Here is a 54,313-nt window from a genome sequence, read left to right as displayed (position 1 = left end):
GGACCCGGGCCTGGGTGAACAGCATCCGGTACGCGGTCAGCCAGGCCACCGGCAGACAGGCGGCCTCCTCGAAGGACAGCGAGGCGGGCTTGGGCACCAGATTGCGGCGCGGTACCCGCACCAGCTCGGCGAAGGCCCCGTCGTGCCGCTCGGACAGCAGCGCCCGTCCCGGGTCGAGGGTCTCGTCGCCGCCGCCCGCCGCCGGGTCGCCGATGACCGGGTGGATGACCACCTCGTTCCCGTCCTCGTCGATCCCGGCCGCGTCACAGCCCAGCACCATCGGCAGCCGGTCCGCCGGGTGTCCGACGCCGCGCAGGGTCCACAGGTCGTGGTGGTTGAGCGCCGCCGCCACCACGCGCACCACCGTCCAGTCCGCCGAGGCGGTGGGTTCGGGCACCTGGCGCAGCTCCAGGCCGTCCAGCGGGTGGTCGGGGTCCTGGCGCACGGCCACAGCTGCAAGCATGCGGTCACTCCTCATTCGTACGGTTACCGGGCCGACGATCCCCGCGCCGCCGGGCCCGCTCCAACCGTCGTGCCGCATCACGGCACACGGGCTGGGCGGGCGGCGCGCCCACGGCGTCTGCTTGGCCCATGCGGGAAGACAACGCCACAGATGAACTGGCCGAGCTCGCCGGACTGCTCCGGCGGGCCGAGGCCGACGGCAAGCCGATCGCGCCGCTCACCGAGCTGTGCCCGGGCCTCGACCTGGTGTCCGCCTATGTCGTCCAGGACGCCAACACCCGGCTGCGGCTGGCTTCCGGGGAGCGGCTGGCCGGCCGGAAGGTCGGGCTGACGTCCCTGCCGATGCAGCGGCAACTGGGCGTGGACGAACCGGACTTCGGGGTGCTGTTCGAGTCGATGCTGATCCCGGACGGCGGAGCCGTCGTGACGGACGGCCTGATCGCGCCGCGCGCCGAGGCCGAGATCGCGTTCCGCCTGGGCCGTCGGCTGGCGGGCCCGGATGTGACCCTGGCGGAGGTACGGGCGGCGGTGGCCCAGGTGGTGCTCGCCGTCGAGGTGATCGACAGCCGGATCGCCGACTGGCGCATCAAGCTGGCCGACTCGGTCGCCGACAATGCCTCCTCCGCCCGGGTGGTGGTCGGCCCCGCCGTCGACGCCACCGAGGAGCTGCTGGCGGGCCTCGCCGACGAGGCCGTCGAGCTGCATGTCGACGGCGTGCTCGCCGCGGAGGGCCGGGGCGCCGAGGTACTGGGCGATCCCCTGCAGGCCGTGGTCTGGCTGGCCCGCACCCTGCACACCTATGGAGCCGGGCTGGAGGCGGGCGAGCTGGTGCTGGCCGGGGCGGTGCACGCCAGTCTGCCGCTCACGCCGGGCACCACCTTGTCCGTGCGGTCCGGGCGGCTGCCCGCACTGACCGCCACCGTCCGATAACCGGGAGACCTGCCATGCAACTGAGCGGACTGGGCTATTTCGGCCTCCGCACGGCGCGGATCGCCGAATGGCGCGACTTCGCCGAGAACGTCCTCGGGCTGAGCACCACCGGGACCGGGGACGGCGGGCTGCTCCTGCGCGCCGACGACCGCACCTGGCGGATCGCGCTGCACCAGGCCGCCACGGAGGAGTTCGCCTACGTCGGCTGGGAGGTGCCGGGACCGGCCGAACTGGCCGCCGCCGCCGCCGAATTGGAGGCCGCCGGGGTCAGCGTCGGATACGCCGACGAGAAGCTGCTGGGCGAGCGCGATGTGCTGGGCCTGATCCACCTCGAGGACCCCAATGGCGTCCGGGTGGAGATCTTCCACGGCGCCCGCACCGCCATCACCCCGTTTGTGTCCCCCACCGGCGCCCGGTTCATCACCGGCGACCAGGGACTGGGCCATGTCGTCTTCAACGCCGAGGACTTCGAGGCGACCTACCGCTTCTACACCGAACTCCTCGGCTTCAGGCCCAGCGACTTCTGCGACCTCGGCCGCAAGCGGGTGGCCTTCCTGCACACCAACCCGCGCCACCACAGCCTCGCCTTCGCCGGGCTGGTCGTCGATCCGGAGCGCAAGCCGCGGCAGGACGTCGACCCCGGCGAGCTGTTCCACTTCATGCTGGAGGTCGACGACTACGACACCGTCGGATACGCCTACGACCGGTGTCTGGACGGCGGCGCGCCGATCGCCCTGACCCTGGGCCGGCACAGCAACGACCGGATGCTGTCCTTCTACGCGTTCACCCCGTCCGGTTTCGAGGTCGAGTACGGCCATGGCGCGATCACCGTCTCCGACCCCTGGACCGCCACCCGGGTCGACGGCACCAGCCTGTGGGGCCACCGCCGTTCGCCCCGGCCGGAAGGGCAGGGGTCATGACGCCGCGCGAGCCCATGGCCGACGTCAGCGGCCGCTTCGACCTCGACCGCGGCCTGGTCGACCGGACGATCTTCAGCGATGCGTCCCTCTACCGGCAGGAGCTGCGCCGGGTCTTCGCACCCAGCTGGCTGTTCCTCGCCCATGAGAGCCAGTTCGCCAAGCCCGGCGACTTCTTCACCACTTATATGGGCGAGGACCCGGTCATCGTCACCATGGGCCGCGACCGCAGGCTGCGGGCCTTCCTCAACGCCTGCCGGCACCGGGGCATGCGGGTCTGCCGGGCCGACGCGGGCGCCACCAAGGCGTTCACCTGTAGCTACCACGGCTGGTCGTACGACACCTCCGGCAAGTTGATCAACGTGCCCAACGGCGAGGACTACCCGGACCACTTCGACCGGGAGCAGTGGGGCCTGACCGAGGTCGCGCAGCTGGACACCTACCGGGGTCTGGTCTTCGCCACCTGGAACCCCGAGGCTCCGCCGCTGGTCGAGGCGCTGGGCGGGATGACCTGGTACATGGACGCCATGCTCGACCGCGACCCGGAGGGCACCGAGGTGGTCGGCGGGGTCCACAAGTGGGTGCTGGAGGGCAACTGGAAGCTGGCGGCCGAGCAGTTCGCCTCCGACTGGTACCACGTCAACATCTCGCATGCCTCGGCCCTGATGGTCATGTCGCCGACCGGCAAGGGGCCCAAGACCGAGATCGTCCAGACGCCGGGACGGCAGTACACCGACCCGCTCGGCCATGGACACGGCTTCCCCACCCACCCCAAGAGCCGCTTCGACGACCGGGTGGTGCACGCCCACTACGACTATGGCGCACTGCGCGAACGCCTGGGCGACGCACGGGTGGAGGGCCCGATGACCACGGGCCATGCGACGGTCTTCCCCAACTTCTCGTATCTGCCGGTCAACGGCAGCATCCGGGTCTGGCACCCCAAGGGGCCGGACCGGATGGAGGTCTGGGCCTGGACGATCGTGGACCGGTCCATGCCCGACGAGGTCAAGGACGCCCAACGCCTCTACAACCTGCGCACCTTCGGACCCACCGGCATCTTTGAGCAGGACGACGGCGAGAACTGGAGCGAGGTCCAGGCCACCGCGCATGGCTTCATGGCGGGCTCGATGACCCTCAACTACCAGATGGGGCTGGGCCTGGAGTCCGAGGACGGCGTCCACCCCGGCACCACCGGACGCCTCTACTCCGACGGTGCCGCCCGCGGCTTCTACGCCCGCTGGCGCGACCTGATGAACACCCCCGCCTGGCACGAGAAGGGCTCCTGATGACCAGCACCACCCATACGGGCATCCGCGTCGCCGCCGTCGGCGACATCGAGGAGGGCGAGGCGCTGAAGGTGCCGGCCGGGCAGACCGGCCACGATGACGCCATCGCCGTCTTCCACGACGACGGCACGTACTACGCCCTCGACGACACCTGCACCCACGGCCAGGCCTCGCTCTCGGACGGCTGGATCGAGGGCGGCGAGGTGGAATGCCCGCTGCACAGCGCCCGCTTCTGTCTCCGGACCGGTGAGCCGCAGTGCATGCCCGCCACCCTCGGCATGCGCACCCACCGGGTCGAGGTACGGGACGAGGAGATCTGGCTGTACCCGGGCACGGAGGCCGCCGGATGAGCCCCCTGCGGCGGATCGTGGTGGTCGGAGCCGGCCTGGCCGCCGTCTCCACCTGCGACGCGCTGCGCACCCAGGGGTACGACGGCGAGCTGGTGCTGTTCTCCGCCGAACGGGAACTTCCCTACGACCGGCCGCCGTTGAGCAAGGACTTCCTGCTGGGCAAGGCCCGGAGCGGCGACCTCCTGCTGCGTCCCGCACCGTGGTACCAGGAGCAGGCCGTCGAGCTGCGGACCGGCACAACGGTGACCTCGCTACGCCCCGAGTCGGGCGCCATCGAGCTGGCCGACGGGTCACTGATCACCGCCGAACGGATCGTGCTCGCCACCGGCGGCACTCCCCGGACCCTGCCGGTGCCGGGCGGCGACGGCCCCTCCGTGCGGGTGCTGCGCACCCTGGAAGATGCCGGACGACTCAGGGAACAGCTGTTGCCCGGGGCCCGGGTGGCCGTCGTGGGCGCCGGGCTGATCGGCGCCGAGACCGCGGCGACCGCCGTGGCCCTGGGCTGCCGGGTCACCCTCATCGACCCGGCGCCGGTGCCGCTGGCCGCGGCGGTCGGAGCCGAGATGGCCCGGGCGCTGCACGGGCGGCACGCCGAGCAGGGCATCGAGGTGATCACCGGCGGCGTCGAACGGATCGAGCCGGCGGGCGTGCGGGTCACCGGACGCGCAACGCCGGTGACGGCCGATGTGGTGGTCACCGGCATCGGCATCCGGCCGGCGACCGCACTCGCCGAGGCCGCCGGCCTGCGGACCGGCAATGGCGTCCTCGTCGATCCGGCCGGGCGCACCTCGCACCCACGGGTCTTCGCCGTGGGCGACGTCGCCCGGCAGGACGGTCACCCCGTACGGCACGAGCACTGGCAGGCCGCCCAGCGGGACGGCGAAGCCGCGGCGGCCGGGCTCCTCGGCCTGCCCGCCCCGCGGTTCGGGGCGCCCTGGTTCTGGTCCGACCGCCACGGCTCCCGGCTGGAGGCCGTCGGCACCATGGGCGACGCCGACCGCACGGTGCTGCGCGGCTCCCCCGACCAGGCCGCCTTCACCGTCTTCGGCCTGCGCGGCGACCGGCTGGTCGCGGCGGCGGCCGTGGACCGGCCCCAGGACATCAAGGCCGCCCAGCGCCTCATCGACCGCGACGTCCCGGTGGACCCCGGACAGCTGGCCGACGAATCCACCGACCTGCGCCGGCTGGTACCGCGCCGGCCATGACACCCCCTGGCCCGTGCCACCCCTCGGCACACCCGCTCCCCGCCCCGACCACCCCACGCTGGAATGACCCCATGAGCCCTGCCATCGACGACGACATCCGGCTCCACTTCGAGGTGCAGCGCCTCTACACCCTCGAGGCCCAGCTGCTCGACCAGCACCGCTACGCCGACTGGCTGGAGCTGCTCGCCGACGACCTGCACTACTGGGCCCCCGTACGCACCAACCGGCTGCGCCGCCAACAGAGCCTGGCGGACGGCGCGCCCGGCGAGGTGGCGATCTTCGACGAGACCAAGGCCAGTCTCGCCTGGCGGATCCGCCGCTTCGACTCCGGCATGGCCTGGGCCGAGGACCCGCCGTCCCGCACCCGGCACCTGATCACCAATGTCTCGGTCCGCGTCGCCGCCGACGACGACGGGACCACCGGCCAGTACCTCGCCGAGTCGGCCTTCCTCTGCTACCGCAACCGCCTGGAGCGCGAAGTGGACCTCTACGCGGGCGCCCGCACCGACATCCTCCGCCGGGACCCGGACAACGGCGGCCTGCTCATCGCCCGCCGCACGATCCTGCTCGACCAGAACGTCCTGCTCGCCAAGAACATCAGCACCTTCCTGTAAACCGGAGTTCCCCAGATGATCGAGCCCGAAGAGCACACCGTGCGCACCACGCTAGGTCCGGTCGCGGTCAGCGAGACCGGTGAAGGGCCGGCCCTGGTGATGCTGCACGGGGGCGGCCCCGGCGCCTCCGCGGTCGCCAACTATGCGCACAATCTGCCGGCCCTCGCCCCGCACCACCGGGTGATCCTGCCCGACCAGCCCGGCTTCGGCGGCAGTTACCGGCCCACCGAGGAAGACCTGGACGCCCGCAGCATCACCGAGATCACCGTCGACGCCCTGCTCCAGACCCTGGACTCGCTCGGCGTCGACCGCTTCCACCTGCTGGGCAACAGCCTCGGCGGGGCCGCCGCCATCGCCACCGCCCTGGCCGCGCCCGAGCGGGTCGACAAGCTGGTCCTGATGGCACCCGGCGGTGGCTGGCTGCCCTTCGGCCCGACGCCGACCGAGGGCCAGAAGGCGATGTTCCGCTACTACCAGGGCGAAGGCCCGACCCTGAAGAAGATGCGGGACTTCATCGGCGTCATGACCGCCGAGCCCAAGCGCTGGGCGGACACTGCCCAGGCCCGTTACGAGGCGTCTCTCGACGAGTCGCACATCGCCTTCTACCACCGCTACAACGCGGCCTTCGCCAAGCGCCACGGCATGGACCCGCTGTGGCAGCGCGTCCATGAGATCAAATCCCCGACCCTGCTGCTGTGGGGCCGCGACGACCGCACCATCACCCTCGACGGCGCCCAGCTCATGCTGAAGCGGATCCGCGATGTGCAGCTGCACGTCTTCGGCGGCTGCGGACACTGGGTCCAGCTCGAGCGCCAGGCCGAGTTCGAGCGTCTGGTCACCGACTTCCTCAAGGAGGACTGACCCATGGGCTGGCTGGAGGGCGAGGTCGCCCTGATCACCGGCGGCGGCTCCGGCATCGGCCGCGCCGTCGCCCTGCGGTACCTCGCCGAGGGCGCGAGCGTGGCCGTGCTGGGCCGCGGCACCGAACAACTGGCGGAGGTCGCGGCCGCCGCCGGCGACCGAGGCGACCGGGTGCTGCCCATCACCGGCGATGTACGCTCCCCGGACGACCTGCACCGGGCGGTGGAGCTGACCACCGAGCGGTTCGGCAGGCTCGATGTCCTCGTCCCCAACGCCGGAATCTGGGACTACAACCGCAGCGTTGCCCAATTGGAAGGAGAGGAGTTGTCGGACGCCTTCGACGAGATCTTCGCCATCAATGTCAAGGGCTACGCACTCGCGGTCGAGGCGGCCTGGCGCGAGCTGATCGCCACCCGGGGAAGCGTGGTGATGACCCTGTCCAACGCCTCGTTCCACACCAATGGCGGCGGCCCCCTCTACACCGCCAGCAAACACGCCTGCCTGGGCCTGCTCCGCCAGTTCGCGTACGAGCTGGCACCGAAGGTCCGCGTCAACGGCGTCGCCACCGGCGGCATGCGCACCCAGCTGCGCGGCCCCGAGGCGCTGGGCCTCCAGGAACGCACCCTCGCCGCATCCTTCGCCAAGAACGAGGCGTCCGGCACCAGGCAGCCGCCGCTGATACCGCTCCACGACTCCAGCGTCGAGCCGGAGGACTTCACCGGCCCCTATGTGTTGCTGGCCTCCCGCAGCAACAGTGGCAACATCACCGGAGCCGTCATCCCCGCGGACGGAGGCATCGCCGTACGCGGCTTCCGCACCCCCGCGGGCGGCGCGGACCTCTGATGCTCCCGCCACCGCCACCCAGATCGCAGAGACCGAAGGAGCCGACGCGATGGTCGCCGTCGACATCAGCCCCGCCGCCGCCGTGCACCGCAGAGCCCGCTACGCTCCCGACCGCACCGCCCTCGTCTACGAGGGCCAGGAGATCAGCGCCGCCGAGCTGAGCCATACGGTCGGCGAACTGGCCGCCGGGCTGGCCGCGCACGGGCTGCGCCGCGGGGACCGCATCGCCTACCTCGGCTTCAACAGTCCCGCCTTCCTCCAGACCCTGCTCGCCGCCGCTCAGCTCGGGGCCGTCTTCGTACCGGTCAACTTCCGCCTCGCGGGCGACGAGGTACGGCACCTGCTGATCGACTGCGGCGCCCACACCCTGGTCGTGGAGGAGGGCCACCGCCCGCTGATCGAGCCCCTGGCCGCCCAACTGCCCGCCCGCCTGCGGATCCTGATCGACACCGATCCCGCCTGTCCACCGGCCGCCGCCCCGGGCGCCGGCTGGACGCCCTTGTCCACACTGCTCGGCCCGGGCCGCTCCGCCCCGGAGCCGGTCGCGCTGTACGACGACGACCTCGCCGCCCTGATGTACACCTCCGGCACCACCGGGCGGCCCAAGGGCGTCATGCTCACCCATGGCAACCTCTGGTGGAACGCGGTCAATGTCGACAGCGTCCTGGACACCCGCCCCGACGACATCACCCTCGCCGTGGCCCCGCTCTTCCACATCGGCGGCCTCAACGCCCTCACCCTGCGCACCCTGCTGCGCGGCGGCACCGTGGTGGTGCGGCGCGCCTTCAACTCCGCACAGTGCCTGGACGACCTCGTGCGGTACCGGGTGAGCACCTTCTTCGCGGTGCCCGCGATGTTCGCCGAGCTGGCCCGCGTGCCCGGCTTCCACGAGGCCGACCTCAGCGCCCTGCACTCCACGGTCGTGGCGGCCGCGCCGGTACCGCCGCAGCTCATCCGGGACTACGCCGAGCGCGATGTGCTGCTCCAGCAGGCGTGGGGGCTCACCGAGACGGCACCCTTCGCCACCTGCCTCCCGCTCGGGCTGACCCTGGAGAAGACGGGATCGGCCGGCGCCCCCATGCCGTACACCGAGGTCTGTCTCGTCCAGCCGGGCACCGGAGTGAAGGTGTCGGACCCCGACGTCCGCGGCGAGATCTGCGTACGCGGCCCCAATGTGACCCCGGGATACTGGAACAACCCCGCCGCGACCCGTGAGTCCTTCGACGAGGCGGGCTGGTTCCACACCGGTGACATCGCCTACCGGGACAAGGACGGCTTCTACTACATCGTCGACCGGCTCAAGGAAATGATCATCAGCGGCGGCGAGAACGTCTATCCCGCCGAGGTCGAGCGGATCCTGGTGGAATACCCCGGCGTCCTGGAGGTCGCGGTCGTCGGCATACCGGACCCCAAGTGGGGCGAGACCGTACTGGCCTTCCTCACCTGTGAACCCGGCACCGCCCCCACAGTCGAACAGGTCCGTGAATTCGCCGGCGAACGGCTGGCCCGCTACAAACTGCCCACCCGCGTCCTGCTCCTGGAGGAGCTGCCGCGCAACCCCAGCGGCAAACTCACCAAGGCCTATCTGCGCCGGTGGGCCGAGGGCGCCATCACCACCGCCCCCTGAGCCAACGGCCTCCTCCTCCCTCTCCCCCCCGCACACCCCCTCGGACAGGATCCCGACATGGTCGCCCCGGCCCTCCCCGTGCCCGTCCTCGGCAACTGGACCCTGCGTCCCACCGCGGACCGTGCGCGGGACACCTACACCGTCTCGCTCAACGGCGCCCCGGTGACCCGGCTGGAACTGCGCCGGGTGGCCCATGACCGGCTGCGGAACTGCTACCCCTACGGTTCCCGCGACATCGCCCTGAGCCTGACCCCCCTGGAACCGCGCGCGGAGATCGCCGAGCTGCTGCAAGAGCTCGTGCCCGCCCTCTTCGCCGCCGACCCGCGCTGCCGCCGGGTCATCGCGGCCCCCGCCGAGGCGGACGCCGCGGCACTGGCGGCGTATGAGGCCGGAGGTCTGCACAGGGTCGCCGAGGCCGACCTGCCCGGTGGCTCGGTGGTGCTGTGCACCGCCGAGCCACCACAGATCGCCGGGCTGTCCACCTCCCTGGACGACATGCCCCACTGACCCTTTGACCCCTTGGCCCTTTGCCGCAAACCCGGGTGGTGGCCGGGCCATTGGTCACGCGGTTGGTCACACCATCGCCCAGGAAACAGAAAAACCCCAGATCAACTTGGGTTTCTGCTGGTGTCCGAGGGGGGACTTGAACCCCCACGCCCGATAAAGGGCACTAGCACCTCAAGCTAGCGCGTCTGCCATTCCGCCACCCGGACCAGGTGCCTGTCTCTGCGGGGCGTGCCCCGCGGCGACATGGCCAACTCTACCAAGGTTTCGGAGTGCCTTTCACCAGGGATTTCATCCGACGCATAAGGTCCGTCCATGGGCAATGACGGACGCTCCCCGGCCCTCGCGCGGCCGACTGCCCGGCCGGGTGGCTCCCGCCGCAGGCCGCGCCCGCTGTCACCGTTGCGGGAGCACCTGCGGGACACCTTCTGGTTCACCCCGACCGTGGGGCTGGTGGGGGCGGTGGTGCTGGCCCTGCTGGTGACGGAGCTGGACCAGCTGCTGGTCCGGGAACTGCAGAGGGCCGGGGACTACGACGTCGTCGACACATTGATCAAGTTCGCCGACGATGCGAAGTCGATCATCACGACCGTGGGCTCGGCCATGCTGACCTTCGTCGGCGTCGTGTTCTCGATCTCCCTGGTCGCGCTGCAGATGGCCGGCGGACAGATGACGCCCCGCGTGGTGCGGCTGTATGTCCGCAGCCGGATCACCAAGTGCACCTTCGCGGTGTTCCTGGCGACCTTCCTGTTCGCGCTGCTGGTGCAGGCCTCGTACGAGGGGAACACCGACCCCCGGACGGTCTCCTCCGTGCCGTTCCTCTCCAGCATCATGTGCGTGCTGTTGCTGCTGGTGAGCCTCGGTCTGTTCGTTGCCTATGTGAACTCGACGCTACGGCTGATGCGGGTCAGCCATGTCATCGACCGGATCATCCGGGAGTCGTTGCGGGTGCTGGACAAGCACGGCACGACGGGCGGCACCTGGCCGGCGCCGGCGCCGGCCGGGGCGGAGATCAGACATCGGGGGCGGGCGGGTGTGCTGCGGGATGTGCACATCGCGCGCCTGGTGCGGGTCGCCCGGCGGCAGGGGGTGGTGCTGCGGCTGATTCCGCGGATCGGGGATTACCTGGTGCCGGGGAACCCGGTGTTCGCGGTGCACGGCGGAGCGAAGGCACCGCCGCGGCGGGCGTTGCGGTACACGGTGTCGGTGGGGGTGGAGCGGACCTTCCACCAGGATCTGGGATTCGGTCTGCGCCAGCTGTCGGACATCGCCCAGCGGGCCCTGTCCCCCGCCGTCAACGATCCGACGACGGCCGTGCAGTGCCTGGACCGGATCGTGCAGTTCCTGGCGGCGGTCGCCGACCGGCCACTGGGGGCGCTGCGGCACTGCGACCGCAAGGGGGCGGTGCGGCTGGTGCAGGACCTGCCCGAGTGGACGGACCTGGTCGACCTGGGGCTGACCGAGATCCGGGGCTGTGCGATCGGCAGCCCACAGGTCACCCGTCGGCTGATGGCCGGGCTGGACGACCTGTTGCTGCTGGCCCCGGCGCACCGGCGGTCGCCGCTGGAGCGGCACCGTACGCTCCTGCGGCAGGCCGTGGAGCGTACGGCGTGCGAGGCTGCGGACCGGGAGTTCGCGCTGCTGCCCGACCGGCAGGGCATCGGCTGAGCGGTCTCGCCGGCCGGCTCAGTCGTGCAGCACGGTGAACCCGAGCATCCGGGCCCTGGTCCCGGTGCGCGGCCAGTGGCGACTGCCCGGCGGAACACCGGCGAAGCCCAGCAGGCAGCGCCGCGTCCGAAGGCATCCGCTCAGGGCATCAGGTGGTAGTCGGGGAAGTTGCCGGGCAGTCGCTCCTCCCCCGCCGGGCCCTGGGTCACCGCCCGTACCAGCAGTTCGCCGCCGACGAACGCGCCGCGCCAGGAGGCTCCGAAGCCGCCGAAGAGCTCCTGGCGGTCGCCGCGGGAGCGCGGGGTGCCATGGCCGACCTTGAAGGCGCGGATCTGCGGGGCCAGCCGTTCAAAGGTCGCCGGGTCGTCGCAGGAGAGGGTGGCGACCAGGGCGCCATTGCTGGCGTTCATGGCGGCGAGCAGCTCGGCCTCGGTGTCCACCAGCACAATGGTGTCGACGGGGCCGAAGGGCTCGGCGTGGTGCAGGGGTGAGCTGGGAGGCGGGTTGAGCAGGGTCACCGGCGCGACGTAGGCGGCGGTGTCCTGGCCCGGCAGGAAGCGGCCCTCGGCCGGCGAGCCGTGGTGCAGCGGGATGGCGCCCCGGTCGATGGCCTCGGCGACCTGGTCGGTGAGTTCCTTGGCCTTGGCGGCGTTGATCAGCGGGCCGAAGTCCAGCTCGGGCAGGTCGTCGGCGGGCCACTCGGTGGCGAGCGGGTGGCCGAAGCGCACGGAGCGGACGGCGGGCAGGTAGTGGGCGAGGAAGTCCGCGAAGGCCGCACGCTGGACGACGAACCGGGGGTAGGCCGTGCAGCGCTGTTTGGCGTAGTCGAAGGTCTTGCGCAGCTGGGGGCCGAGGTCTTCCCAGTCGGTGAAGTTCCAGATGCCCCAGGTGTTGAGGCCCTCTTGTTCGAGGATGTGGCGCTTGCCGAGGTCGGCGACGGCGGTGGCCACCCGGGCACCGGTGTCCCGGCCGCCGACGAAGGAGACACAGCCGATCTCGGGAGCGCGCACCAGCGCCTCGGACAGCTCGCCGCCGCTGCCGCTGACCAGGGTGATGGGGACGCCCTCCCGGGCGGCCAGCGCACTGGCCAGGGTCAGACAGGCCAGACCGCCGTCCGTGGGGGTCTTGGCGATGACCGCGTTGCCGGCCAGCGCCTGGACGAGCATCGCGTGCACCAGCACGCTCATGGGGTAGTTCCAGCTGGCGATGTTGGAGACCGGGCCGGGCAGCGGGATGCGGCCGGCGAGCATCCGGTCGATCCCCTGCACATACCAGCGGACTCCGTCGATCGCCCGGTCCACATCGGCCTGGGCGAGCCGCCAGGGCTTGCCGATCTCCCAGACGAGCAGCAGGGAGAGGAGTTCGCGGTGCTCGTCGAGCGCGTCGAGGGCGGCGCTCACCCGCGCCTTGCGGTCGGCGAGCGGCACCTGGCGCCAGGCCCGGTGCTGGTCCAGGGCGGCGCGTACGGCCTGGTGGGCGGTGGCCGGGTCCAGGCGGGGCGGGCCGGCGATGGGGGTGCCGTCGACGGGGGTGGTGGCGGGCAGTGGGCGGCCGTCCGGCTGCCAGCCGCCGTTCCAGAGGTTGAGGACGCGCTCCTCGCGGAACGCCTCGGGGGCGGCCGCCAGGCAGCGCCGCCAGGCGGTGACCCATTCGGTGCCGGGCCGGACCACAAGGGTGTTGAGGGTGGGAGCCATGTCGGTGTGTCTCCGCTCTCGGTGCACAGTCGGGGCGGGGAAAACAACACGTACGTAGAAGCGAACGGTAGCCATCGCCGGATCCTGCGGAAGGGCCGCCGGGTGTGATGAGGCCCATGTCACGTGCGACCCCCGGTAACCGGTCGGTGCCGCCCGGGACAATGGGGCGGTCCGCCTTCCGCCACCAGCACTTGGACTGATCGCCCATGGGACGGGTCACCGAACGACGCCGCGTCATCCGCATCCGGGACGGGGCGGTGAGCAGCCGCCCGGACACGCTGGTGGCCGAGGAGCCGCTGGAGATCCGGCTGAACGGCAAGCCGCTGGCGATCACCATGCGCACTCCGGGCGACGACTTCGCGCTGGCGGCCGGGTTCCTGGTGAGCGAGGGAGTGCTGAGCCGGGCCGGGGAGCTGGCGAACATCGTCTACTGCGCGGGCGCCACGGAGGACGGCGGCAACACCTACAACGTCGTGGACGTACGGCTCGCGCCCGGGGTGCCCCTGCCCGAGCTGAGCCTGGAGCGCAATGTCTATACGACGTCCTCGTGCGGGCTGTGCGGCAAGGCGAGCCTGGACGCCGTGCGGACCATCGCCCGCTGGCCCGTCGCGGACGGGCCGGAGCCGCTGCGGCTCGAGCCGGGGCTGCTGGCCGAGCTTCCCGGCCGGCTGCGGGCGGCACAGCGGGTCTTCGACCGCACCGGGGGCCTGCACGGTGCCGCACTGTTCGCGCCGGACGGCGAACTGCTGGATGTGCGCGAGGACGTGGGGCGGCACAACGCGGTGGACAAGCTGGTCGGCCGGGCGCTGCAGCAGGGGCTGCTGCCGCTGTCCGGGGCCGTGCTGCTGGTGTCCGGGCGGGCCTCCTTCGAGCTGGCGCAGAAGGCGGTCATGGCGGGGATCCCGGTGCTCGCGGCGGTGTCGGCGCCGTCGTCCCTGGCCGTGGACCTGGCCGCCGAGACGGGTCTGACGCTGGTGGGTTTCCTGCGCGGGGCGTCGATGAACGTCTACGCCGGAGAGCGGCGCATCGTCCTCGGGTGAGCGGGCGGCCTCGGGTGAGCGGGCGGCCTCGCGGCGGGGACGGGTCAGCTCTCCTGTGCTTCCTCCGCTCCGACGACCCGGGAGAGGAGGGCGAGGAAGAGTTCCCGCTCGACGGGTGAAAGGGCGGACAGCAGGGCCTCGTTGGCCTTGTCGCCGAGCTTGGTGAGACGGGCGAGGCGGCGACTGCCCGCGTCGGTGAGGGTGATGGCGTTCTTGCGGCGGTCGGCGGGATCGGGGGCGCGGGTGATGAGCGCCTGGGCCTGGAGGTCATTGAGGATGCCGACCATGTCCTTGGGGTCGAAACCGGTGGTGCGGCCGAGTTCGGCCTGGGCGACCGGGCCGAGGTCGGCGACGGCGGACAGTACGGCGTGGTGCGGCATGCGCATGCCGTCCCCGGCGAACGCCTCGGTCACCAGGCGGCGGCCGCGGGCGGAGGCGCGGTTGAGCAGCCAGCTGGGGAGGGCCTGGATACGGGCGAGGGCGGGCTCGTCGGCCGGGGCCGCGTCGGTCGTGCCGGTGCCGGTCGGGTCTGCGGGGGCCGGGTCTGTGGGGGCCGGGTCTGTGGGGGCCGGGTCTGTGGGGGCCGGGGCCGCGTCGGTGTGTCCCATGGCTCGAGCCTAGCCGGAAAGTCATGGGGATTCCCCACGAAAAACCATTGGAGTTCCCAATGGATTCCGGGTACGGTTGGATCCGTTGGAAGTCCCAATGAACGCCTGGCGGTGAGCGTCGGCGTGATGTCTTCGGAGGTGCACCATGCGTCGTGTCCGCTACCACCGCAACGGCGGCCCGGAAGTCCTGCGGGTCGAGGAGGCGGACGTCCCCCGGCCGGGGCCGGGCGAACTCCTGGTGCGCACCCGGGCGATCGGGATCACCTTGCCGGTGGTGCGCAAGGTGCGCGAGGGCGGGCTTCCGCTGCCCGTGAGCCCCGGCGGCGAGGTAGCCGGGGAAGTCGTGGGCCTCGGCCCGGATGTGACGGGCTTTCTGGTCGGCGAGCGGGTCACCGGCCTGTGCTTCGCCGCCGGATACGCCGACTACGCGGTCCTGCGCACCTCCATGGCCTCGCGCATCCCCGGTGGCGCAAGCGCCGCCGACGCCGTCGCGCTGGTGCGCTGCGGGCTGGTCGCCCTGGGCGCCCTTGCCGCGGCCCGGCCGGTCGAGGGCGAGTCGGTGCTGGTGACGGGCGCGGCCGGCGGCGTCGGTCAGCTCGCCGTGCAGCTCGCCAAGGCGCGTGGCGCGGGCCGGGTGGTGGCCGCGGTGGGCTCGGCCGCCAAGGCGGAGTTCGCCAGGTCGCTGGGTGCGGATGAGGTGGTGACCTATGCGCAGAAATCCTGGGGCGAGCCGGTGGACATCGTGCTGGACGCCGTCGGCGGGGAGCTTCTCTCCCCCGCCGTGGCCGCGCTCGCGCCGGGTGGGCGACTGGTGGCCTACAGCTCCGGTGGCGGGACGATCGCCGCATATGACCTCTTGGTGGGCGCCAGATCGGTCATCGGCTTCCAGATGGCGCTGATAGCGCGCAACAGCCCGGCGCTGATGGAGCAGTGGCGGCAGGAGCTGTGGGAGTTGTTCACCGCGGGGCGGCTGCGGCCGTACATCCACGCCGAGTTGCCACTGGAGGAGGCCGCCAGGGCGCACGAAATCATTGAGTCGCGCGCCAATCGGGGCAAGGTGGTGCTGCGGCCGGTGTAACTCTCTTTGCACCCATGGTGTCGTTTGGCCGCGTGGTCCTTGAGATGCGGAGGGGCCGCCCCATACCTTGGCCCACCGGAGCACAGGCCGTGCGGTGCCCGGTCTCCACTCCCCCGTGTCCCGACGTATCACCACGTGCCCCGACGCGCAAAGGACGGACCATGGCACCGCCTTCCCGTACCGGCCACCGCCGCACGGCCTCCGCCCTGCTGGCGTGCGCACTGCTCGCCCTGGCCGCCCAGCCGGTGCGCGCCGATCCGGCCGACGGGCCGGATCAACTCACCGCCACCCGACCGGGGTTCGAGGAGCGCGTCCTGTTCAGGGCCGGGCAGGAGCCCGGGGCCGGATACGCCTGCTACCGCATCCCGGCGATCGTCACCACCACCCGAGGCACGCTCCTGGCCTTCGCCGAGGGCAGAAAGAACAACTGCGGTGACGCCACCGACATCGATCTGGTCGTCAAGCGCTCCACCGACGGCGGCCGCACCTGGGGGCCGCTGCGGATCGTCGACGCCGGGCAGGGCGACACCCATGGCAACCCGGCACCGGTGGTGGACCGCCGCACCGGGCGGGTCGTGCTGGCCACCACCTACAACGCGGGCCGCACCGACGACGGCAGCTGCGAAGTGCCCTGCGACCGCACTCCGCACACCCAGTACAGCGACGACGACGGCCTCAGCTGGTCCCGCCCGCGTGAGGTGACCGCCCAACTCAGGCCGCGCGGCTGGAACTCCTGGTATGCAACCGGCCCGGGGCACGGCATCCAGCTCGCCCATGGCCCGCATCGCGGCCGGCTGGTCATCGGGGTCAACGCCGAGAGCGCCGAGAGCAGGCGCACTTCTGCCAACCACGCCGCGCTGGCGTTCAGCGATGACGCTGGAGCCCACTGGCGGCTCGGGGCAGTGGACACCTATCGCGTGGCGCCCGACGGCACCTACCGGCAGAAGCCCTCCGAACTCGCCCTGGCCGAGCGCGACGACGGCACGGTCTATGTCAACGGCCGGGAGCAGGGCGGCACGGATCTCGGCAACCGCGACGAAACCACCAGCCGGGACGGCGGCAGGACGTTCGCCGCACCGTTCCACGCCCTGCCCGGCCTCTACACACCCGCGGTGCAGGGGGCCGTGGTGCCGCTGCGCCCGGGCCGCTGGCTGTTCTCGGCGCCCGCCGACCCCGACCGCCGCCGCACGCTGACCATCCGTTCCTCCTACGACCAGGGCCGCGGCTGGGAGAGCGCCGAGCGCGGCAGAACGGTCACCGCCGACTGGTCCGGCTACTCGGACATGGCGCCGGCCGGCCCGGGCCGGATCGGCCTGCTCTACGAGGCCGGGAAGACGGACGCCCGCCAGGAGATCCGCTTCGCCCGCTTCACCGAGGACTGGCTCGGCCCCCGCCGGGGCCCGGACCCGACCACCGAGGACCGGGCGCCGGGCGGCCGGGGCGCCCCGGTGCTCGGCGGCGCCCGCCCGGTCGGCGGCCGGTTCGGCGGCGCGCTCCGCTTCAACGGCGCGGACGGCGCCGTGCGCCTCCCCTTTCGCCCACAGCTCCCCCTCCACAACCAGGACTTCACTGCGCTGCTGTGGTTCCGTTATCGCTCCGCCAAGGGCGAGCAGCCGTTCCTGTGGATGGGCGGCGTCGGCGGCTCCCCCCAGGTGGCGCTCTTCGGGGAGCCCGCGGCCGGCCGGATCACCGGCCGGCTGACCGCCGTCACCGGCGCGACCCCCGCCCACACTGCGACGGTGTACTCCGCGCCCTCGGTGGGCGCGGCCGACGACGGGCAGTGGCATCAGCTGGCGCTGCGGCGCGGGGGCGGGCAGGTCGTGCTCAGCATCGACGGCGTCTCCACGGCCGTGCGCGATGTGCCGGGGTCGGTGAGCCGCACCTCGACCTTCGGGGTGCACCTGGCCCAGCGGCCCGACGCCCGGGCGTTCCTGACCGGCGACCTGGAGGAGGCCCGGGTGTACCGAAGAGTCCTGACGGACGCCGAGTTGACCTCGCTCCGGGTGGGCAACACACCGCCCGCCCGCCACGACACAGTGCTGTGGCTGCCACTGGACCGGGTGGACCGCCGCTGAACTCCCTCACCGGCCGGGCCCGTTCGCCACCTCCAAGACGGCACCGGTGGGCCCGGCCACCGGGCCGGAAGCCTCATCCGCCTCCCGCGCGTACCGCTTCGCGAGGACCGCACAGACCATCAGCTGAAGCTGATGGAAGAGCATCAGCGGCAGCACGGCCAGGCCGGCCTCCGCCCCGAACAGCACGGTGGCCATGGGCAGTCCGGCGGCGAGGCTCTTCTTGGACCCGGCGAAGGTGATCGCGATCCGGTCCTCGCGGTTGAAGCCCGCCCACCGCGCGCCCCGGCCGGTGAGCGTGAGCATCACCGCCAGCAGCACCGCCTCCACCCCCAGCAGGCCGAGCAGCCGCCAGGGCGTGACCTGGTGCCAGATCCCGCGGACCATGCCGGCGCTGAAGGCCGCATAGACCACCAGCAGGATCGACCCCCGGTCGACCCGGCCCAGCACCTTGCGGTGCCGGCCGAGGAAACCGCCGACCCAGGGGCGCAGCAACTGCCCGGCCAGGAAGGGCACCAGCAGCTGGAGCACGATCGACAGCAGCGAGTCGAGCGAGAATCCCCCGCCGCTGCCGCCCAGCAGCAGCGCGGCCAGCAGCGGGGTGAGCACGATGCCCACCAGGCTGGAGAAGGAGCCGGCGCAGATCGCGGCCGCCACATTGCCGCGCGCGATGGAGGTGAAGGCGATCGACGACTGGACGGTGGACGGCACCAGGCACATGAACAGCAGCCCGGTGTGCAGCTGCGGGGTCAGCACCTCGGGGACGAGGCCGCGCGCGGCCAGACCGAGCAACGGGAAGATCATGAACGTACAGGCCAGCACCGTCAGATGCAGTTTCCAGTGGCGCATCCCCTCCATCGCCTCACGGGTGGAGAGCCGGGCGCCGTAGAGGAAGAACAGCAGCCCCACGGCCCCCTTGGTGGCATCGTCCGCGAGAGCCGCGGCCGAACCCCGGACGGGCAGCACCACGGCCAGCAGAACCGTGCCGAGCAGGGCGGCTATATAGGGGTCGAGGGGGAGCTTCGCGAAAACGCGCAGCACATCGGGTCGGCGCATGCCTCCAGCCTCGCCTGGCCCGGGCTCATCGGGAACCCCGTTGAGCACGCTCACTGCTATCGCATATGACGATAAGCTTTTCCCATGTTTGAGCCGGTACAGCTGCGCGCCTTTCTGACCGTCGCCCAGACGCTCAGCTTCACCCAGGCCGCCCGCCGCCTGGGAGTGCGGCAGTCGACCGTCAGCCAGCAGGTGCGCAGGCTGGAGGAGGCGGCCGGACGACAACTGTTCTCCCGCGATACGCACAGCGTGGCGCTGACCGAGGACGGCGAGGCGATGCTCGGCTTCGCCCGCACCATCCTCGAGGCGAACGAACGGGCGGCGATCTGGTTCGCGGGGACCAGGCTGCGCGGGCGGCTGCGGTTCGGCGCGTCCGAGGACTTTGTGCTGACCCGGCTGCCGGAGGTCCTTGAGGGCTTCCGGCGCGACCACCCGGAGGTGGATCTGGAGCTGACCGTCGATCTCTCCGACACCCTCCATGAGCAGCTCACGGCCGGACGGTTCGACCTCGTCCTGGCCAAGCGCCACCCGGACGAGCCGCACGGCCGGCTCGTCTGGCGCGACCGGCTGGTGTGGATCGGCAGCGAGCGGCTGCGCCTGGACCCCGGACGGCCGGTGCCCCTGGTCGTCTTCCCGCCGCCCGCGGTGACCCGGGCCCGTGCCCTGGAGGTGCTGGAACGGCATGGCCGCCCCTGGCGGGTGACCTGCACCAGCCACAGCCTGAGCGGCCTGGTGGCGGCGGCTCGCGCCGGGCTGGGCGTGATGGCCCACACCCGCGGCATGATCCCGCCGGGCCTCGAGCGGATTCCGGCCCGGTACGGGCTGCCGGAACTCGGCGCCATCGATGTGGTGCTGCTGCACGGCGCCACCCGGGACAGCGCGGCGCGGGGCAGCGCCGAGGCGCTCGCCCAGGCCATCCTGGCGTCCGGCGACCGGTTGCAGGCCACCGGACGCCCCTGAAGCGCAGATTCCGTGCAGATCCGGTCACAGGCGGTCGACCACCTCACCGGAAAAGGGTTCGCCCCGGCACCGGACCGGGTACGGTCACGGGCGCCGTGCGGAACATCGCGAGGAGCGAGGATTGCGCGATCTCAACATCCCACCCCTGGTGTCGAAGCCCCGCACCGGAGGCCTGGCCGACATCGTGTTCCAGCACGCCGCCGAGGACCCGGACCGGATCGCGCTCGGCCGCAAGGTCGCCGGGCAGTGGCAGGACGTGACCGCGGGCGCGTTCCGCGATGAGGTCCTGGCCCTGGCCAAGGGACTGCTCGCCCAAGGGGTCGGGGCGGGCCACCGGGTCGCCCTGATGTCCCGCACCCGCTATGAGTGGACGCTCTTCGACTTCGCGCTGTGGTGCCTGGGCGCCCAGTCCGTACCGCTCTACCCCAGCTCCTCCCCGGAGCAGGTCTTCTGGACGCTGCGCGAAGCCGAGGTCTTCGCCTGCGTCGTCGAGCACGAGGACCATGCGATGACCATCGGCTCGGTCGTCGACCGGCTGCCGCACCTGGCCCGCCTGTGGCAGCTGGACGCGGGCGCGGTGGAGGAGCTGAACGCCGCCGGGGCACAGATCCCGGACGACCTGGTGCACCGGCACCGCAGGGCCGTCCGGCCCGACTCACCGGCCACCGTCATCTACACCCCGGGCACCACGGGCCGCCCCAAGGGCTGTGTCCTCACCCACGCCAACTTCATGACCTCGACGGACAACATCGTCCAGCGTTTCGCACCGGTCTTCCGCTCCCGCCCGGGCCAGGAGGCCTCCACCCTGCTGTTCCTGCCGCTGGCCCACATCCTGGGACGGATGATCCAGGTCGCGGCGGTGCGCGGCCGGGTCAAGCTCGGCCACCGGCCGCGGCTGTCGGGCAGCGCCCTGCTGTCCGATCTGCAGGCGTTCCGGCCCACGTTCGTCTGCACGGTCCCCTACCTCTTCGAGAAGATCTTCGCCGCCACCCGGCGCAACGCCGAGCGGGCCGACAAGGGCCGCCCGTTCGACCGGGCCGTCGAGGTGGCGGTGCGCTATGCACAGGCACAGGAGGACCAGGCCTTCGGCACCGGCCCCGGGCCCGGCGCCGCGCTGCGCCTGCAGCGCCAGATCTTCGACAAGGTCGTCTACACCCGGATCCGGGAGGCCCTCGGCGGCCGGCTGCGCTATGCGCTCTCCGGCGGCTCGGTGCTGGACCGGCGTCTGGCCCTGTTCTACGCGGGCGCGGGCATCACCCTCATCGAGGGGTACGGGCTGACCGAGAGCACCGCGGCCGCGACCGCCAACCCGCCCGAGCGGCCCCGCTTCGGCACCGTCGGCCCGCCGGTGCCCGGCACCAGCGTGCACATCGCCGAGGACGGCGAGGTCTGGCTGCGCGGCGACCAGGTGTTCGCCGGCTACCTGGACGCCCGGGCCACCGACCCGGTGCCGGGGCACGGCTGGCTGGCCACCGGCGACCTGGGCGCCCTGGACGCGGACGGCTATCTGACCATCGCCGGGCGGAAGACGGAGACCCTGGTGACCTCCGCCGGCACCAGCGTGCTGCCGACGGCGCTGGAGGACCGGGTGCGGGCGCACCCGCTCGTCGACCGCTGTGTGGTCGTCGGCAACGGCCGCCCGCACCTCGCCGCGCTGGTCACCCTGGACCGTGCGGCGGTCGAGCACTGGCTGGCCATGCGGGGCAAGCCCGCGATGAGAGCGGGCCGGCTGGTCCACGACCCGGATCTGGAGGCCGAGATACGGCACGCGGTGGTGGCCGCCAACGCGCTGGCCCCACGGGCCGAGTCGATCCGCACCTTCCGCATCCTCGCCGGACGGTTCACCGAGGCACAGGGCCTGCTCACACCGACCATGAAGCTCAAGCGCAAGGCGGTGGAGAAGGCGTACGCCGCCGAGGTCGAGGCGCTGTACCAGAAGACCGTGGGCTGACGGACGCGGCGGGAATGCGCCGCGCGCCCGGGTTGTTGTGGCTACGAACAAGTTTCCGAGCGACCTAAGGATCGATTGCTGGTGAGCAAGGCCCCTTCCATCACCCTCAACAACGGCGTGCGGATGCCACAGCTCGGCTATGGCGTCTGGCAGGTTCCCGACGACGAGGCGACCGCGGCCGTCGCGGCCGCCCTCGAGGCCGGTTACCGCAGCATCGACACGGCCGCGATCTACGAGAACGAGGTAGGCACCGGCAAGGCCATCGCCGCATCCGGTATCGCCCGTGACGAACTGTTCGTCACCACCAAGCTGTGGAACAGCGCCTCGGAGACCTGGACGCGGGAGAACGTCCTGCGCGAGTTCGACGCCTCGCTGGAGCGGCTCGGCCTGGAGTATGTCGACCTCTATCTGCTGCACTGGCCGCGCGCCATGCGCGACGACTACCTGACGATCCTGCGCACCTTCGCGGAGATCGCCAAGAACGGCCGCGCCAAGGCGATCGGTGTCTCCAACTTCCAGCCCGCGCACCTGGAGCGGCTCATCGCCGAGACCTCGATCGTCCCCGCCGTCAACCAGATCGAGCTGCACCCCTACCTCCAGCAGTCCGAGCTCCGCGCCCTGCACGCCGAGCACGGCATCGCCACCGAGGCATGGTCCCCGCTCGGCCAGGGCAAGGACCTCCTCGACAACCCGGTCGTCACCCGCATCGCCGCCAAGCACGGCAGGACCGCGGCGCAGGTCGTCCTGCGCTGGCACCTCCGGCTGGGCACGGTGGCCATCCCCAAGTCCGTGACCCCCTCGCGCATCCGCGAGAACTTCGACGTCTTCGGCTTCGAGCTGGACGACGAGGACCTCGCGGCGATCGCCGCCCTCGACAACGGCACCCGGCTGGGCCCGGACCCCGACACGTTCGACATGTTCTGATCCACCGCCGGGCCGCCGGGCCGGCCCCGCCCGTGTACCGCGGGGTAGTACACGGGCGGGGTTCCGTGCTGCCCGGGGCGGGCCGGTCAGCGGGCCCCGTGTGCCGCGGCCACCGCCTCGATCCTGCGGGCGAGTTGGACATCCAGGCCGGTGACCTTGCCGCCCACGCTGTGCGTGTTCACCTCGATGAACACCGTGTTGTAGCCGAGGGTCAGATCGGAGTGGTGACCCAGCTCCTCCTGGATCTGCGCGATGTGCACCACCATCGCCACCGCCGGGAAATGCCCGTCGAAGGAGTACCGGCGGCTGATCCGCTCGCCGTCCGTGGTCCAGCCGGGCAGCTCCTGGAGGCGTTCCTCGATGTCCTTCTGCGAAAGCGGTTCGACGGTCATGACGCATCCCCTTCATCGCGGGTACCGGTGAGGCAAGCGTGCCACGTGGCCGCGAACCTTTCGCGTCAAGTAAGCGGCCCATCGGACGCCCCCTGGGGTTACGGTCGGGGCATGACCACTGCCGCAATCGCCCCAGGGGTGGGCCCGATGCTGCGCGAATGGCGGGACCGACGGCGGATGAGCCAACTGGAACTCGCCCTGCGCGCCGACTCCTCCGCCCGGCACATCAGCTTCGTCGAAACGGGCCGCTCCCGGCCGAGCCAGGACCTGCTGCTGCGTCTGGCGGACCACCTCGAGGTGCCGGTACGGGAGCGGAACGCCCTGCTCATCGCGGCCGGTTATGCCCCGCACTACCCGGAACGACCGCTGAACGACCCCGCGATGCGGGAGCTGCGCGAGAGCCTGGAGCAACTGCTGCATGCCTATGAGCCGTTCCCGGCACTGGTCGTCGACGGCACCTATCAGGTGGTGGCGGCCAACCGCGGCATCGCCATGCTGCTGGAGGGCATCGCCGAAGACCTGCTCACGCCCCCGCTGAACGCCATGCGCCTGACCCTGCACCCGCGCGGCATGGCGCCCCGCATCCGCAACTACGGTGAGTGGCGCGGCCATCTGCTGCACCAGATGGAACGACAGCTCGCGGTCTTCCGGTCGGCCCCGCTGCGCGCCGTGTACGAGGAGGTCAGCGCATATCCGCCACCGGACCCTTGTGGCGAGGAACTCGCCGCGGCGGGCGGCGGAACAGTCCCGTTCGCCCTGCCGATGGTGATCGAGCACGACGGCCGGACGCTGTCCTTTGTCTCGACCATCGCCACCTTCAACACCCCCATGGACGTGACCGTCTCCGAGCTGGCGCTGGAGACCTTCCTCCCCGCCGACCCGGAGACGGCCGCGTACCTTCAGGAGCGCCGCGCCCTCATGCGGTAGGCACTCGGTCCAGGAAGCCGAGGACGGCGCGGATCCGGCCGTCCTCGGCCAGGGTGATCACATCGGACCCGGCGACGGGCGCGGAACCGTCGGCCGAGGAGACCAGTTCCCAGGAGAAGCGCGCGGTGTTGTGGTGTCCGTCCACGGCCCCGGTCCGCCGGAACTCAAAGCCGGGGAACTGCTGTTGGGCGCCCGCTATCACGGCGGCGAGCGACTTGTGCCCGCTGACCTCGGCGAGCGGGTCGGTGTAGGAGCCGTCCTCGGTCCACGCCGCGGCGACGGCCTTGGCGCGGGCCGCGGGGTCCCCGGCGTTCCATGCCTCGAAGTAGCGGGCGACGGCGGTCTCGTACTGCGACATGACAAACTCTCTTCCCTGGCTGCGGACTTGGCGCCTCCGGGCCCGAGTGCGCGGGTCCGAAGGCGTGCCCCCATCCTGTCGGGACCGGCCATGGAGAGCGATTACCGCCGAGGTAATGAGCTAACGCGCGACCCCCGCGTCCCGCGCGCACAGTGCGGCCTGCACCCGGTTGCCCACCTCCAACGCGGCCAGGATCCGGCTGACATGAGCCTTGACGGTGCTCTCCCGCATCCCCAGCCGCGCCGCGATCTCGGCATTGGACGCCCCCGCCCCCAGCAGCGCCAGCACCTCGGTCTCCCGGGGGGTCAGCCGCGCGATCCTGGCGCGGGCCGCCCGGCTGTCCGTCCGGGCGGTGTCGTGGTAGCGGTCGATGACCCGGCGGGCGGCCGCGGGGTGCAGCATCGCCTGCCCGGCCGCGACCACCTCCACCGCCCGGATGATCTCGTCGGGATCGGTGTCCTTGAGCAGAAACCCGGAGGCCCCCGCCGCGAGCGCGTCATACACATACTGGTCCAGGTCGAACGTGGTCAGCACCACCACCTGCGGCGGATCCGGCAGCGCCCGCAGCCGGGCGGTGGCCTCGATGCCGTCCATGCGGGGCATGCGCACATCCATCAGCACCACATCGATCCGCTGGGACCCCGCCCGGTCGAGGGCCTCCACACCGTCCGCCCCCTGGGCGACCACGGCGATGCCCGGGGCGTCGTCGAGGATGTCGGCGAGCGCCAACCGGACCAGCCGGTCGTCGTCCACGATCATGGTTCGGATCATGCCGCTCCCGGGGCTCGCGAGGGGTGGTGACCGTCGAGCGGGATACTGGCGACCACCCGCCAGCCCCCGTTCCCCGCCGGTCCGTACTCCAGCCGGCCGCCCAGTGCCCTGACGCGCTCGGCCAGCCCGATCAGACCGTACCCGCCGCCGGTCACGGCGGCCTCGGACGGGGTCCCGGCGACATTGCGGACCTCCACCGTCGAGCACGGCGGGCCATAGCCGACCGTGACCCGCACCGGTGCGCCGGCGGCGTGCTTGCGGGCGTTGGTGAGCGCCTCCTGCACCAGGCGGTGAACGGCGAGCCGGTGGCTGACGGGCAGCGCCTCGCTCTCCCCCGCGATGTCCGCCGTGATCTCCTGCCCGGCCGCCCGTGCCTCGGCCAGCAGCTCCGGCAGATCCCGCAGCCCCGGCACCCGCGGCCGGCTCTCCTCGGCATCCCGCAGCACCCCGAGGACGTCCCGCAGATCGTGCAGCGCCTCGGTGGAGGTGGTGCGCAGCAGCGCGAGCCGTTCCATGACCGGCTCGGGGAGCCCGGCCGCCCGGCGCTGCAGCGCGGCGCTGTGCAGGGCCAGCACGGTCAGCCGGTGGGCCAGCACATCGTGCATCTCGGCCGCGATCCGGGCGCGTTCACCGAGTCTGGCCTTCTCGGCGCGCAGCTCGCGCTCCACCCTCAGCTGCTCGACCTGCTCGGCGAGCGTGGCCACCAGCCGCTTGCGGCCGCCCGCCCACAGCCCGAGGGCCAGTACCAGACAGAGCGGCGTGAGCGGGCCGTAGGAATGCAGCAGCCATAGGTTCTGCTGGGGGTCGGCGAACCAGTTGCCGGCCATGGCCGCGGCCGCGCACAGCACCCCGGCGGCGATCCGGCCCCGGTAGGCGAAGTGGAAGAGCATCACCAGCAGCGGCAGCACGATCCCCAGCACCGCCGCCACGCCGACCGCGACCAGCGCCACCAACACCGGCTGCCGCCGCCGCGCGGCCAGCGCCAGGCCGGCGGCCAGGGCCAGGCCGACGGCCGGGCTCAGCCAGTGGCCGCCCGCCCGCATATACGCCTCCTGTGCCGCGGACGCTCCGATCAGGCACAGCAGCAGGACCTCGGCCCACCAGGGCCACGTCCGTTCCGCCGTCTTCACCACCTGGCCAGGGTAGGCGGCGGACCCGGGCCGTCCATCGGCCCTTTGATCATGGCCGCCCCCTACTTTCGTCGGGGGCCGCCGTCGCAGCGCGGCCGATGGCCCGGCCCGCGCCGGTCTCCAGCATCGTGACCATGACTGCGACACCCACCCTCGCCTTCCTCCGCGAGGTCACCCGAACCTTCCACACCACCGGTGCCATCGCACCCAGCGGCCACAGCCTCGCCTGCCGTCTCGCCGAACCGCTGCGCGCCGCGCGGAGCGGGCCGTTGTCGGTACTGGAGGTCGGCGCCGGCACCGGGACGGTCACCCGGGTGCTGGCCCGGCTCATCGGCCCGTCCGACCGGCTGGATGTGGTGGAGATCAATCCGCGGTTCGTAGGGGTGCTGACCGGGCTGCTGCGCACCGATCCGGCGCTGGCCGCGGTGGCGGAGCAGGTGCGGATCCTGCCCGAGTCGGTCACCGAGCTGGAGCTGGGCGAGGGTCGCTATGACGTGATCGTCTCCTGCCTGCCGTTCACCAACTTCGCGCCCGAAACGGTGCGTTCGATCCTGGCCCAGTACCGGCGGGCGCTGGTCCCCGGCGGCCGGCTGACCTGGTTCGGCTATCTCGGCACCCGGCCCCTGCGGTCCCTCTTCGGCAGCCGTGCGGAGGCGGCCCGGCACCGCGCGGTGGCCGCCGAGCTGGCGGCCTTCGAGGGCGCACACCACAGCGAGCGGCGCGTCGTCTGGGACAACGTGCCGCCCGCGCGGGTCTTCAGGCTGCGGCCGGTCAGCCCTTGACGGTCTCGACGAGCTTCACCGGCTGGACGGCGACCGGGGCGGGTTGCTCTCCCGCCGACTGCTGCCCCGCCGGACGGCGGGCCGCCATCCACGCATAGACGATCACTCCGACGAACAGGAAGAGCACGCCCTGGTAGACCGCCTCGTACCCGGCGCCCGCCACCAGCCAGAAGGAGAAGGCGAACGCACCGAGCGCGAGCACCATGTCCCGGGTCAGGCGGCCGGGGCGGACCTTCTCGCGCCGGCCCGTCAGCAGGAAGTACACCTGCGCCGCGGCGGCCAGCAGATAGGGGACCGTCGCGGAGAAGGTGGTCACCAGGACGAGGATCTCGAAGACCCCGCCCGCACCCGAGGTGTAGTTGATCACCGTCAGCAGCGAGGCGAACACCGCCGCCGCCAGCACGCCCACGGTGGGCACCCCGCGCCGCTTCCGGCCGAACGCGGCCGGGAACAGCCCGTCCTTGGCCGCCGCGTACGGCGCCTGCGCGCTCATCAGCGTCCACCCGTTGAGCGCACCGACGATGGAGATCACCGCGGCGGCCGCGATCAGCGTGCCGCCCCACTGGCCGCCGAACATCGCGTTCACCGCGTCCGAGAACGGGGCGGTGGACCTGGCCAGCTTGTCGTGCGGCACCGTGCCGAAGACGGAGACCGTACCGAGCAGGTACACCAGCGCCGCACCGATGGTGCCCAGCACGCTCGCCCGGCCCACATTGCGCTTGGGGTTGCGCACCTCGCCCGCGCTCATCGCCGCCGACTCCACGCCGACATAGCTGTAGAGCAGGATCGCCGCCGACGCGGTCAGCCCGCCGGTCCAGCTTCCGCCGCCCGCGCTGAAGTGCCCGAGGTTCTTGGGGTCGAAGTAGAAGATCCCGACCACGGCGACAAACAGCAGCGGGACGAACTTCAGCACCGTGGAGATCAGTTGCACCGCACCCACCCAGCGGGTGCCGGCCAGGTTCGCCAGCGCCGGGAGCCAGAGCATGGCCAGCGCGATGACCAGGTCCGCGCCCTTGGAGTGGCTGCCACCGGTCAGTACATGGAAGTAGCCGACCCCGGCGACGGCGAGCGCCGCATTGCTGACCCAGGTCATGGTCCAGTACGACCAGGCCGACAGGAACCCGGCGAAGTCACCGAAGGCCTCGCGTGCATAGACATACGGCCCGCCGGTGCGCGGATGCCGCTCGGCGAGCTTCCCGAAGACGAGCGCGAGCGCGATGGCCCCGATGGTCAGTACGCCGAAGGCCAGCAGGCTGACGGTGCCGTACGGAGCGACGGAGGCGGGCAGCAGAAAGATGCCGCCTCCGATGATGTTCCCCATGACCAGCGCGATCGCGGTGGGGAGGCCGAAGCGGCGCAGGGGTGTGCCGTCGGTGTCGTGCATGGGCTGGTGTGCCTCTCATCCTGCGGGCAGGTCGCAGATCTATGCGACTGAGCACATGGTGAGCGGTAAGGGGCGCCAGGCAAAATCGCGCTCTTTTGTCCCGTGGAGTGGGGTCCGGCACCGCAAAACCTGCCGTGATCTCGGCGGTGGGCCGTGATTCGTCCACTACCGGACGATCAAGCGGAACATCAGACTCCGGCCTCGTCGGGTGATCGGTCCGCGGCCGGCTTCGTCTTCCGCCGGCCGCCGGAGAGCAGCTTCACCCCGGGCTTCTCCACCAGCTCGTGCAGCAGCACCGCGCCCAGCAGGGACAACCCCAGGATCACCGCCGCGTGCAGGGTCAGCGGCAGGGTGAGGTGGTGCTTCTTGAGGAAGTGATTGCCACTGAAGATGACCAGTTCATGCACGAGGTAGAAGGCGAAGGAGACCTCGCCGAGGTACACGATGTACCGGTTTCTGAAGGGGGACGGTTCCCCGTGGACGTCGGCGCGGGCGGCCGCGGCGATGGTGAGGGTGTAGGGAATGACCGTGACCGCGGTCCAGTGGAACTCATAGGGCAGGAGATGCACCGGCCCGAAGACCACCACGACGGACAGGGCGAGGCTGGCGACCAGGCCCGGACCGCGCCAGGCACCGCTCTTCACCAGCAGCGCGAGGGCGATGCCGATCACAAACTCGACCAGCCGCACCGGCGGCAGCATATAGAGGAAGTACTTCGGGTCCCACCCGGTCGCGTGCTGGATCCGCGCCGTGAGCAGCGGGAGCAGAAGGACGAACAGATTGCCGACGATCACCGTCGCCCACAGCCCCCGTCCCGAGAACCGCCGGATCAGGCGGATCACCAGGGGAAAGGTGAAGTAGAAGAAGAACTCACAACTCAGCGACCAGGAGACGCCGTTGTATCCGAACCACCAGTCGTTGCGGTTGGGGATCCAGGACTGGACCAGGCCGAGGTTTCCCGCCGCGATGCGGGGGTCGAGGGTCCGGCCCATCCAGATGAGCATCAGCACCGCGGCGAAGAAGGTCACCAGGTGGCTCGGGTAGATGCGGGCGAAGCGCCGCCGCCAGAATCCGGTCGCCTTGTCCCGGGGCCGCGCCGACCAGGCGAGGACAAATCCGGAGAGGATGAAGAAGAAGGAAACCGCCGAGGGGCCGTCGTACACGATCTGCTTCAGCTTGCTCACATGACCGGCGGTGCCGGACACGGTTTCCTCGTAGCCGAAGTGGTAGCAGAAGACGAGAAGCGCCGCGTACCAACGCAGGCCGGTGAGCGAATCCAGGCGCACCCGCGGGGCGGCGGATGCGCTGGTGGACAGCTTCGGTGGGGCAGGGGATATCAGGCTCAATGTCGGTCATTCCGTGAAAGCGGGGCAGGTCCGCGACGTCTGTAATGCCGCTCAGCGGCGGGCAGCTGCTGGATACAACTTTCCCTTATGCCACGGCAGGGTCAACCTGCGAGAGATAACTCACAGTGCCTCTCGGAGCACGCGGGCATCAGGTGGGCCGAGTTGGCGCTCGCCACCGATTCCCTCCCGCTCCGCTTCCCGGCGAGTCGATGTTGACCATGTTATGCGGCAAAGAGGTCAGCCCCCGCCCTAGGGGGTGTCCAATGGGTCGGTGCGGGAGGTGCCTCCTCCCCTGCCCCTGGGCAGGATCCCCTCATGACCACCACCCTGCGCACCCCACGGCTCACCCTGCGCCGCTGGCGTGCGGACGATCTGGAGCCGATGGCCGCCATCAACGCCGACCCGGAGGTGATGCGCTGGATCGGGGACGGATCCGTGCGGGACCGGCGGCAGACGGCCGCCGGGATCGCGGCCTGGGAGCAGGAGTGGGAGGAGTGGGGCATCGGGCTGTTCGCCGTCGAGGTGCGCGAGCAGCGGCAGTTGGCCGGATTCGTGGGGCTGACCGTGCCCCGTTATCTGCCGGAGATCCTGCCCGCCGTCGAAATAGGGTGGCGGCTCGGCAGGCCGTACTGGGGGCGCGGGCTGGCCACCGAAGGGGCGCGCGCCGCATTGGACTTCGCCCTGCGGGACCGGGGACTGGCGCGAGTGGTCAGTGTGCACACCATCGGGAATGCGGCCTCGGAGCGGATCATGCGCAAGCTGGGGATGCGCCGGGAGCGCGACACCACGCATCCCGCCCTGGGGGTGCCGCTGCGGGTGCACGTACTGGAGTCGCGCCCATGACCGCGGGGACGGTGACTCCCGTCAGGAGCTGACCACTTGCAGTGCCTCCGCGTCCACCGGCGGCAGCACCCGCGAGCCGCCGACCGGCAGATCCCACAGCTCGTCGCGCGGGCGCCCGGTCGCCGCCCAGGCGGTGCGCACCCTGCGCAGCGGTTCCAGCGGTGGCTCGGCGGAGAGCAGGAAGGTCCCCCAGTGCATGGGTGCCATGGCCCGGGCGCCCACCTCCTGGCAGGCGCGTACGGCCTCCTCGGGGTCGGTGTGCACGGTGCCGAGCATCCAGCGCGGGTCATACGCCCCGATGGGCAGCAGGGCCAGATCGATGCCGGGGTAGCGGCTGCCGATCCGTTTGAACCAGTGGCCGTAGCCGGTGTCACCCGCGAAGTAGACGCGCCGGCCGTTGGGGGCGGTGAGCACCCAACCGCCCCACAGCGAGCGGCAGGTGTCGGTGAAGGTGCGCTTGCTCCAGTGATGGGCGGGGACGAAGTCAAAGCGCACCGGCCCGGCCGGCCCGGGCAGTTGGACCGCCTCCCACCAGTCGAGCTCGTTGACCCGGGTGAACCGGCGGCGCCGCGCCCAGCGGGCGAGACCGGCCGGCAGGAAGAGATGGGTGTCCCGGGGCAGGCTTTTGAGGGTGGCCGCGTCGAGATGGTCGTAGTGGTTGTGGCTGATGACGACGGCGTCGATGCGCGGCAGGTCCGCCCAGCGCACCCCGACCGGAGTGACCCGGGGCGGCGTGCCCAGGATTCTGCGGGACCAGACGGGGTCGGTGAGCACCGTGAGGCCGCCGATGCTCAGCACCCAGCTGGCGTGCCCGGCCCAGGTGGCGGCGATGGTGGCCGCGTTGACCACGGGCAACGGCCCGGGCTCGACGGGCAGTTCGGGGAGCTCGCGCAGCGAGGCGGCGCTGGGGCGCAGCCGGCCCTCGCGGGCCAGCCGGGCCAGGGCGCGCACGCCGGGCAGCGGGGCGGTGAGGCGGTCGGCGAACGACCGTGGCCAGATGCGGATTTCGCCGAGGGGGCGGGGTTCCGCGAGTGGGCGCTCGGTCTGTTCGGTCATCGAGGGGCTCCATTCGACGAGAACCGCATGAACCGGGTGCCGCCGCGCGCTGGGCGCGAGGGCACGCTCATCGACGGTAGATCAGGTGGTGGCGAGTTCACTGAATGCCGTGCCAAGAGTGGCCAACGCCTGGTCGACTACCGGTGACCGCACCGGGTCGGGGCTGTCCAGGGCTTGTTGGCGCTGGTCGTCGGTGGTGCCCAGGAGCGGCAGCACGGAGAGCCGGACGCGCAGGGCGTCCGGGACCTCGCCGAAGCGGTGGCCGCCGGGGACCGGATGACCCAGTGCCGTGCCGAGCCGGTCCTCCAGCTCCACGGAATCGCCGATGCCCCGGGCGGCGAGCTCGGTGCGCAGCTCATCGAGGTCGGCGTAGAGGTGCGGTCCGGTCTGGGGCGGCAGGCTGAGCACCCCGGCGGGGGCGAGCCGTTCCCGGACGGCCGCGGCCAGGGTGCCGTAGAGCCGGGCGGCCGCGGCGGTACGGGCGCGTACCGGCTCGGGTTCGGTCAGCGCGTAGTGGGCGGTGGCGGCCACCGGCGGCGGCAGCTCCGCCCGCAGGGCGGTGAGCACCGAGGCGGCGCGGGCGCGCAGCGGGAGCCCGGCGGGGAACAGGGCGATGGCGACGGGCCAGGCGGCGGGGGTGAGGACGCCCGAGAGGTCGGTGAGGACCACGACCCGGTCGCGGTACATATCCGCCGGGCCCACGAACACGGTGGCGTGCGGGTCGTACCGGACGTCCCGCCAGGTCTCGTCGCTGACGATGACCAGTCCCTCGGCGGCCGCCGCCTCGCAGACCTCGTGCAGGATCTCCGGCGGGGCCACGGTCCCGGTGGTGTCGTCGGCGACGGACAGCACCAGGAAGCGCGGTCTGCCGCCCTCGGCCCGGATTCTGCGGACGGTCTCCAGCAGCGCGAACGGGTCGGGCACGCCACCGCACTCCGCCGGTACCGGCAGGTGGTAGGCCAGCCGGCCCGCGAGCCGGGCGAGCGGCGCGTACCAGGTGGCACAGGGTCTGGTCAGCAGGACCTCGCCGCCCGCCGAGGCGAACAGGGCCAGCAGCAGCGGCTGGGCCCCCGGGGCCGCGAGCACCTCCGCGGGGTCGCCGGGCAGCCCGCGGCGCGCCCAGTAGCCGCAGGCTGCGGCGCGCAGCTCCGGGCCGCCGCCGACCGGTTCGGGCGCGGTGCGGGTGGCCGACCGGGCCAGCTGTGCGGCGAGCTCCGGCAGTACGGGCAGTCCGCGCTCGGGGGCCGGGAAGGCCGGGGGTGCCGGGGAGCGGAGTCGATGTTGCCCCATCCGTCCGTACCTCCGTACCGCGCCCGGTTTTCCGCCACCTTCGCAGACCACGGGGGTACGCGCCGGGCCGACACGGGCGTGCGGGTGACGGCCGGTCTTGCATCGCAAGACGTACCTCTCGCATCTTGAGATTGACGCGTACGGTGAACGGGACGAACGCTCCCGTTCCTCAAGGAGGGGACCACCATGCCCGAAGCTGCCAAGGAGCCGAAAGGGCGCCCCGGCGAGGTCGTCTACGTCCATGGCCATCATGAGTCCGTACTGCGCGCGCACAGCTGGCGCACGGCCGCCAACTCCGCCGCCTATCTGCTGCCCGAGCTGCGGCCGCACCACCGGATCCTGGACATCGGCTGCGGTCCGGGCACCATCACCGCCGACCTGGCCGCGCTCGTCCCGCAGGGCCGGGTGACCGGCCTGGACCCGGCCGGCGACGCTGTGCAGCGGGCCCGTGCGGTGGCCCGTGAACGTGGCCTGGACAACGCCGACTTCACCCTCGGCGACGCCCAGGCCCTCGACTTCCCCGACGGCTCGTTCGACGTGGTGCACGCCCATCAAGTGCTCCAGCACCTCGGCGACCCGGTGGCGGCGCTGCGCGAGATGCGCCGGGTGTGCCGGCCGGGCGGGATCGTGGCGGTGCGGGACGGCGATTACGCGGCCATGACCTGGTATCCGCTCGTCCCCGGCCTGGACGAGTGGCACCGGCTGTACTCGAGGGTCGCCCGCGCGGGTGGTGGTGAACCGGACGCCGGGCGCCGTCTGCTGTCCTGGGCCCGGCGGGCCGGGCTCACCGATGTCACCGCCACGGCGAGCACCTGGTGCTTCGCCACCCCGGAGGACCGCGCCTGGTGGAGTGGTCAGTGGGCGGACCGTACGCTCTCCTCCGCCTACGCCCGCCACGCACTGGACGGCGGGTACGCGGCCCGGCCCGATCTGGAGCGGATAGCGGCCGCCTGGCGCGAGTGGGGCCGGCAGGACGACGCCTGGTTCATCGTCCCCGCCGGTGAACTGCTGTGCCGCGTTTGAACGCACCCTCCCCCGGCTCCCGTCGGGCCAACTAGCCTGGTTTCCATGAACATTCTGGGGACTTCGCTACGGGTGTGCGTCGGTGATCTGGAATCCGCGATCGCGGTCTACGAACGGCTGACCGGGACCGAGGCACTGCGGTTCAGGCGCGGCGGTGTCTCGGTCGCGGCGGTCGGCTGCTTCTTCCTGATGAGCGGCCCGGAGGCGGAGCTGTCCATCCTGCGGAAGATCACCGCCACGATCGCGGTAACGGATGTCGACGAGGCCCTGGCGGACCTGCATGCGGTGGGCGCGGACATCATCGCGGGCCCGGTCCCCACCCCCATCGGCCGAAACCTGGTAGCCCGCCACCCCGACGGCTCGGTCTTTGAATACGTCGACCGCAAACAAGGGTGACGGGGTAGCCCCGGGCGCGCCATTCAGCCCGTCCGGCGTTTGAGGACACGCGGCGAAGCCGCGTTCGGGGTTTGGGGGCGCAGCCCCAAGAAACGGTGAAAGGGCGGGGCAGGGGCAAAACCCCCTACCCCCACACCGCCGCATCCCCACCCCAACGCCCCGGCACCCGCACCCAGCCACCCGGCCCGCCCTCATACGCCACCGGCGACACCGCATACCGCAACGTGCCAAACGGCCCCTCCGCCTCGGCAAGATACGCCCCGGCTTCATACGACGCACCCGACTCCCCCTCAACACCCTCATCACCCTCCACACCCCGCATCAGCCAAGCCGCCGTCCGGGCCAGCGCAAGCCGCGCCAGATACGTCCCACCCGCAGCCCGCTGCTCGGTGACCGCCCGCAGCACCGCGGCCGCCAGCAGATACCCGGTGCCGTGGTCCAGCGCCTGCGCGGGCAGCACACCGGGGCTCCCGTCAGAACCCGCCTCCAGCACTGCAACGCCGGTGGCCACCTGCACCAGGCTGTCAAAGCCGCGCCGCTCACCCCAGGGACCGTACGAACCCCACGCGCTCAACTGCCCGATCACCAGGCCCGGTCGGCGCTCGGCCAGCACCTCCGGGGCCAGGCCATACCGTTCCAGCGCTCCGGGCCGGTACCCGGTCACCAGCACATCCGCCGCGCCCAGCAGCTCCTCGAACGTCGCCCGGTCGGCCCGGCGGCCGAGGTCGAGAAGAGTCGAACGCTTACCGAACCCCGTGTCATTGTGCGCGTCCTGGCTCTCCGGCAGCCCCGGCGAGTCCACCCGCAGCACATCCGCCCCCAGCAGGCCGAGCGTACGGGTCGCCACCGGCCCGGCGATCACCCGCGTGAGGTCGAGCACGCGCAACCCCTCGGCGGGCAGCTCGCCCCCGTTCAACTCCCGTACCGGACCGTCCGCGAACCGCTCCAGGCTCAGCAACGGCCGCTGCGCGACGGCCATCCCCTGCGGATGCGCGGCCCACTCACCGGGCGTACGCGCGGCGACGGCGAGCCCACCGGCCCCGTACACCGTCTCCTCCGCCTCCACGGCCGCCCGCTCGCCCAGCACGGCGGCGACCCGGGCGACCAGGGCCTCGTCATCGGCGGAGTCCGCAATCCCCAGCGCCTCCAGCAGCCGGGCCCGGTGATGCGGATAGTTCGCATGCGTCCGCACCCAGCCATCGCTCGTGCGCCAGAACCGCGACAGCGGGGCGAAGGAGTCCAGCGCCCGGCCGTCCACCCGCAGCCGGCGCTCGCTGAGAAACGCGGTCCCCACCGCCCCGTCGTCCACCCGCACCGTCGGCAGCGGGCCCAGGCCATGCCGGGCGGCCCGCAACTCGGCGGCGGCCAGTCCGCAGACCGCGACCGTCGCCCGGGCCAGCTCCCTTACCGGCAGCCGCGCGGGCAGCACCCCGCCCGGACCCCCGTATTCGATTCCGGCGGTGAGCCCGGGGTCACCGCCCAGCGTCGCCCAGGCATGGTCAACATGTTTGATCGATCGCTTAATCATGCGCGCAGTGTGGCACTGAGTGCCACTCGTTGAGAAGAGAGTAGCCGGGTCCGTTCCAGCACCGGCCCCGCGACCAGTGCCTGCACCAGGTTCGCCGGGGCACTCGCCCAACCGTTGAGCAACCGCTCATCGGAGAGCAGCACTTGAACGATCTGGCTGCTGTACCGCTCCACGGACTCCTTGCGGAACCCCAGCAGCGGCCAGCCCCACACCGACGCCAGATACACCCCTTCCTGAACCGAATAAGGATCGCCGGGGCGCATACACTCGACTATCGGCTCAACAGCCGTGCGATTGGCGGCGCTTCCGCCCATCAGGTCGATGACCACCGAACCGGGGCGCAGCACGGACTTCAGGTCCTCATTGGTGATGATGTAGTCGTTGCCGCGATACCGGGGGCCCTGTTCCACGCCATTGATGATGAGATCGCTGGATCTCAGATAGCTGCGGACATACGGCCTGCGGGTGGCCCGCTTCGTCAGTATGTCCACCCGGGAAATCCCATGCCGCATGCATTCGTCCAGTGCGCCGAAGGCCACATTGCCATATCCCAGGATGCTGACTCCCAAGTCGTCGACCGTGCGCACGGTCGGCGATTTGCGCAGCGCCAGCTCAATGCCGAACAGGGCTCCGGCCCGGCCCGTTTCATGGAGCGACTGAATCTTGCGTCTGCCCCGCATCCCCAGGGGATACCTCGCCCGGTACTCGCCCATCGCCGAGGGGGCGATACCGGCGGTGATCTCGTCAAAGGGATAGTGCCCCACCGGGCACCCCTGGTGCGCCAGCCCGACGGACACCGGCAGCTCATAACCCGGCAGCCCCGACTGCGACATGTGCAGGGTCCGCGGCCGCCGCCGCGCGACATACTGCAGCGCACCGAACACCTCCGGGGTGAACCCACGGAATGCGACGTCGAGTTCGGTGGCGGAGGCCGTGCCATTGGGCACGGTCGCCAGAATCTGCCGCATCGCCAACTGGCTGCACACATAGGCGTCCGTGAGCACCTCGGGCTGCTCGACGATCAGCTCCATGGCAATGAGATTGACACCCCGCGCATTGGCCACCTCGGCCCGCTTCGGGACGGACTGCACATGAGCCATGCACAGCATGGTGGAGCCGGGATCCATGTGTGAAAGGTCCTCATGCGCGGGCCCCTTGAGCTTGATCACGAGATCGTTGCCCGGATAAATGTCCTTCCGCGACCCGATCGATGCGCCGACCTCGCGGTAGGCGGCATCGGGAAACCCCAGCGCCCGCCCCGCATTGGCCTCGACCTGGACCGAACACCCATGCCTGACCAGCGCCTCCACCCCTGCCGGGGTCAACGCAACCCTGGTATCCGCACCCTCGGGATCCTCCGGCGATTCATGCTCCGCCGCGATCCCGATGCGCCGAAGCGGCCCCATCCCTGCAGTCATTTCGAGGCCCCTTCCGTGAGATTACTCCACCGAAAGTGACCGACGCCTTTGCGTAGGTTTGGCCATGATGACAGCGACTGCAGGTTCTCGCCTGTTGGTCCTTGCGAACTCGCCGTCCAAGCGGTTGGAACGTAGGATTACGGGGGTTGGTTACGGGTGGCGCAGGGTGCCATCCTGGACGGCGGCTATGAACTCGGTCCAGGAGGAGGCCGGGACGAACAGTCTCGGGCCGTGGGGGTGCTTGCTGTCGCGGACGGGGATTGTGTTGGGTATGTTGTCGGCGACTTCCAGGCAGTCCGAGTTGCTGGTGTTTGTGCTGTAACTGGACTTACGCCAAATCATGAATAGAGCTCCTTCAATGCCGATTTGATCAGGAGCGATGATTCGTCGGGCGGCAGCGCTTTCGCCACAATCAACGCATAGGCCTCCCTCGCCAATGCCACATCCTTCGGGTCTGCCAGCAACGTCCCGCCCAGGAAGGAATCCACGTGCGCCACATCCGCACCCTCGTCGAAGGACAGCAAACCAAATGGGGTAATAACTCCGTGAAAAGTTTTCTCTCCGTCCCGAACGATCTGCACAACGTGCGGTGCAGTGCCCGCCAGCTCCAGAAGCCTTTCCAGCTGCCCTTTCATCACAGCTGGTCCACCGAACGCACGCCGGAGAACTGACTCCTCCAGAACGATCCACAACTGGGGTGGATTCTCACGCGTCAGGATGTGCTGACGCGCCATCCGAGCCGTGACCAGGTCCTCCTGGTTTCGCTCACGGCCCGTGGCCATGACAGCACGTGCATATTCCTCGGTCTGCGCCAACCCTGGGAGCAGAAGGGTGTGGAACCGCCGGATGGCCGTCGCGATCTCTTCCAGCTCCACATACTTGCGGAACGACGGCGGAAACGCGCACTTGAGCACAAACCCAGCCAACCTCGAGAAGCGCCCATGCGCGTGCGGAAAGACGCGATCGCACACTTCCGCGAACTGCGGAGCCGGAACCCGCTCGCCAGTCTCGATCTTGGCCACCAATGAGTAACTGCAATGCGCCTCCTTCCCCAGCTCTTCCCTCGACATCCCCAACCGCTCCCGCTCCAGCCGCACCTCGTCCCCGAAGTGCTCCAACGGCGACTCAGGACCCTCGGCCTGCACACCCATGCGAACTCCCGACGCTGGCTGGACGCTTACTTGCGTCCAGGCGATCTACCTGGTCAGCGTACGAGCGGAGCGCGACCCTTGAGGCACACACGGTAAACATCGCTCAAGAGGTTGCCCCCACATGCCACCTACCCCCCATACACCCGCCGTAGGCGAACTCGTCTGGGACACGGCCCGCAAGCGCCTCGGTGAGGTCATGGACCACCGCTGGTCCCGCTACCAGTTGCGCCCGCCCGCGGGCGGCACCGAGTGGCACGCGTACCCCGAGGACATCCGCCGCATCCCGTCCAGCGCGGAGCGCACCCGCTGCACCGAGTGCACCCGCATCAAGAGCGCGTACCACGAGGCCAGCGACGCGGGGGATCGCGAAGCAGCCACCGAATGGACCGTGGCCATGGGCCGCCACCAGCGAACGGCGCACCCATGACGGCCGCCGCCACCAACTGCCCACACCCCACCGACTGGTGGACCACCACCCCGGACGGCGCAGCCCTCTGCACCATATGCGGCACCCACCGCTTCCCCGACTACCGTGCGCTCGGCCCCGCCGTCGAGCCGCCCGACGGGGACGCGCCCGTCGATCCCCGGTCCAACCGTTCGCGCCACCAGTCCACGGTCGCCTCAAGCTGTTCCGCGAGCGGCGTGGCGCCGCCACCGAATTCGGTGCAGTATGCGGTGGAATCCATCACAAACGGCCGGTCGAACTGATAGCGAATTTCCTGCAGTTCCCGCAACAGGGGCGAAAAGAGCGATGCCGCGCGCAATACCACCGGCGACAGCCTGCGCACCGCAACCGGCTTCACCCGGGCCTGCGCCGCAAGCCGGTCGGTCATCTCCCGGATGGGCAGCGGGGGTTCCGTCGGGACGTGCCAGGCCCTCCCCCAGGCCTGTTCCCGGCCCGCGACCTCGACCAGTGCCCTGGCCACATCGGGGACATAGCTCCAGCTGTGCGGAGTGTCGGGGTCGCCGAGCACGGAGACCGGCTTGCCGCGCAGCAGTTGCGGCATCACCCGCGCGGCCAGGTGCCCGCCATCGGTCACGCCCGGGCCGAAGAAGTCCGAGGCGCGTACTTCGACCGCCTTGAGCCGGCCCTGCTCATGCAGATCCCGTGCCTGTTCCCAGATCTCGGCCCGCACCCGCCCCTTGGCGCCGGTGGCGGCGAGCGGCAGGTCCTCGGTCAGCTCGCCGGTGACCGGGCCGTAGCCATAGAGGTTGCCCAGCATGACCAGCACCGCACCGGTCGCCATGGCCGCCGCGTTGGCCGATGCGGCCAGTGGTGGCCAGTCGCGTGCCCAGCGGTGGTACGGCGGCGCGGCGCAGTGGTAGATCGCGGTCGCGCCCCGCACGGACTCGGTCAGTCGCTCGGGCACCGCCGCGTCCAGCGCAACATGCTCGATTCCGGGCTCCGCGGGCCGACCCGAGCTGGTGATGACCCGTACCGCACAGCCACGTTCGGCCAGCAGCCGGGCGGTGGCCGCCCCGGCGGGCCCGAAACCGATCACTACATGAAGGCTCATCCCGCGCACCCTAGCGCGACCCATCCGCCACCCCTACGGCGGCTCCTCCTCGGCGAGGCGCTGGGCCAGCGGCTTCAGCTCGGCAGCGATCCTGTTGAGCTGATCGCGGGTGGCGTCCACGCCGATGAGCTCGACGTTCTTGAACCCCTCGGCCCTGAGCTCCTCCCGGATCAGCTGGGCCGTGGTCAGCGGCAGATCCCCCGGGACCACGCCGAACAGCTTGGTCCGGGTCGGTGACAGCCGGACCGGCAGCAGCTCTTCCCCGAAGTAGATCTGCACCAGGGCATCCTGGCCCGGCGACAGCCGTTCGATGTCCCTTCTGAACTGGCCGCCCAGCTCGGCCAGTCGGTACTCCTTCATCAGCTGGTCCACCGTCTTCCGGTAGGGATTCCCCGCGGCCGCGGCCAGCGCTCGTTCATCGCGCAGCTGCTCCTTCACCAGGGCCCTCAGCGTTACCCGTTCCTCCTGGGTCAGTGCGGACGGGCCGCCCGCGGCGCGGCTGAGCCCGCGGGCCGTCTGCCGGAATCCGGCCTTGGCCTCAAAGATCGCCGAGAGGTTGAACACGCCGTTCTCGCGGTAGCCGAGGAGGCCGTCGGTGAGCTGTCGCCCGGACTGGTCGCTGATCAGGTGCCCGGGGATGAACTCCAGTTTCCTCCCGTTTGTCTGCACCCCCAGGGCGAACGCCCTGGGGCGCTCCCTGAGCCAGGGCACGACCCGGTACTCGGTGAGTTCCTCGAGGAGTTGCCCCTTGAGGATGTTGGTTTCGACCCCCTTCTCCAGGACGCGCCGCAAGGACGGCACATCCAGGGAGGTGAGCACCCGGTACCTGCCGGACAGCCGTCCGAGCAGCTGGGCGATGAGGTCGTCAAAGTCCGGCACACCGCCGCCTCCGCCACCACCCCCACCACCACCGCCGCCCAAACGGCCGCCGCCACCGCCACCGCCGGTGATTCTGCCCAGCGCGCCGGGTGTCTTCTCGTCCAGCCGGACCTTCCGCTTCGCACGGATCCCCTCGGCCAGTTCGCCCTCGGCGCGCCTGATGGTCCGCAGGGCGGGGCCATTGGCGGCCATCCGGTCGGCCGCGACGACCGCACGGTTCCAGGCGCGTGCCTCCTGGCCGTACAGGCGCACCAACTTGGCCTCCGTATAGGCGACCCGGCCGACCTTGGTCAGTTTGCCCGCCAGCGGCAGCAGGGCGTCGACGGCCAGCAGCGCGCGGTCCAGGGGGTCGAGCGAGTAGCCGAACAGGTCCTCACCCGTGAACGCCTCGGACAGCTCGACAATGCTGCCGACGACGGGCAACAGCTCGATCGCCTGGTTGACGACCTGCTGTTCAAACGGCTTCTCGATGGGGATCTCCCCGATCTCGACATCCGGCTGCAGCTTCTGTACCAGGCGCAGCAGGGCGACGATGTCGAGGCGCTCCTTGAGGAAGAGCGCATATCCCGCACCCGCGCTCAGTTGCAACAGCAGGTCGTCCGGCGGGTGTTGGTCGAACCACTTCACCAGCTCATCCGCGACCACCCGCATGATGCGGCCGATTTCGGGGGTGTTGTAGTCGATCAGATACTCCCGGCCCTGCTGCGGGGCCCTGGTGTATTTGACGCGGTGCTCGTTGCTCGTCCGCAGGAGGTCGGCGAACTCGCGGTACTCCGCTCTCTTGTCGAGCAGCTTGTCGGGCGGGTCGGCCCAGGTCTCCCGCCCCGCTTGTCTCTGCGAGGCGAACAGCCACCGCTCGGGGCCGGTGAATCCGGTGCCGTCGGGCCCGACCGGGAACTGGCGCACCACGGCCGAGGGGTTGCCCTGGAGGTCCTTTTCCATGATCTCCGCCGCCCGGCGGGCGGCGGCGACCTGGCCGGAGGTCGCGGAGGGGTTGAGCAGGGCCCGCGTCAGGGTCAACTCGGCCAGGCGCAGGGCCGCTTGGTACGGCCTCAGGTCCCATGCCATCGGCCGGCTCAGTTCTCCACCCACTGGCCCGAGGGATCCTTGTGCCAGGAGGGCAGTTCGTCGTCGCGGCGCAGCTTGACCAGGGTCGTCGGGATGCGGACCCGCCAGGGAGCACCCTGCGGGACCTCGTCGCCGGGGCGGTGCAGGCGTTCGGCGATCTCGTCGGCGATGGGCAGATAGAGCGGGCTGGTGATGGCGGGCAGCGGGCCACCGTTCCACAGTTCGCCGAAGTTCATATAGTGGTCGACGGCCCCTTCGAAGCCGGGGCGGATCGGCACGGTCACCCGGCAGTAGCCGGCCTTGAGGAACTGGTTGAACTGCGGGTCCGGGTCCTCATAGGTCAGCCGCTCGCCCCACTGGTTCTTCCGTCCCCAGAAGTAGGGGTACGCCACCCAGGTCAGATGCTCCCATTCAATGGCCTGCTCGAAGAACCGCACATAGGCGCCCTCGGCGGCGGACTGGGCGACGTCGATCTGCGGGATCTTTTGTCCGTGCTCGCCGCGCGCGACGTTGATGGCGCCGAACAGGTCGAAGTGCTGGTCGGTGAGGACGCTGATGCAGTTCTTGCGCAGCTCGTCCGCGACCAGGAGCTGGTTGCTCTGCGGGTTGCGGCCGTGGATGGTCACCCCGGCCTGGATCTTCAGTTCGGCGAGCTTCTGCTCGTACTCGGAGAGCCGGGCCAGATAGGCGGTGGTGATCTTGGCGTGCGTATCCAGGCGCCACTTGTTCATGGCCCGCTGGGTGCGCTGGCACGTCACCTCGATGCCGGCGGCGACGGAGGCGGCCCGCCAGGTCCTGATGGCGACGGGGACGGAGTCGCGTTCCCCGGTCATGGGGGCCGTCCACAGCCATGGGTCGTCGTTGGCGAATCGGTGCGTCCTGCTGCCGATCAGCACATCGATGTTGTAGTCCTGCTGCCAGATGGTGCGCACCACGCCGCAGGATGCCTGTACGGCCATATAGCCATCGTCGATGGTGATTTGGCCGGAGTGGGTGTAATCGGTTTTGCTGTCGCCGCCGCCCGCCTTGAAGTCAAAGGACTTGGTGCGGTAGATCTCCGGCGGCGGGGCGACATCGGTGGCGTGGTAGAGCTGCACCCACTGGGTGTAGTTCAGCTCGGTGATCTCGTCGGGGCGCAGGGTGAACGGGGTGGGCTTGGTCAGGTTCACGGCGCTGGCGTGTGCCGAGCGCAGGGTCTCGATGAAGTAGGCGGCCGGTTCCGGGATCATAAAGTCGAACATGGTTCGCAGCCCGTAGTTGTACATCTGGGCTTCGTAGACCTTGTTGACCCACTGGTAGACGCCGGAGATGTTGTTGATGCCCGTCCGGTTGTCCAGTCCGTGGCTGTTCTTCTCGATCACCTCGGTGGTGACGCGCAGCGAGGTGCGTTCCAGGATCCGCTTGGCGATTTTGTTGGAGCTGCGCTGGGTCACGTCCTGGGCGAAGGTCGCGGCCGATTTGGTGGCCTCCTCCTTGGAACGGGACATCGAGCCCTCGGCGGAGGCGCTGAACTCGACCGTCGGCCCGTATTTGCCGGAGACGGTCAGCCCCGCCTTCAGTTGGGCGTCCTCCTTGATGACCGAGCTGGCCTCCCGGGTCATCTCGAAGCGGTCGGTGGATTCCAGGTCCCGCTCCTCGGTCGTGGTGACCTCGGACTCGGTGAGGCTGATCTGTTCGGTCTCCTGCCGCCGGCTGTGATCGCGCTGTTTTGTCTCGCCGCGCAGCACATTCTCGATGTGCGCGATGTCCGCGCCCTCATAGCCGACCAGCTGCTGGCGGACCAGGATCAGGTCCGCGACGCCGGACGGGGTGACCGTGCCGCGGGTGTGCGGGATCCGGCTGCCCTCCAACGGGATGGATTCGGGCGGCGGGATCTCGCCGACGACCAGCGCCGTCCAGGGGGAGGGCAGCGAGGTGGAGACGGTGACCAGGGTGTCGCCGATGCGCTTCACGCTGTGCCGGGTGGGGCGGCCCATCAGGACCTCCAGCTCACCGCCGATCGAGGCCTGTTCGTCCCGCAGCAGGCTCACGATGCGGTCCAGCGGCTGGGCGGTCAGGCCGATGCCGCGCTCGGACAGCACCGTCTTGGTGGCCGTGCTGAGCTTGTCGGCGGCGCTCGCCTGCAGCCGGAAGCCGATGTCGCTGAGTTGCAGGGGCTTGAAGGGCGAGTTGCCGGACAGCAGGTCGGGCTTGGCGCCGAAGACCTCTCCGGCGAGCTTGGCGGCGCCCTCCACCTGGGGCTGCGGGGGCGGGGGCGGAGGGTCGCCCGCGGCGTCCGCGGAATGCGGCGCGGGCGGCACCGGGCCGAGGGCGCGCAGGTTCGCCTCGCCGAGGCGGGTGTGGAAGCTCACCTGTCGTGCCAGCGCGGCCGGGGGCTGGAAGTCCGCGGGCGGCACCGAGCCGTCCCCGGGCCGTTGGACGGTGGCCTGCAGATGCTCGCCGCCGAGGCTGGTGAGCTCGCCCACCGCGTCCCGCAACCGCTGGTGGGTGGAGAGCAGTTGCTTGGCCTGTTCCCGGCGTTGGGCGGCGGCCTGGGCCTCCTGCTCGCGCTGCCGTTGTTCCGCGACGGCGGTCGACAGCTCGGGTTCCAGGCCGGTCGCCCGGGGAAGCTGCAGGGGCCGTCGCAGGGCCCGCCGGGCGTCGTCCGGCTGGGCGGGGAACACGGGGTCGGACACCATCCGCGCGATCAGGTCCAGATATCGCAGCTGTTCGGTCAGCGCGTCGATCGGCCGGGCCTGCTCGCTCGGCAGGTACTTGATCGCCAGCAGGCTGTCCCGCAGCCGGGACACCGAGTCCAGATAGGGCTGGCCGCCGACGACGGCGGCCGGTTCGGCGCCATAGGCATCGCGCACCGCGTTGACGACGGCCGGCCGGAACGCCTCGGTCTGCTCGGTGGGCGGGTTGGCCATCAGCCGGGCGAGCGCGGCGCCGAAGGCGGCGGTCGCGGCCGCCAGCGGGGTCTTCTCCGGGCCTCCGATGAACCGGGCCGAGGCGACGAACTCTCCCGATACGCGCCGCAGTTCGGTACGCGGGGTGCTCGATCCCGAGGCGGCGGCCAGCGCGTCCTGGAAGGCGGACTGCTGGGCCAGCTGGATGCTCGGGCGGCCCGGGTCCTGACTGACCGCGGGACGGACTAATGACATGCGGAATAGCGGTTCCATAAGGGCGCTCCAGAATCTGCGGGTCAGTCCCCCGCGACGGCCGTGACACGGCTGACTCAGGATGCCAGTGCGAGGCCCAGCCGGAAACCTTCCGGTCCGTTCAATGGAACGGACTGCGGCGAGGCGGCCACATTCACCGAACAAATGAATTTGCTTCGAACAAGAGATCCGGTAATATTCGTTCCGCGCCGCTAGCTCAGTTGGTTAGAGCGGCTGACTCTTAATCAGCAGGTCCGGGGTTCGAGTCCCTGGTGGCGCACCAATGAGCTTGGGCTCCCGTCGGTCGAACCGACGGGAGCCCAGGCTGCTTTGTGGCCGCTCAGAAGCCGGGGTCGTCCAGGTCGAGGTACGGCTCGAACGGGTCGTCCGGCGCATTGCACTGGGGATACAGAAACGCCCATGGGTCCGTGTAGCAGTCGACCGGCGACGACGGTGGCGGTGGCAGCGTGGGCTGCGCGGGCCAGGCCCCGGGCTGAGCACTGGCCGGATGCACGGCGGGCTCGGCGGCCGAGGCGGTGCCCGTGGTGGCCGCGCCGAGCGTGGCGGCGAGCGCCGTCGCGCCGAGAAGTGCGGCTATGCGGTCATGCGTTGAAGCGGTCATGGTTCACACTCCCGTCAGGTCAGGTGCGCTGAGGGTGTCCCCTGAGCCCGGCTCAGAGCCCGGGGAGCATGGGGAGCGGGGGAGTCGTCGGCAGCGTGAGCGGCAGGCTCGGCACCGTGGGCAGCGTGGGGGCGGCGGGCACCGTGACCCCGGGCACCGTCGGCAGGGTGGGGTCCACCCCCGCGCGGGAACCGGAGTGCATCGCGGGCGCGGCACAGGCCACCCCGTCGAGCCGGCCGCTCGCGGGGCGCTCGGCGGCCGAGGCGAGGTCGGCGACGGTCGTGGAGAGCGTGGCGGCCAGTGCGGTCGCGCCGAGAAGTGCGGCTATGCGGTCATGCGTTGAAGCGGTCATGGTTCACACTCCCGGATCAAGGTCATGTGCATTGCGCTTACGCCCTTGCACGGTAAGCGGGCCACCGGCCGGTCGCCCGGCCGAGGAGGCCGTTCGAGTGACGGTCGGGCCCGTCCACGCCCCGGCGCGTTTCATACGACAAGTCAAGTGGTACCCGTCGCACGGGCAGCCCGGACTATCGCGGGAGCGGTGAGGAGCGGGAGGTGACTCGATGACCGAGAGCGTTGGTGTGGCCGAAGCGACGGCCGCGACGACGGTGTCCTTGGCAACACAGATGTGCCGGTTCGATGACGTACTGGGCGCCACGGCGGCCGACCGGCTGCTGGAGGAGGCGTGCCATGCGCTGATGGCGGAGGTCCGCGAACAGGGCTCCGGCACGGAGATGCTGGTGCCGCCGAACTGGCGGTGCACGGATCAGACGGGACGCTTCCCGGCCCTGGCCGAGGCGCTGACCCGGTTGTCGCCGATGGTGATGACGATGCTGGGCGTGCCCGCGACGGACGTACGGATCGCCTTTGGCTTCACCATGCACAACCAGCTCTCCCGTGAGCCCCTGCAGCAACTCCCGCCGGGCCGGGACGCGGCCGGGGTGGGCGACCCGCGCAAGGTCACCTTCCTCTATCACCTGCACCGGCGGCCACGGGGCTTTCTGGGCGGACAGACCCGGGTCTTCGACACCACGGTGCGGGACGGTCACCCCGGTGTCGCGGAGTCCTTCCGGGACGTCCAGCCCGATCATGACTCCCTGGTCTTCTTCCCGGCCGACGCCTGGTATCAGGTGCGGCCGGTGACCTGCCCGTCGGCGAAGCTGCTGGACAGCCGCTTCGCCTTCCACGGCTGGCTCGCCGCGCCCTAGGGGAGTGTCCCGATGACAACCGCGTCCCTCCCCGCTTCCTACGCCCCGGACTCCATCTCCACCGGGACGCCCAGCAGGCTGACGGTCGGCATGGCGGTCCATGACGACTACGACGGGGCCTACTTCACGGCCCTGGCGCTCCGGCTCTACCACCCGGAGGTCGCCGACCGGGTCGACATCCTGCTCCTCGACAACGACCCGACGGGCCCCGCCGCGGCTGCCCTGCGCGGCCTGGACGGCACCGTCCCGGGACTGCGCTATCTGCCCGTCGACCACATCAAGGGCACCGGCGTACGGGACTTGATCTTCCGCGAGGCTCGCACCGAGTGGGTCATGTGCGTGGACTGCCATGTCCTGCTGGCGCCCGGTGCGCTGGCGCGCTTCCTCGACTACGCCGACACCCACCCGCGCTCCCGCGATCTGCTGCAGGGCCCCATGCTCAATGACGACCTGTGCACCGTCCAGACCCATATGGACCCGGTGTTCAACAACCTCTTCGGGGTGTGGGGTTGCGACCCCCGCGGCATGGACCCGGACGCCCCGCCGTTCGAGATCGGCATGCAGGGGCTGGGGTTGTTCGCCTGCCGCAAGGAGGCCTGGCTGGGGTTCAACCCCAGGATGCGCGGCCATGGCGGCGAGGAGGGCTATATCCACAAGAAGTACCGGGCGGCGGGTGCGCGCGTACTGTGCCTGCCCTTTCTGCGCTGGACCCATCGCTTCGCCCGGCCGCACGGCGTCAGCTACCCCGTGGACGCCGCCGAGCGCTGTCACAACTACCTCATGGCCTGGGAGGAAGCGGGGATGGCCGTCGAGCCGGTGCTCGACTACTACCGCGAGACCTGCGGGGATGTCGTCGAGCGCTGGCTGGCCGACTACACCGCGGAGAAGGCCCACCCGCTGAACTACTTCGACGCCCTGGTCTGCATCAACCCGGACGCCGACGCCCAGCGCTGGGCCGCGGTCAGCCGGCGCTTCCGCCGCCTGGGCATCGCCCATCGCGTCCGGCGCCTGCAGCCGGCGGTGTCCACACCCGACGCCCGCGAGGCCGGGCGCGCCCTCGCGCACCGGCTGGCCATCGCCCAGGCGCGGCAGCAGGGGGTCGACCACATCCTGGTCCTCGAGGACGATGTCGCCTTCCACCCCGAGGCGCCGGGCATCCTCGCGGCCAACATCTCCGAACTCGCCGACCAGCGGTGGAACCTCTGTTACCTGGGTGACTCCCATCACCTCCAGCAGGCCCCCGGCTGCGAGCACCTCCGGAGCGCACAGGGCCCGGTCACCACGTATGCCGTGGCGTACCACGCCCGGGTCTTCGACCGGCTGCTGCACGAACTCCCGTCCACGGAGGCCGATATGCGCGCCTGGCTGCGCACCCACACCGGCCTGGGCCACTACTATGCGCGGCATTTCCATGACGGAGTGTTCGCCGTCTCCCCCACGGTTGCCACCCAGGACGACCCCAGCCGTCACCGGCCGGTCGCCCCGCGCGACGATCCGGCCCCGGCGTAGGCGCTTCCGCTCGCCCATCGGGATTTGCTTCGAACGGCCGACTGGGTAGTATTCCTGTCGCGCCGCTAGCTCAGTTGGTCAGAGCGGCTGACTCTTAATCAGCAGGTCCGGGGTTCGAGTCCCTGGTGGCGCACCAATGGCCCTTGGCCTCCGTCGGTTGGTGTGGCGGGGGTCGGGGCTAGCGCGACGTGAGCCATGCGGCGAGTCCACTTCCGGTGGACGTGGTGAGGGCCGCCACCAGCCATACGGGGACACGCTGGACGGTCAAGTGAAGTCCACCGCAGCGGAGTTCAAGCTGTGGGCGAGCGTTGTCTTGCGGTATCCGAGTGCTGGGCACCATGGCCTCCCGATGGGTGAGTTCGGCCAACTCTCACGCACCGAACCTCTGACACACCATCTGGCGCTACCTGGCGAACCATGGCGTATATCGATCAAGGCTTGACAGCCACGGCGCGGGGCACTGTGCCCTCCGGTTCGAGCGGTTTCACTGAACCCTGGCGCACCGAGCGAGGGAAGGAACATCTGACTGCCACCTGGCGATACCTGGCGAAATCCCCCCACCCAAGGCGGGAAGCCCTTCCGGATGTCCCGAGCTGACGACGGGCGGGCGCTGCGGCCCTACTCGCTTCACCGGCTGGTCCACCAGGCTGCACCGGTTCCGGTGGCTGTGGTCAGTAGCGTGACCAGCCATACGGGGACGCACTGAATCGTCAAGTGCAGTCCACCCCAACGTAGTTCGAACTGTGGCGGCGGCTGTTCTCTGCTGTCTGCCCTGCGAGTCATGGCAATAGTTCAGCACGGGCCACCTGACGCTGAACGAAGTTGCCACCCAACAGCCTGTCACCAATTCGGACATACGCGATATTCGCGGCGGCAGCGAAGCCTCACCCTGGTGCAGATTCCGGCAGGAGTCACCGATGCGACCTGCCCCCTTGCGGCGCTTTCAGGGTCCTGATCGGCCATACGGAGCGGAAAGGGAGTCGACCAGGAACGGCATGTCGTCGGTGACAATCGCTGCACCTTGGGTCGTCGACGACTTTCGCCAGCCCCCCACCCCCATGTTCGGAGGTACCCCATGCCCCGCAAACCCCGCGCTCCGCGCCCGGATCGAATCCGGCTTCCGCCGTCTCGGCGCAGACCGGGGACATCTACGCAGTCCGCTTCGGGTCCACCGAGGCCGACGCCGGAATGTCCGGCCTGACCAACGGCGGCGTACAGGTCACCGACCTCGGCGAGTCCCACGACAAGCCCGTCCACCGAACGCGCATCGACTTCCACTGCGGCCTCGCCCTGTTCGGCGGGAAGACTGCTGCCCGGCTGACCAACGTCCTCGCCGGCTGACAACACCACCAAGCCCTCGCGCTCGTCACCCCCACCAGGGCGACGGGTGCGGGGCATTTCTGCGTTGAGCCTCAACTACCGCTATCTAGTTCGGCAAGAGCAGCAGCAATCAATCCCCGCAACTCGTGACCGTAAACTGCCGACTGTTGGAGCAATGAGAACGCTCGATTGTAGAGTGCAATTTCCCGGGGTTGTGTGACCGCGAGTTCGGCAGAGTATGTTTCCACGACCACTAGGCGGTCATCGAAGATGCTGAATGAGTTTCCTGGCCAGATCTTTTGCTCCGCCTTACGAGGGATGACCCCGAGGCTCAATCGCGGCAGGGTCATGACTGCCAATAGGCGGTCTAGCTGCCCGCGCATTACGTCTGCGCCCCCGTAGTTGGTGTAGAGCGCCTGCTCTCCAAGGATTACACTGAACCGGCGATCCCCTTGATATAGGTATTGCTGTCGCTGCATGCGTAGGGAAACGGCTTCATCCGTATCGTCGGGAATTTGAAGAAATTCGATTACCTGGCGAAAGGTGGCAGCCGCGTAATCGGCAGTTTGCAGCGTTCCCCATACCACGGTTGGGTGGTAAATGCGGAACGTTGAGGTCTTCTCGTAGAGCGATAGTGAACGCTTCTGAGGGGTCTTAGCGCCAGCGGTGAACATGCGTCGCCACTCCATCCACATGGCCTCAATGTGGCGGACAGTGGCAATAAGGTCGACTACCTGTTCGTCGGCCCGGACAATCCGACACCAGACGCGAATGTCGTCATCGCTGACGTTCTGTTTTCCGTGTTCGATCCGGGAGACTTTAGACAGGTGCCAGTTGGCCGCATTAGCCAACGCCCGGCCAGTGAGCCCCGCACCCTTGCGGAGTTCTCTTAGCCGGGCGCCGAACGCTTCACGCGCTTGTTGGGCTTGGTGAGACACGGGCGGGAATCAGCGGGTGTACTCGTTGTACGGGATTGCGAGAGACCAGAGTTGATCCCGGACGCGTACAGCGTGCTCGACTGTAGCCGGATCAGTGATGAGCTCTGCGCCTTCGAACCGTCCGTCTGGGCGGAAGTGGGTCACTGCCAGAGTTTCGCCGTCGAACAGCCACCAGTCGTTGCCGCTGGCCGGGAAATTGAACCCATCCGGGATGCGCTGCCGTGGCAGCCACCGGATTTCTTCCCCCGCTTCGTGGTTCATCGGGGTGAGTTCGAGCTCCCACCTGATGTACTCGGATACTGGTTCTGTCACGATCCGGACGCGACGGATGGACTTTCCTGCTGCGGTGAGGGTGTGCGTCTGATCGAGCCACGGACGAAACCATGCAAAGTCGTCAAACTCCCCCTTCCGCCACTTCGCGTATGGGCCATCCTCGATGGAGACGCGGTATTCATCCTGGAGTTCCAGGTGGAACGCGTCCTTCTTGAATGTCGAGAACAGCTCATCGCGTTGTTCAGCCGTGACCAGAACCATCGGCGTTTTCCTCCAAGAGCGCCTTAATTGCTGCCTTGCTGACCTCTACGCAGTCTTCGTGACCCGGGATGCTCATCTGCCCCAGCGTCTCAGCGTCGCTTACAGCCTCACCCTGCACGATGTAGTTACCGCTGCCAGTGACATGCACGATGGGGCATGCCCACGCGCTCACGGTGCCGGTGACGCCGTCGTTGATCAGGTGATCGAACAGCGCACTCGGTACCTCAACGATCGTTTCCCCGCTGGGGACTTCGAGCCTGCTTGTGATCTCCGGATCGGTGACCTTCCACCCCTGGACGACGTACGTGTCCTGGTCGCTGGCGTACAGGGTGGGTGACTCTGTGGGGTTGGATACCTTGCCCAGGAACGTTAGCCGCATGATCGCTCTCCTGTCGGGAGGGTTGCTGCTGTTTGCGGACGTTGACGAGGGTCCAACTCCCCTTATGCGTCGTCAAGATGGCACGCAAACATGCGCAAACATGTGGCTTGCTGGAACGGCGCGTTCCTAGCTTCGAAGCATGGAACAGAGCGAGCAGCCCGACACGGCACAGAGCAGCGAAGCGCGGCGGTTCCTCTCCTGCCTCTCCGGGGCGCGCGGGGTCGGCGGCGTGCTCCTGGTGCGGAAGGACACTCCCGGCTCCGACGGCGCGGACCTGGCGCCCGGTGACGGGCTCAGGTGGCCCAAGTGCCAGTGCGGAAGCGCACGTTGCCCGGACTACACACCCTCGCCGGCGCCGCCCTCCGAAGGGCTGAGAGCCAAGGTCGCGGAAGTCAACCGGCGGAGCCGTAAGGGCGGACTGTGAGCGTTAAGACGACTATGCGATACGTGGTCCACCAGATCGCGGAGCACCCGGACACGGACGTGACCTTTGAGGCCGAGTGCCTGCACTGCAAGTGGAAGGCAACACCCGCTGAAGGCTCGGCGGCTGTCGATGTGGAGTGCATGAGCCACACCGGCCGGTCCGGACACGCTGGGTTTCGGCGCATCCGCACATCGTTCGCGATGGTGGTTCGCGCCGAGTAGAGACCCCCGCCCCGGTGGTGGAAACCCTGGGCAGGTCGAGCGGCCGGGGTGGGTCGCACCACGGTGCGGGGACCGACTCCCCGCACGTACAGCGAAGGGATAGGCACCATGAGCGCAGCAGTTCAGACGCGGACCCGTGATCCGCGCATCATCCTCAACGCATTAGAGCAGCGCGTGCCGCACCTCGTCGCCGACGTCGGCGTTGACTCCCTGTGGGAGCGGGAAGTCAGGCTGCTGCTCCGTGACAGCGTGGCCGTGCGGAGCCTCGCGGAACGCATCCTCGGGCAGGGCATCGCGTACCTGATGACCGCCATGGAGCGCCCCGGCGTGGACATGGGCGTCGGCTACACCGTGGGCATCGGGGTTCATCAGCTGATTCTCGACACGCCGCTCTACTTCGCCCTGTGCGACGAGTACAACGGCGGGGTCTACAAGCACCATGCACCGCTGATCGAGCGTCGCCGTGACGGCACGGTGATGCGCACGGCGGAGCTGATCCGCAAGAACGGGTTCGACATCGATGACGAGCTCTGGTCGGTGGACGCGTCCGACGGCTCGCCATGTGACAACAAGGTGCCCGACAGCCACTGACACGGCGCTACAGTGCCTGCCCCTGCCCTCCTCTCCGAGGGTGGGGGCGGTACCGCGTCCAGACCCCACACGGAGGAGACCCGTTGCCCGCACAGCACAACATCGACAGCGAACGCGAACTCTGGGACGCCTACGCCGAGAGCACCAAGAAGGACGTGCTCGAAGCAGCCCCCGTCTTCCGCTGGACTCAGTACGCCGACCACGGACCCGGCCCTGAACTGCTCGGCGATCCGGCAACGGTGCTTGAGATCGGATGCGGCACCGGGCGCGCGCTGGCCTACCTGGCGCAGCGAGGTGTGAAGGTGACCGGCGTGGACCTCTCGCCCGTCATGGTCGGGCACACCACGGAACGGTGGGGACCGCTGGGGGCGCACTTCGTCTGCGCCGAGGTCCTGGACCACCTGAGCGGCAGCACGGAGACCTACGACGCCGTGTTCTCGATGTTCGGCGCCGTCTGGTTCACCGACCCGGCCAAGGTGGGAAAATCTCTTGCTGAAGGCCGGTTTCAAGGACGCTGAAGCGAGCGTCCTTGACGCCCCCGAGCCCGACCACATCGGCACGCTGATGGTGCGCGCCACGGTGAGCTAATGCCGTATCGGGCAACGTTCGCCCTGTAGTGCCTCAGATCGCGGATGGCACAGGTCTCGGCGAACGTGATGTCGGAAATCCGCCAGCATGCTCGCGGTCGGTCGGGCGAGAATCCGCTCATGATCACTGAACCGCAGGGAATCCGGATCCGGCATCGCGGGCATGAACCGCAGGTCCATCCCACCGCCTATGTCGCCCCGACGGCCACACTCGTCGGTGATGTCCGCGTGGGGCCGAGGGCGCGGGTGATGTACGGTGCGGTGCTCGATGCCGAGGGGTCTCGGATCGAGGTCGGGGAGGCGGCAGTGATCTGCGAGAACGCGGTGTTGCGCGGGTCTGCGGTCGCCGGCGACCAGCCGGTGCTTGTCGACGACCACGTCTTCGTGGGGCCGCATGCCACGCTGCTGGGCTGCGAGGTCGGCAGGTGCGTCTATGTGGCGACCGCGGCGACGGTCCTGCAGGGCGCACGGTTGGGGGCCGGCTCGGTTGTCGCTGTCGGCGCGCTCGTCCATGCGCGCACCGTTCTGCCGGACGAGTACTTCGTGCCGCCGCACACCGTGGCGCTTGACGCCCCGGTGCGGCTGCTGGCCCCAGGCGATCCGGGCCTGGCCGAGGCCGTCGGGCGGGTGGGCTTCGCACAGGTGGCGTTCGGCGTCGACGCGGAGTGGACAGACCGGATCAACCGGTACGAGCACATCGCGGAGGTGCGCGTCGCCGAGTTCGGCACGCACGCGGACGATGAGGTTCTGAATCCCGGCTAGTACCGCATCAGCGGCCCTTGTGCTGTGGCGAGGTGACGCGCCGTCCGGATTCCCCTCCGGCGGCGCGCGTCCGGCAAGCTGTACAGGTGGCAGAGCGCGTGCGGGTGCGGGAGATCGTTGACATCCTCCCCCTCGTAAACGAGGGGGATTCCTACGGCTCGCGCCGTGG

Annotated in this window: 55 protein-coding genes, 3 tRNA genes and 2 pseudogenes (1 of these 60 cut by a window edge); 34 read left to right on the top strand and 26 right to left on the bottom strand. The window is 70.3% G+C overall.

Going from position 1 to position 54,313, the window contains the following annotated elements:
• Window positions 1-463: the start of a zinc-binding dehydrogenase gene (locus ABCR83_RS07345; protein ID WP_462694009.1), read on the bottom strand. Its footprint begins 509 nt before the window's first position; only the first 463 of its 972 coding nucleotides appear in the window; the start codon lies at window positions 461-463; its stop codon lies off the left edge, out of view.
• 128 nt (window positions 464-591) lie between these two features.
• Here ABCR83_RS07345 and ABCR83_RS07340 point away from each other — a divergent pair, with 128 nt between their 5' ends.
• The 10 genes from ABCR83_RS07340 to ABCR83_RS07295 all read left to right on the top strand — a co-directional run bounded on the left by ABCR83_RS07340 (window position 592) and on the right by ABCR83_RS07295 (window position 9,602).
• On the top strand, window positions 592-1,392 hold the full coding sequence (locus ABCR83_RS07340; RefSeq protein ID WP_462694008.1) for a 2-keto-4-pentenoate hydratase: 801 nt from the start codon (window positions 592-594) through the stop codon (window positions 1,390-1,392).
• A gap of 14 nt (window positions 1,393-1,406) precedes the next feature.
• The gene (locus ABCR83_RS07335) at window positions 1,407-2,312 is read left to right on the top strand and encodes a VOC family protein (protein WP_462694007.1); all 906 of its coding nucleotides are present in this window, start codon (window positions 1,407-1,409) and stop codon (window positions 2,310-2,312) included.
• On the top strand, window positions 2,309-3,595 hold the full coding sequence (locus ABCR83_RS07330; protein WP_462694006.1) for an aromatic ring-hydroxylating dioxygenase subunit alpha: 1,287 nt from the start codon (window positions 2,309-2,311) through the stop codon (window positions 3,593-3,595). Before ABCR83_RS07335 ends, ABCR83_RS07330 begins: the two co-directional genes overlap by 4 nt.
• On the top strand, window positions 3,595-3,945 hold the full coding sequence (locus ABCR83_RS07325; protein ID WP_462694005.1) for a bifunctional 3-phenylpropionate/cinnamic acid dioxygenase ferredoxin subunit: 351 nt from the start codon (window positions 3,595-3,597) through the stop codon (window positions 3,943-3,945). Before ABCR83_RS07330 ends, ABCR83_RS07325 begins: the two co-directional genes overlap by 1 nt.
• Window positions 3,942-5,150, top strand: coding sequence for an NAD(P)/FAD-dependent oxidoreductase (locus ABCR83_RS07320; protein WP_462694004.1), 1,209 nt, complete (start codon window positions 3,942-3,944; stop codon window positions 5,148-5,150). The genes ABCR83_RS07325 and ABCR83_RS07320 overlap by 4 nt, the downstream gene beginning before the upstream one ends.
• Before the next feature lie 71 nt (window positions 5,151-5,221).
• On the top strand, window positions 5,222-5,764 hold the full coding sequence (locus ABCR83_RS07315) for a 3-phenylpropionate/cinnamic acid dioxygenase subunit beta (RefSeq protein WP_462694003.1): 543 nt from the start codon (window positions 5,222-5,224) through the stop codon (window positions 5,762-5,764).
• Between the two features lie 15 nt (window positions 5,765-5,779).
• Window positions 5,780-6,625 (top strand): alpha/beta fold hydrolase, encoded by an 846-nt coding sequence (locus tag ABCR83_RS07310; protein WP_462694002.1) that lies wholly within the window; start codon window positions 5,780-5,782, stop codon window positions 6,623-6,625.
• 3 nt (window positions 6,626-6,628) lie between these two features.
• Window positions 6,629-7,468 (top strand): 3-(cis-5,6-dihydroxycyclohexa-1,3-dien-1-yl)propanoate dehydrogenase, encoded by an 840-nt coding sequence (gene hcaB, locus ABCR83_RS07305; protein WP_462694001.1) that lies wholly within the window; start codon window positions 6,629-6,631, stop codon window positions 7,466-7,468.
• Window positions 7,469-7,517: 49 nt separating this feature from the next.
• Window positions 7,518-9,095, top strand: coding sequence for an acyl-CoA synthetase (locus ABCR83_RS07300; protein ID WP_462694000.1), 1,578 nt, complete (start codon window positions 7,518-7,520; stop codon window positions 9,093-9,095).
• Window positions 9,096-9,152: 57 nt separating this feature from the next.
• On the top strand, window positions 9,153-9,602 hold the full coding sequence (locus tag ABCR83_RS07295; protein WP_462693999.1) for a GNAT family N-acetyltransferase: 450 nt from the start codon (window positions 9,153-9,155) through the stop codon (window positions 9,600-9,602).
• Window positions 9,603-9,720: 118 nt separating this feature from the next.
• On the opposite strand, the gene ABCR83_RS07290 is transcribed toward ABCR83_RS07295, so the two are convergent.
• Window positions 9,721-9,808: transfer RNA gene (locus ABCR83_RS07290), tRNA-Leu, on the bottom strand.
• A gap of 106 nt (window positions 9,809-9,914) precedes the next feature.
• On the opposite strand from ABCR83_RS07290, the gene ABCR83_RS07285 reads away from it, so the two are divergent.
• Window positions 9,915-11,267 carry a DUF2254 domain-containing protein gene (locus ABCR83_RS07285; RefSeq protein ID WP_462693998.1) on the top strand — a complete coding sequence of 451 codons (1,353 nt, stop codon included), beginning with the start codon at window positions 9,915-9,917 and terminating at the stop codon, window positions 11,265-11,267.
• 140 nt (window positions 11,268-11,407) lie between these two features.
• Here the strand turns inward: ABCR83_RS07285 and ABCR83_RS07280 are convergent, their stop codons facing one another.
• Entirely contained in the window at window positions 11,408-12,961 is a 1,554-nt protein-coding gene (locus ABCR83_RS07280; protein WP_462693997.1) for an aldehyde dehydrogenase family protein, read from the bottom strand.
• A gap of 206 nt (window positions 12,962-13,167) precedes the next feature.
• On the opposite strand from ABCR83_RS07280, the gene fdhD reads away from it, so the two are divergent.
• Window positions 13,168-14,001: a formate dehydrogenase accessory sulfurtransferase FdhD gene (gene fdhD, locus ABCR83_RS07275; protein WP_462693996.1), complete on the top strand. Its 834-nt coding sequence runs from the start codon at window positions 13,168-13,170 to the stop codon at window positions 13,999-14,001.
• A 44-nt stretch (window positions 14,002-14,045) separates the two neighbouring features.
• On the opposite strand, the gene ABCR83_RS07270 is transcribed toward fdhD, so the two are convergent.
• Complete coding sequence (locus ABCR83_RS07270; RefSeq protein WP_462694076.1) at window positions 14,046-14,471, bottom strand: MarR family winged helix-turn-helix transcriptional regulator; 426 nt, start codon at window positions 14,469-14,471, stop codon at window positions 14,046-14,048.
• Between the two features lie 283 nt (window positions 14,472-14,754).
• On the opposite strand from ABCR83_RS07270, the gene ABCR83_RS07265 reads away from it, so the two are divergent.
• Entirely contained in the window at window positions 14,755-15,687 is a 933-nt protein-coding gene (locus tag ABCR83_RS07265; RefSeq protein WP_462693995.1) for a quinone oxidoreductase family protein, read from the top strand.
• 161 nt (window positions 15,688-15,848) lie between these two features.
• Entirely contained in the window at window positions 15,849-17,762 is a 1,914-nt protein-coding gene (locus ABCR83_RS07260; protein ID WP_462693994.1) for an exo-alpha-sialidase, read from the top strand.
• 6 nt (window positions 17,763-17,768) lie between these two features.
• Here the strand turns inward: ABCR83_RS07260 and ABCR83_RS07255 are convergent, their stop codons facing one another.
• Window positions 17,769-18,815 carry a bile acid:sodium symporter family protein gene (locus ABCR83_RS07255; protein WP_462693993.1) on the bottom strand — a complete coding sequence of 349 codons (1,047 nt, stop codon included), beginning with the start codon at window positions 18,813-18,815 and terminating at the stop codon, window positions 17,769-17,771.
• An 84-nt stretch (window positions 18,816-18,899) separates the two neighbouring features.
• Between ABCR83_RS07255 and ABCR83_RS07250 the strand changes: the two genes are divergently transcribed.
• The 3 genes from ABCR83_RS07250 to ABCR83_RS07240 all read left to right on the top strand — a co-directional run bounded on the left by ABCR83_RS07250 (window position 18,900) and on the right by ABCR83_RS07240 (window position 22,650).
• A complete protein-coding gene (locus tag ABCR83_RS07250) occupies window positions 18,900-19,775 on the top strand; it encodes a LysR family transcriptional regulator (protein ID WP_462693992.1) in 876 nt (291 codons plus the stop codon).
• Between the two features lie 121 nt (window positions 19,776-19,896).
• On the top strand, window positions 19,897-21,726 hold the full coding sequence (locus tag ABCR83_RS07245; RefSeq protein WP_462693991.1) for an AMP-dependent synthetase/ligase: 1,830 nt from the start codon (window positions 19,897-19,899) through the stop codon (window positions 21,724-21,726).
• Between the two features lie 81 nt (window positions 21,727-21,807).
• Window positions 21,808-22,650 carry an aldo/keto reductase gene (locus ABCR83_RS07240; RefSeq protein ID WP_462693990.1) on the top strand — a complete coding sequence of 281 codons (843 nt, stop codon included), beginning with the start codon at window positions 21,808-21,810 and terminating at the stop codon, window positions 22,648-22,650.
• Window positions 22,651-22,736: 86 nt separating this feature from the next.
• On the opposite strand, the gene ABCR83_RS07235 is transcribed toward ABCR83_RS07240, so the two are convergent.
• Window positions 22,737-23,042: a 4a-hydroxytetrahydrobiopterin dehydratase gene (locus ABCR83_RS07235; protein ID WP_462693989.1), complete on the bottom strand. Its 306-nt coding sequence runs from the start codon at window positions 23,040-23,042 to the stop codon at window positions 22,737-22,739.
• Between the two features lie 111 nt (window positions 23,043-23,153).
• On the opposite strand from ABCR83_RS07235, the gene ABCR83_RS07230 reads away from it, so the two are divergent.
• On the top strand, window positions 23,154-23,969 hold the full coding sequence (locus tag ABCR83_RS07230; RefSeq protein ID WP_462693988.1) for a helix-turn-helix domain-containing protein: 816 nt from the start codon (window positions 23,154-23,156) through the stop codon (window positions 23,967-23,969).
• Here the strand turns inward: ABCR83_RS07230 and ABCR83_RS07225 are convergent.
• From ABCR83_RS07225 to ABCR83_RS07215, 3 genes are all read right to left on the bottom strand, one after another.
• On the bottom strand, window positions 23,959-24,327 hold the full coding sequence (locus tag ABCR83_RS07225; protein WP_462693987.1) for a nuclear transport factor 2 family protein: 369 nt from the start codon (window positions 24,325-24,327) through the stop codon (window positions 23,959-23,961). The two genes, ABCR83_RS07230 and ABCR83_RS07225, sit on opposite strands and share 11 nt — an antisense overlap.
• A 120-nt stretch (window positions 24,328-24,447) precedes the next feature.
• A complete protein-coding gene (locus ABCR83_RS07220) occupies window positions 24,448-25,098 on the bottom strand; it encodes a response regulator transcription factor (protein ID WP_462693986.1) in 651 nt (216 codons plus the stop codon).
• Window positions 25,095-26,231, bottom strand: a complete 1,137-nt coding sequence (locus tag ABCR83_RS07215) for a sensor histidine kinase (RefSeq protein ID WP_462693985.1) — start codon at window positions 26,229-26,231, stop codon at window positions 25,095-25,097. The genes ABCR83_RS07220 and ABCR83_RS07215 overlap by 4 nt, the downstream gene beginning before the upstream one ends.
• A 131-nt stretch (window positions 26,232-26,362) precedes the next feature.
• Between ABCR83_RS07215 and ABCR83_RS07210 the strand changes: the two genes are divergently transcribed.
• The gene (locus ABCR83_RS07210) at window positions 26,363-27,010 is read left to right on the top strand and encodes a class I SAM-dependent methyltransferase (RefSeq protein ID WP_462693984.1); all 648 of its coding nucleotides are present in this window, start codon (window positions 26,363-26,365) and stop codon (window positions 27,008-27,010) included.
• On the opposite strand, the gene ABCR83_RS07205 is transcribed toward ABCR83_RS07210, so the two are convergent.
• Together ABCR83_RS07205 and ABCR83_RS07200 are read right to left on the bottom strand one after the other, a co-directional pair.
• Complete coding sequence (locus ABCR83_RS07205; protein WP_462693983.1) at window positions 27,000-28,394, bottom strand: amino acid permease; 1,395 nt, start codon at window positions 28,392-28,394, stop codon at window positions 27,000-27,002. The genes ABCR83_RS07210 and ABCR83_RS07205 overlap by 11 nt on opposite strands.
• 188 nt (window positions 28,395-28,582) lie before the next feature.
• Entirely contained in the window at window positions 28,583-29,740 is a 1,158-nt protein-coding gene (locus ABCR83_RS07200; RefSeq protein WP_462693982.1) for an acyltransferase family protein, read from the bottom strand.
• Between the two features lie 315 nt (window positions 29,741-30,055).
• Here ABCR83_RS07200 and ABCR83_RS07195 point away from each other — a divergent pair, with 315 nt between their 5' ends.
• Window positions 30,056-30,583, top strand: coding sequence for a GNAT family N-acetyltransferase (locus ABCR83_RS07195; protein WP_462693981.1), 528 nt, complete (start codon window positions 30,056-30,058; stop codon window positions 30,581-30,583).
• Window positions 30,584-30,604: 21 nt separating this feature from the next.
• Here ABCR83_RS07195 and ABCR83_RS07190 read toward each other — a convergent pair whose 3' ends face one another.
• Complete coding sequence (locus ABCR83_RS07190; RefSeq protein WP_462693980.1) at window positions 30,605-31,639, bottom strand: MBL fold metallo-hydrolase; 1,035 nt, start codon at window positions 31,637-31,639, stop codon at window positions 30,605-30,607.
• 81 nt (window positions 31,640-31,720) lie between these two features.
• Window positions 31,721-32,929, bottom strand: coding sequence for a pyridoxal phosphate-dependent aminotransferase (locus ABCR83_RS07185; protein WP_462693979.1), 1,209 nt, complete (start codon window positions 32,927-32,929; stop codon window positions 31,721-31,723).
• 186 nt (window positions 32,930-33,115) lie between these two features.
• On the opposite strand from ABCR83_RS07185, the gene ABCR83_RS07180 reads away from it, so the two are divergent.
• Both ABCR83_RS07180 and ABCR83_RS07175 read left to right on the top strand, forming a co-directional pair.
• Window positions 33,116-33,952: a class I SAM-dependent methyltransferase gene (locus ABCR83_RS07180; protein ID WP_462693977.1), complete on the top strand. Its 837-nt coding sequence runs from the start codon at window positions 33,116-33,118 to the stop codon at window positions 33,950-33,952.
• A gap of 45 nt (window positions 33,953-33,997) precedes the next feature.
• Window positions 33,998-34,348, top strand: coding sequence for a VOC family protein (locus ABCR83_RS07175; protein ID WP_462693976.1), 351 nt, complete (start codon window positions 33,998-34,000; stop codon window positions 34,346-34,348).
• Between the two features lie 124 nt (window positions 34,349-34,472).
• On the opposite strand, the gene ABCR83_RS07170 is transcribed toward ABCR83_RS07175, so the two are convergent.
• The 4 genes from ABCR83_RS07170 to ABCR83_RS07155 form a co-directional block, all read right to left on the bottom strand.
• Complete coding sequence (locus ABCR83_RS07170) at window positions 34,473-35,876, bottom strand: CoA transferase (RefSeq protein WP_462693975.1); 1,404 nt, start codon at window positions 35,874-35,876, stop codon at window positions 34,473-34,475.
• On the bottom strand, window positions 35,873-37,294 hold the full coding sequence (locus tag ABCR83_RS07165; protein ID WP_462693974.1) for a hypothetical protein: 1,422 nt from the start codon (window positions 37,292-37,294) through the stop codon (window positions 35,873-35,875). The genes ABCR83_RS07170 and ABCR83_RS07165 overlap by 4 nt, the downstream gene beginning before the upstream one ends.
• Before the next feature lie 150 nt (window positions 37,295-37,444).
• Complete coding sequence (locus ABCR83_RS07160; protein ID WP_462693973.1) at window positions 37,445-37,636, bottom strand: DUF397 domain-containing protein; 192 nt, start codon at window positions 37,634-37,636, stop codon at window positions 37,445-37,447.
• A complete protein-coding gene (locus ABCR83_RS07155; protein WP_462693972.1) occupies window positions 37,633-38,445 on the bottom strand; it encodes a helix-turn-helix domain-containing protein in 813 nt (270 codons plus the stop codon). The genes ABCR83_RS07160 and ABCR83_RS07155 overlap by 4 nt, the downstream gene beginning before the upstream one ends.
• Before the next feature lie 121 nt (window positions 38,446-38,566).
• On the opposite strand from ABCR83_RS07155, the gene ABCR83_RS07150 reads away from it, so the two are divergent.
• Complete coding sequence (locus ABCR83_RS07150; protein ID WP_462693971.1) at window positions 38,567-38,872, top strand: hypothetical protein; 306 nt, start codon at window positions 38,567-38,569, stop codon at window positions 38,870-38,872.
• Window positions 38,827-39,006 (top strand): annotated as a pseudogene (locus ABCR83_RS07145) (DUF6255 family natural product biosynthesis protein); the annotation flags it as partial. The gene ABCR83_RS07150 and the pseudogene ABCR83_RS07145, both read left to right, overlap by 46 nt.
• Here ABCR83_RS07145 and ABCR83_RS07140 read toward each other — a convergent pair.
• Genes ABCR83_RS07140 through ABCR83_RS07130 form a run of 3 tightly spaced genes read right to left on the bottom strand, consistent with a single transcriptional unit; the run spans window position 38,973 to window position 45,052 of the window.
• On the bottom strand, window positions 38,973-39,962 hold the full coding sequence (locus tag ABCR83_RS07140; protein ID WP_462693970.1) for an NAD-dependent epimerase/dehydratase family protein: 990 nt from the start codon (window positions 39,960-39,962) through the stop codon (window positions 38,973-38,975). The pseudogene ABCR83_RS07145 and the gene ABCR83_RS07140 sit on opposite strands and share 34 nt — an antisense overlap.
• A gap of 33 nt (window positions 39,963-39,995) precedes the next feature.
• Window positions 39,996-41,909 (bottom strand): hypothetical protein, encoded by a 1,914-nt coding sequence (locus ABCR83_RS07135; RefSeq protein WP_462693969.1) that lies wholly within the window; start codon window positions 41,907-41,909, stop codon window positions 39,996-39,998.
• An 8-nt stretch (window positions 41,910-41,917) separates the two neighbouring features.
• The gene (locus ABCR83_RS07130; protein ID WP_462693968.1) at window positions 41,918-45,052 is read right to left on the bottom strand and encodes a hypothetical protein; all 3,135 of its coding nucleotides are present in this window, start codon (window positions 45,050-45,052) and stop codon (window positions 41,918-41,920) included.
• A 203-nt stretch (window positions 45,053-45,255) separates the two neighbouring features.
• Between ABCR83_RS07130 and ABCR83_RS07125 the strand changes: the two genes are divergently transcribed.
• Window positions 45,256-45,332 (top strand) — tRNA-Lys (locus tag ABCR83_RS07125).
• A gap of 57 nt (window positions 45,333-45,389) precedes the next feature.
• Here the strand turns inward: ABCR83_RS07125 and ABCR83_RS07120 are convergent.
• On the bottom strand, window positions 45,390-45,671 hold the full coding sequence (locus tag ABCR83_RS07120; RefSeq protein ID WP_462693967.1) for a hypothetical protein: 282 nt from the start codon (window positions 45,669-45,671) through the stop codon (window positions 45,390-45,392).
• 52 nt (window positions 45,672-45,723) lie between these two features.
• On the bottom strand, window positions 45,724-46,023 hold the full coding sequence (locus tag ABCR83_RS07115; RefSeq protein WP_462693966.1) for a hypothetical protein: 300 nt from the start codon (window positions 46,021-46,023) through the stop codon (window positions 45,724-45,726).
• A 211-nt stretch (window positions 46,024-46,234) separates the two neighbouring features.
• On the opposite strand from ABCR83_RS07115, the gene ABCR83_RS07110 reads away from it, so the two are divergent.
• The 3 genes from ABCR83_RS07110 (at window position 46,235) to ABCR83_RS07100 (ending at window position 48,524) form a co-directional block, all read left to right on the top strand.
• Window positions 46,235-46,879, top strand: a complete 645-nt coding sequence (locus ABCR83_RS07110; RefSeq protein ID WP_462693965.1) for a 2OG-Fe(II) oxygenase — start codon at window positions 46,235-46,237, stop codon at window positions 46,877-46,879.
• A 12-nt stretch (window positions 46,880-46,891) separates the two neighbouring features.
• Window positions 46,892-48,388, top strand: a complete 1,497-nt coding sequence (locus ABCR83_RS07105) for a hypothetical protein (protein WP_462693964.1) — start codon at window positions 46,892-46,894, stop codon at window positions 48,386-48,388.
• Window positions 48,389-48,447: 59 nt separating this feature from the next.
• Window positions 48,448-48,524: transfer RNA gene (locus ABCR83_RS07100), tRNA-Lys, on the top strand.
• A gap of 807 nt (window positions 48,525-49,331) precedes the next feature.
• Here ABCR83_RS07100 and ABCR83_RS07095 read toward each other — a convergent pair.
• Window positions 49,332-49,448, bottom strand: a complete 117-nt coding sequence (locus tag ABCR83_RS07095) for a hypothetical protein (RefSeq protein ID WP_462693963.1) — start codon at window positions 49,446-49,448, stop codon at window positions 49,332-49,334.
• 128 nt (window positions 49,449-49,576) lie between these two features.
• Between ABCR83_RS07095 and ABCR83_RS07090 the strand changes: the two genes are divergently transcribed.
• Window positions 49,577-49,729, top strand: coding sequence for a hypothetical protein (locus ABCR83_RS07090; protein WP_462693962.1), 153 nt, complete (start codon window positions 49,577-49,579; stop codon window positions 49,727-49,729).
• 71 nt (window positions 49,730-49,800) lie between these two features.
• Here the strand turns inward: ABCR83_RS07090 and ABCR83_RS07085 are convergent, their stop codons facing one another.
• The 3 genes from ABCR83_RS07085 to ABCR83_RS07075 are packed head-to-tail and all read right to left on the bottom strand — an operon-like array spanning window position 49,801 to window position 51,559.
• The gene (locus ABCR83_RS07085; protein WP_462693961.1) at window positions 49,801-50,646 is read right to left on the bottom strand and encodes a helix-turn-helix domain-containing protein; all 846 of its coding nucleotides are present in this window, start codon (window positions 50,644-50,646) and stop codon (window positions 49,801-49,803) included.
• Window positions 50,647-50,655: 9 nt separating this feature from the next.
• A complete protein-coding gene (locus tag ABCR83_RS07080) occupies window positions 50,656-51,180 on the bottom strand; it encodes a DUF6879 family protein (RefSeq protein ID WP_462693960.1) in 525 nt (174 codons plus the stop codon).
• A complete protein-coding gene (locus ABCR83_RS07075; protein ID WP_462693959.1) occupies window positions 51,161-51,559 on the bottom strand; it encodes a hypothetical protein in 399 nt (132 codons plus the stop codon). Before ABCR83_RS07075 ends, ABCR83_RS07080 begins: the two co-directional genes overlap by 20 nt.
• A 139-nt stretch (window positions 51,560-51,698) precedes the next feature.
• Between ABCR83_RS07075 and ABCR83_RS07070 the strand changes: the two genes are divergently transcribed.
• The 5 genes and pseudogenes from ABCR83_RS07070 to ABCR83_RS07050 all read left to right on the top strand — a co-directional run bounded on the left by ABCR83_RS07070 (window position 51,699) and on the right by ABCR83_RS07050 (window position 54,144).
• Entirely contained in the window at window positions 51,699-51,983 is a 285-nt protein-coding gene (locus tag ABCR83_RS07070) for a hypothetical protein (RefSeq protein ID WP_462693958.1), read from the top strand.
• 14 nt (window positions 51,984-51,997) lie between these two features.
• Complete coding sequence (locus ABCR83_RS07065; protein WP_462694075.1) at window positions 51,998-52,204, top strand: DUF7848 domain-containing protein; 207 nt, start codon at window positions 51,998-52,000, stop codon at window positions 52,202-52,204.
• Between the two features lie 108 nt (window positions 52,205-52,312).
• Window positions 52,313-52,795: a hypothetical protein gene (locus tag ABCR83_RS07060; protein ID WP_462693957.1), complete on the top strand. Its 483-nt coding sequence runs from the start codon at window positions 52,313-52,315 to the stop codon at window positions 52,793-52,795.
• 83 nt (window positions 52,796-52,878) lie between these two features.
• Window positions 52,879-53,383, top strand: a pseudogene (locus ABCR83_RS07055) (class I SAM-dependent methyltransferase).
• Window positions 53,384-53,502: 119 nt separating this feature from the next.
• Entirely contained in the window at window positions 53,503-54,144 is a 642-nt protein-coding gene (locus tag ABCR83_RS07050) for a gamma carbonic anhydrase family protein (protein WP_462693955.1), read from the top strand.
• The last annotated feature ends 169 nt before the right edge of the window (window positions 54,145-54,313 follow it).

The sequence above is a fragment of the Streptomyces xingningensis genome (assembly GCF_054957865.1).
This window is presented reverse-complemented; position numbering and strand designations above follow the sequence as displayed.

Bases quoted from the DNA above. Each gene is read 5' to 3' on its own strand.
- ABCR83_RS07260 (WP_462693994.1), top strand. From the start codon at position 15,849: ATGGCACCGCCTTCCCGTACCGGCCACCGCCGCACGGCCTCCGCCCTG.
- ABCR83_RS07095 (WP_462693963.1), bottom strand. From the start codon at position 49,448: ATGGGGGTGGGGGGCTGGCGAAAGTCGTCGACGACCCAAGGTGCAGCG.
- ABCR83_RS07340 (WP_462694008.1), top strand. From the start codon at position 592: ATGCGGGAAGACAACGCCACAGATGAACTGGCCGAGCTCGCCGGACTG.
- ABCR83_RS07070 (WP_462693958.1), top strand. From the start codon at position 51,699: ATGGAACAGAGCGAGCAGCCCGACACGGCACAGAGCAGCGAAGCGCGG.
- ABCR83_RS07110 (WP_462693965.1), top strand. From the start codon at position 46,235: ATGACCGAGAGCGTTGGTGTGGCCGAAGCGACGGCCGCGACGACGGTG.
- ABCR83_RS07105 (WP_462693964.1), top strand. From the start codon at position 46,892: ATGACAACCGCGTCCCTCCCCGCTTCCTACGCCCCGGACTCCATCTCC.
- ABCR83_RS07185 (WP_462693979.1), bottom strand. From the start codon at position 32,929: ATGGGGCAACATCGACTCCGCTCCCCGGCACCCCCGGCCTTCCCGGCC.
- ABCR83_RS07255 (WP_462693993.1), bottom strand. From the start codon at position 18,815: ATGCGCCGACCCGATGTGCTGCGCGTTTTCGCGAAGCTCCCCCTCGAC.
- ABCR83_RS07160 (WP_462693973.1), bottom strand. From the start codon at position 37,636: ATGATTTGGCGTAAGTCCAGTTACAGCACAAACACCAGCAACTCGGAC.
- ABCR83_RS07165 (WP_462693974.1), bottom strand. From the start codon at position 37,294: ATGACTGCAGGGATGGGGCCGCTTCGGCGCATCGGGATCGCGGCGGAG.
- ABCR83_RS07280 (WP_462693997.1), bottom strand. From the start codon at position 12,961: ATGGCTCCCACCCTCAACACCCTTGTGGTCCGGCCCGGCACCGAATGG.
- ABCR83_RS07150 (WP_462693971.1), top strand. From the start codon at position 38,567: ATGCCACCTACCCCCCATACACCCGCCGTAGGCGAACTCGTCTGGGAC.
- ABCR83_RS07235 (WP_462693989.1), bottom strand. From the start codon at position 23,042: ATGACCGTCGAACCGCTTTCGCAGAAGGACATCGAGGAACGCCTCCAG.
- ABCR83_RS07335 (WP_462694007.1), top strand. From the start codon at position 1,407: ATGCAACTGAGCGGACTGGGCTATTTCGGCCTCCGCACGGCGCGGATC.
- ABCR83_RS07225 (WP_462693987.1), bottom strand. From the start codon at position 24,327: ATGTCGCAGTACGAGACCGCCGTCGCCCGCTACTTCGAGGCATGGAAC.
- ABCR83_RS07195 (WP_462693981.1), top strand. From the start codon at position 30,056: ATGACCACCACCCTGCGCACCCCACGGCTCACCCTGCGCCGCTGGCGT.
- ABCR83_RS07320 (WP_462694004.1), top strand. From the start codon at position 3,942: ATGAGCCCCCTGCGGCGGATCGTGGTGGTCGGAGCCGGCCTGGCCGCC.
- ABCR83_RS07220 (WP_462693986.1), bottom strand. From the start codon at position 25,098: ATGATCCGAACCATGATCGTGGACGACGACCGGCTGGTCCGGTTGGCG.
- ABCR83_RS07315 (WP_462694003.1), top strand. From the start codon at position 5,222: ATGAGCCCTGCCATCGACGACGACATCCGGCTCCACTTCGAGGTGCAG.
- ABCR83_RS07325 (WP_462694005.1), top strand. From the start codon at position 3,595: ATGACCAGCACCACCCATACGGGCATCCGCGTCGCCGCCGTCGGCGAC.
- ABCR83_RS07135 (WP_462693969.1), bottom strand. From the start codon at position 41,909: ATGGCATGGGACCTGAGGCCGTACCAAGCGGCCCTGCGCCTGGCCGAG.
- ABCR83_RS07065 (WP_462694075.1), top strand. From the start codon at position 51,998: ATGCGATACGTGGTCCACCAGATCGCGGAGCACCCGGACACGGACGTG.
- ABCR83_RS07155 (WP_462693972.1), bottom strand. From the start codon at position 38,445: ATGGGTGTGCAGGCCGAGGGTCCTGAGTCGCCGTTGGAGCACTTCGGG.
- ABCR83_RS07050 (WP_462693955.1), top strand. From the start codon at position 53,503: ATGATCACTGAACCGCAGGGAATCCGGATCCGGCATCGCGGGCATGAA.
- fdhD (WP_462693996.1), top strand. From the start codon at position 13,168: ATGGGACGGGTCACCGAACGACGCCGCGTCATCCGCATCCGGGACGGG.
- ABCR83_RS07205 (WP_462693983.1), bottom strand. From the start codon at position 28,394: ATGCACGACACCGACGGCACACCCCTGCGCCGCTTCGGCCTCCCCACC.
- ABCR83_RS07170 (WP_462693975.1), bottom strand. From the start codon at position 35,876: ATGATTAAGCGATCGATCAAACATGTTGACCATGCCTGGGCGACGCTG.
- ABCR83_RS07300 (WP_462694000.1), top strand. From the start codon at position 7,518: ATGGTCGCCGTCGACATCAGCCCCGCCGCCGCCGTGCACCGCAGAGCC.
- ABCR83_RS07190 (WP_462693980.1), bottom strand. From the start codon at position 31,639: ATGACCGAACAGACCGAGCGCCCACTCGCGGAACCCCGCCCCCTCGGC.
- ABCR83_RS07310 (WP_462694002.1), top strand. From the start codon at position 5,780: ATGATCGAGCCCGAAGAGCACACCGTGCGCACCACGCTAGGTCCGGTC.
- ABCR83_RS07140 (WP_462693970.1), bottom strand. From the start codon at position 39,962: ATGAGCCTTCATGTAGTGATCGGTTTCGGGCCCGCCGGGGCGGCCACC.
- ABCR83_RS07090 (WP_462693962.1), top strand. From the start codon at position 49,577: ATGTCCGGCCTGACCAACGGCGGCGTACAGGTCACCGACCTCGGCGAG.
- ABCR83_RS07120 (WP_462693967.1), bottom strand. From the start codon at position 45,671: ATGACCGCTTCAACGCATGACCGCATAGCCGCACTTCTCGGCGCGACG.
- ABCR83_RS07330 (WP_462694006.1), top strand. From the start codon at position 2,309: ATGACGCCGCGCGAGCCCATGGCCGACGTCAGCGGCCGCTTCGACCTC.
- ABCR83_RS07080 (WP_462693960.1), bottom strand. From the start codon at position 51,180: ATGGTTCTGGTCACGGCTGAACAACGCGATGAGCTGTTCTCGACATTC.
- ABCR83_RS07295 (WP_462693999.1), top strand. From the start codon at position 9,153: ATGGTCGCCCCGGCCCTCCCCGTGCCCGTCCTCGGCAACTGGACCCTG.
- ABCR83_RS07230 (WP_462693988.1), top strand. From the start codon at position 23,154: ATGACCACTGCCGCAATCGCCCCAGGGGTGGGCCCGATGCTGCGCGAA.
- ABCR83_RS07180 (WP_462693977.1), top strand. From the start codon at position 33,116: ATGCCCGAAGCTGCCAAGGAGCCGAAAGGGCGCCCCGGCGAGGTCGTC.
- ABCR83_RS07250 (WP_462693992.1), top strand. From the start codon at position 18,900: ATGTTTGAGCCGGTACAGCTGCGCGCCTTTCTGACCGTCGCCCAGACG.
- ABCR83_RS07175 (WP_462693976.1), top strand. From the start codon at position 33,998: ATGAACATTCTGGGGACTTCGCTACGGGTGTGCGTCGGTGATCTGGAA.
- ABCR83_RS07060 (WP_462693957.1), top strand. From the start codon at position 52,313: ATGAGCGCAGCAGTTCAGACGCGGACCCGTGATCCGCGCATCATCCTC.
- ABCR83_RS07075 (WP_462693959.1), bottom strand. From the start codon at position 51,559: ATGCGGCTAACGTTCCTGGGCAAGGTATCCAACCCCACAGAGTCACCC.
- ABCR83_RS07265 (WP_462693995.1), top strand. From the start codon at position 14,755: ATGCGTCGTGTCCGCTACCACCGCAACGGCGGCCCGGAAGTCCTGCGG.
- ABCR83_RS07285 (WP_462693998.1), top strand. From the start codon at position 9,915: ATGGGCAATGACGGACGCTCCCCGGCCCTCGCGCGGCCGACTGCCCGG.
- ABCR83_RS07210 (WP_462693984.1), top strand. From the start codon at position 26,363: ATGACTGCGACACCCACCCTCGCCTTCCTCCGCGAGGTCACCCGAACC.
- ABCR83_RS07130 (WP_462693968.1), bottom strand. From the start codon at position 45,052: ATGTCATTAGTCCGTCCCGCGGTCAGTCAGGACCCGGGCCGCCCGAGC.
- hcaB (WP_462694001.1), top strand. From the start codon at position 6,629: ATGGGCTGGCTGGAGGGCGAGGTCGCCCTGATCACCGGCGGCGGCTCC.
- ABCR83_RS07115 (WP_462693966.1), bottom strand. From the start codon at position 46,023: ATGACCGCTTCAACGCATGACCGCATAGCCGCACTTCTCGGCGCGACC.